Annotated in this window: 52 protein-coding genes and 2 pseudogenes (2 of these 54 cut by a window edge); 25 read left to right on the forward strand and 29 right to left on the reverse strand. The window is 71.4% G+C overall.

Annotated elements, in window-relative coordinates; translation table 11 throughout:
• On the forward strand, positions 1–316 hold the 3' end of the coding sequence (locus tag ABIA38_RS25760; protein ID WP_424641192.1) for an FAD-dependent monooxygenase. Its footprint begins 833 nt before the window's first position; the window shows 316 of its 1149 coding nt (coding positions 834–1149); its start codon lies off the left edge, out of view; it ends in the stop codon at positions 314–316.
• 28 nt (positions 317–344) lie between these two features.
• Here the strand turns inward: ABIA38_RS25760 and ABIA38_RS25765 are convergent, their stop codons facing one another.
• The 3 genes from ABIA38_RS25765 to ABIA38_RS25775 all read right to left on the reverse strand — a co-directional run bounded on the left by ABIA38_RS25765 (position 345) and on the right by ABIA38_RS25775 (position 3300).
• The gene (locus ABIA38_RS25765; RefSeq protein ID WP_424641193.1) at positions 345–719 is read right to left on the reverse strand and encodes a VOC family protein; all 375 of its coding nucleotides are present in this window, start codon (positions 717–719) and stop codon (positions 345–347) included.
• A 143-nt stretch (positions 720–862) separates the two neighbouring features.
• Complete coding sequence (locus ABIA38_RS25770; RefSeq protein WP_424641194.1) at positions 863–2554, reverse strand: alpha/beta fold hydrolase; 1692 nt, start codon at positions 2552–2554, stop codon at positions 863–865.
• Positions 2555–2898: 344 nt separating this feature from the next.
• Complete coding sequence (locus tag ABIA38_RS25775; protein WP_424641195.1) at positions 2899–3300, reverse strand: PPOX class F420-dependent oxidoreductase; 402 nt, start codon at positions 3298–3300, stop codon at positions 2899–2901.
• Positions 3301–3502: 202 nt separating this feature from the next.
• Here ABIA38_RS25775 and ABIA38_RS25780 point away from each other — a divergent pair, with 202 nt between their 5' ends.
• From ABIA38_RS25780 to ABIA38_RS25795, 4 genes and pseudogenes are all read left to right on the forward strand, one after another.
• On the forward strand, positions 3503–4195 hold the full coding sequence (locus tag ABIA38_RS25780; protein ID WP_424641196.1) for a DUF5753 domain-containing protein: 693 nt from the start codon (positions 3503–3505) through the stop codon (positions 4193–4195).
• Between the two features lie 29 nt (positions 4196–4224).
• A pseudogene (locus tag ABIA38_RS25785) lies at positions 4225–4284 on the forward strand (hypothetical protein); the annotation flags it as partial.
• 161 nt (positions 4285–4445) lie between these two features.
• A pseudogene (locus ABIA38_RS25790) lies at positions 4446–4550 on the forward strand (DUF397 domain-containing protein); the annotation flags it as partial.
• Between the two features lie 70 nt (positions 4551–4620).
• Positions 4621–4797 carry a DUF397 domain-containing protein gene (locus ABIA38_RS25795; protein ID WP_424641197.1) on the forward strand — a complete coding sequence of 59 codons (177 nt, stop codon included), beginning with the start codon at positions 4621–4623 and terminating at the stop codon, positions 4795–4797.
• Between the two features lie 191 nt (positions 4798–4988).
• Here the strand turns inward: ABIA38_RS25795 and ABIA38_RS25800 are convergent, their stop codons facing one another.
• The 3 genes from ABIA38_RS25800 to ABIA38_RS25810 all read right to left on the reverse strand — a co-directional run bounded on the left by ABIA38_RS25800 (position 4989) and on the right by ABIA38_RS25810 (position 7186).
• On the reverse strand, positions 4989–5294 hold the full coding sequence (locus ABIA38_RS25800) for a hypothetical protein (RefSeq protein WP_424641198.1): 306 nt from the start codon (positions 5292–5294) through the stop codon (positions 4989–4991).
• A gap of 153 nt (positions 5295–5447) precedes the next feature.
• Positions 5448–6254, reverse strand: a complete 807-nt coding sequence (locus tag ABIA38_RS25805) for a hypothetical protein (RefSeq protein WP_424641199.1) — start codon at positions 6252–6254, stop codon at positions 5448–5450.
• A gap of 2 nt (positions 6255–6256) precedes the next feature.
• The gene (locus ABIA38_RS25810; RefSeq protein WP_424641200.1) at positions 6257–7186 is read right to left on the reverse strand and encodes an ABC transporter ATP-binding protein; all 930 of its coding nucleotides are present in this window, start codon (positions 7184–7186) and stop codon (positions 6257–6259) included.
• Between the two features lie 209 nt (positions 7187–7395).
• On the opposite strand from ABIA38_RS25810, the gene ABIA38_RS25815 reads away from it, so the two are divergent.
• Positions 7396–8619, forward strand: coding sequence for a sensor histidine kinase (locus ABIA38_RS25815; RefSeq protein ID WP_424641201.1), 1224 nt, complete (start codon positions 7396–7398; stop codon positions 8617–8619).
• Positions 8616–9314: a response regulator gene (locus tag ABIA38_RS25820; protein WP_424641202.1), complete on the forward strand. Its 699-nt coding sequence runs from the start codon at positions 8616–8618 to the stop codon at positions 9312–9314. The genes ABIA38_RS25815 and ABIA38_RS25820 overlap by 4 nt, the downstream gene beginning before the upstream one ends.
• 158 nt (positions 9315–9472) lie before the next feature.
• On the opposite strand, the gene ABIA38_RS25825 is transcribed toward ABIA38_RS25820, so the two are convergent.
• The 8 genes from ABIA38_RS25825 to ABIA38_RS25860 form a co-directional block, all read right to left on the reverse strand.
• Positions 9473–9799 carry a hypothetical protein gene (locus ABIA38_RS25825; protein WP_424641203.1) on the reverse strand — a complete coding sequence of 109 codons (327 nt, stop codon included), beginning with the start codon at positions 9797–9799 and terminating at the stop codon, positions 9473–9475.
• A gap of 158 nt (positions 9800–9957) precedes the next feature.
• The gene (locus ABIA38_RS25830; RefSeq protein WP_424641204.1) at positions 9958–10524 is read right to left on the reverse strand and encodes a MerR family transcriptional regulator; all 567 of its coding nucleotides are present in this window, start codon (positions 10522–10524) and stop codon (positions 9958–9960) included.
• 81 nt (positions 10525–10605) lie between these two features.
• Complete coding sequence (locus tag ABIA38_RS25835; RefSeq protein ID WP_424641205.1) at positions 10606–11982, reverse strand: purine-cytosine permease family protein; 1377 nt, start codon at positions 11980–11982, stop codon at positions 10606–10608.
• Positions 11983–12197: 215 nt separating this feature from the next.
• Complete coding sequence (locus ABIA38_RS25840; RefSeq protein ID WP_424641206.1) at positions 12198–13391, reverse strand: CHAT domain-containing protein; 1194 nt, start codon at positions 13389–13391, stop codon at positions 12198–12200.
• 150 nt (positions 13392–13541) lie between these two features.
• Positions 13542–14351: an amino acid ABC transporter permease gene (locus tag ABIA38_RS25845; protein WP_424641207.1), complete on the reverse strand. Its 810-nt coding sequence runs from the start codon at positions 14349–14351 to the stop codon at positions 13542–13544.
• Positions 14348–14992, reverse strand: a complete 645-nt coding sequence (locus ABIA38_RS25850; protein ID WP_424641208.1) for an amino acid ABC transporter permease — start codon at positions 14990–14992, stop codon at positions 14348–14350. Before ABIA38_RS25850 ends, ABIA38_RS25845 begins: the two co-directional genes overlap by 4 nt.
• Positions 14993–15018: 26 nt before the next feature.
• Positions 15019–15933 (reverse strand): glutamate ABC transporter substrate-binding protein, encoded by a 915-nt coding sequence (locus tag ABIA38_RS25855; RefSeq protein WP_424641209.1) that lies wholly within the window; start codon positions 15931–15933, stop codon positions 15019–15021.
• Between the two features lie 14 nt (positions 15934–15947).
• Complete coding sequence (locus ABIA38_RS25860; protein WP_424641262.1) at positions 15948–16658, reverse strand: amino acid ABC transporter ATP-binding protein; 711 nt, start codon at positions 16656–16658, stop codon at positions 15948–15950.
• A 374-nt stretch (positions 16659–17032) separates the two neighbouring features.
• Between ABIA38_RS25860 and ABIA38_RS25865 the strand changes: the two genes are divergently transcribed.
• On the forward strand, positions 17033–17239 hold the full coding sequence (locus ABIA38_RS25865) for a DUF2191 domain-containing protein (RefSeq protein ID WP_424641210.1): 207 nt from the start codon (positions 17033–17035) through the stop codon (positions 17237–17239).
• A gap of 159 nt (positions 17240–17398) precedes the next feature.
• On the forward strand, positions 17399–17785 hold the full coding sequence (locus ABIA38_RS25870; protein ID WP_424641211.1) for a hypothetical protein: 387 nt from the start codon (positions 17399–17401) through the stop codon (positions 17783–17785).
• 39 nt (positions 17786–17824) lie between these two features.
• Here ABIA38_RS25870 and ABIA38_RS25875 read toward each other — a convergent pair whose 3' ends face one another.
• Complete coding sequence (locus ABIA38_RS25875) at positions 17825–18481, reverse strand: GntR family transcriptional regulator (protein WP_424641212.1); 657 nt, start codon at positions 18479–18481, stop codon at positions 17825–17827.
• A gap of 144 nt (positions 18482–18625) precedes the next feature.
• Between ABIA38_RS25875 and aceE the strand changes: the two genes are divergently transcribed.
• On the forward strand, positions 18626–21304 hold the full coding sequence (aceE, locus tag ABIA38_RS25880) for a pyruvate dehydrogenase (acetyl-transferring), homodimeric type (RefSeq protein WP_424641213.1): 2679 nt from the start codon (positions 18626–18628) through the stop codon (positions 21302–21304).
• A 100-nt stretch (positions 21305–21404) separates the two neighbouring features.
• On the opposite strand, the gene ABIA38_RS25885 is transcribed toward aceE, so the two are convergent.
• On the reverse strand, positions 21405–21533 hold the full coding sequence (locus ABIA38_RS25885; protein ID WP_424641214.1) for a hypothetical protein: 129 nt from the start codon (positions 21531–21533) through the stop codon (positions 21405–21407).
• A gap of 256 nt (positions 21534–21789) precedes the next feature.
• Between ABIA38_RS25885 and ABIA38_RS25890 the strand changes: the two genes are divergently transcribed.
• On the forward strand, positions 21790–22347 hold the full coding sequence (locus tag ABIA38_RS25890; RefSeq protein WP_424641263.1) for a DUF4291 domain-containing protein: 558 nt from the start codon (positions 21790–21792) through the stop codon (positions 22345–22347).
• Between the two features lie 31 nt (positions 22348–22378).
• On the opposite strand, the gene ABIA38_RS25895 is transcribed toward ABIA38_RS25890, so the two are convergent.
• Both ABIA38_RS25895 and ABIA38_RS25900 read right to left on the reverse strand, forming a co-directional pair.
• A complete protein-coding gene (locus tag ABIA38_RS25895) occupies positions 22379–23638 on the reverse strand; it encodes a sensor histidine kinase (RefSeq protein WP_424641215.1) in 1260 nt (419 codons plus the stop codon).
• Complete coding sequence (locus ABIA38_RS25900) at positions 23635–24288, reverse strand: response regulator transcription factor (RefSeq protein WP_424641216.1); 654 nt, start codon at positions 24286–24288, stop codon at positions 23635–23637. The genes ABIA38_RS25895 and ABIA38_RS25900 overlap by 4 nt, the downstream gene beginning before the upstream one ends.
• Before the next feature lie 193 nt (positions 24289–24481).
• Here ABIA38_RS25900 and ABIA38_RS25905 point away from each other — a divergent pair, with 193 nt between their 5' ends.
• The 6 genes from ABIA38_RS25905 to ABIA38_RS25930 all read left to right on the forward strand — a co-directional run bounded on the left by ABIA38_RS25905 (position 24482) and on the right by ABIA38_RS25930 (position 31515).
• Complete coding sequence (locus ABIA38_RS25905) at positions 24482–25054, forward strand: hypothetical protein (protein ID WP_424641217.1); 573 nt, start codon at positions 24482–24484, stop codon at positions 25052–25054.
• A 40-nt stretch (positions 25055–25094) separates the two neighbouring features.
• Entirely contained in the window at positions 25095–26507 is a 1413-nt protein-coding gene (locus tag ABIA38_RS25910) for a peptidoglycan-binding protein (protein ID WP_424641218.1), read from the forward strand.
• Entirely contained in the window at positions 26504–27295 is a 792-nt protein-coding gene (locus ABIA38_RS25915) for an ABC transporter ATP-binding protein (RefSeq protein ID WP_424641219.1), read from the forward strand. The genes ABIA38_RS25910 and ABIA38_RS25915 overlap by 4 nt, the downstream gene beginning before the upstream one ends.
• Entirely contained in the window at positions 27292–28530 is a 1239-nt protein-coding gene (locus ABIA38_RS25920) for an ABC transporter permease (protein WP_424641220.1), read from the forward strand. The genes ABIA38_RS25915 and ABIA38_RS25920 overlap by 4 nt, the downstream gene beginning before the upstream one ends.
• Positions 28531–29190: 660 nt before the next feature.
• On the forward strand, positions 29191–30285 hold the full coding sequence (locus ABIA38_RS25925; protein WP_424641221.1) for a hypothetical protein: 1095 nt from the start codon (positions 29191–29193) through the stop codon (positions 30283–30285).
• A gap of 180 nt (positions 30286–30465) precedes the next feature.
• Positions 30466–31515, forward strand: coding sequence for an SIS domain-containing protein (locus tag ABIA38_RS25930; protein ID WP_424641222.1), 1050 nt, complete (start codon positions 30466–30468; stop codon positions 31513–31515).
• A gap of 44 nt (positions 31516–31559) precedes the next feature.
• Here the strand turns inward: ABIA38_RS25930 and ABIA38_RS25935 are convergent, their stop codons facing one another.
• Positions 31560–31949, reverse strand: coding sequence for a winged helix-turn-helix transcriptional regulator (locus ABIA38_RS25935; protein WP_424641223.1), 390 nt, complete (start codon positions 31947–31949; stop codon positions 31560–31562).
• A gap of 101 nt (positions 31950–32050) precedes the next feature.
• Between ABIA38_RS25935 and ABIA38_RS25940 the strand changes: the two genes are divergently transcribed.
• Entirely contained in the window at positions 32051–32713 is a 663-nt protein-coding gene (locus tag ABIA38_RS25940) for an NAD(P)-dependent oxidoreductase (protein WP_424641224.1), read from the forward strand.
• A 302-nt stretch (positions 32714–33015) separates the two neighbouring features.
• On the opposite strand, the gene ABIA38_RS25945 is transcribed toward ABIA38_RS25940, so the two are convergent.
• Complete coding sequence (locus ABIA38_RS25945) at positions 33016–34182, reverse strand: ROK family transcriptional regulator (RefSeq protein ID WP_424641225.1); 1167 nt, start codon at positions 34180–34182, stop codon at positions 33016–33018.
• 108 nt (positions 34183–34290) lie between these two features.
• The gene (locus ABIA38_RS25950) at positions 34291–35034 is read right to left on the reverse strand and encodes a GntR family transcriptional regulator (protein WP_424641264.1); all 744 of its coding nucleotides are present in this window, start codon (positions 35032–35034) and stop codon (positions 34291–34293) included.
• 676 nt (positions 35035–35710) lie between these two features.
• Between ABIA38_RS25950 and ABIA38_RS25955 the strand changes: the two genes are divergently transcribed.
• Together ABIA38_RS25955 and ABIA38_RS25960 are read left to right on the forward strand one after the other, a co-directional pair.
• The gene (locus ABIA38_RS25955) at positions 35711–36952 is read left to right on the forward strand and encodes a chitinase (RefSeq protein ID WP_424641226.1); all 1242 of its coding nucleotides are present in this window, start codon (positions 35711–35713) and stop codon (positions 36950–36952) included.
• A gap of 140 nt (positions 36953–37092) precedes the next feature.
• Positions 37093–41601: a HEAT repeat domain-containing protein gene (locus ABIA38_RS25960; RefSeq protein ID WP_424641227.1), complete on the forward strand. Its 4509-nt coding sequence runs from the start codon at positions 37093–37095 to the stop codon at positions 41599–41601.
• 168 nt (positions 41602–41769) lie between these two features.
• Here the strand turns inward: ABIA38_RS25960 and ABIA38_RS25965 are convergent, their stop codons facing one another.
• Positions 41770–43272 (reverse strand): APC family permease, encoded by a 1503-nt coding sequence (locus ABIA38_RS25965; protein WP_424641228.1) that lies wholly within the window; start codon positions 43270–43272, stop codon positions 41770–41772.
• A 279-nt stretch (positions 43273–43551) separates the two neighbouring features.
• Here ABIA38_RS25965 and ABIA38_RS25970 point away from each other — a divergent pair, with 279 nt between their 5' ends.
• From ABIA38_RS25970 to ABIA38_RS25980, 3 genes are all read left to right on the forward strand, one after another.
• Positions 43552–45000 (forward strand): aldehyde dehydrogenase family protein, encoded by a 1449-nt coding sequence (locus ABIA38_RS25970; RefSeq protein WP_424641229.1) that lies wholly within the window; start codon positions 43552–43554, stop codon positions 44998–45000.
• A gap of 318 nt (positions 45001–45318) precedes the next feature.
• Positions 45319–46716: an NAD(P)/FAD-dependent oxidoreductase gene (locus tag ABIA38_RS25975; protein WP_424641230.1), complete on the forward strand. Its 1398-nt coding sequence runs from the start codon at positions 45319–45321 to the stop codon at positions 46714–46716.
• A 116-nt stretch (positions 46717–46832) separates the two neighbouring features.
• Positions 46833–47366, forward strand: a complete 534-nt coding sequence (locus ABIA38_RS25980; RefSeq protein ID WP_424641231.1) for an Lrp/AsnC family transcriptional regulator — start codon at positions 46833–46835, stop codon at positions 47364–47366.
• Between the two features lie 9 nt (positions 47367–47375).
• Here ABIA38_RS25980 and ABIA38_RS25985 read toward each other — a convergent pair whose 3' ends face one another.
• The 7 genes from ABIA38_RS25985 to ABIA38_RS26015 all read right to left on the reverse strand — a co-directional run bounded on the left by ABIA38_RS25985 (position 47376) and on the right by ABIA38_RS26015 (position 54434).
• On the reverse strand, positions 47376–47870 hold the full coding sequence (locus tag ABIA38_RS25985; RefSeq protein ID WP_424641232.1) for a topology modulation protein: 495 nt from the start codon (positions 47868–47870) through the stop codon (positions 47376–47378).
• Between the two features lie 78 nt (positions 47871–47948).
• A complete protein-coding gene (locus tag ABIA38_RS25990) occupies positions 47949–48374 on the reverse strand; it encodes a PPOX class F420-dependent oxidoreductase (RefSeq protein ID WP_424641233.1) in 426 nt (141 codons plus the stop codon).
• Positions 48371–49387, reverse strand: coding sequence for an alcohol dehydrogenase catalytic domain-containing protein (locus ABIA38_RS25995; protein WP_424641234.1), 1017 nt, complete (start codon positions 49385–49387; stop codon positions 48371–48373). Before ABIA38_RS25995 ends, ABIA38_RS25990 begins: the two co-directional genes overlap by 4 nt.
• Complete coding sequence (locus ABIA38_RS26000; RefSeq protein WP_424641235.1) at positions 49384–50688, reverse strand: aspartate aminotransferase family protein; 1305 nt, start codon at positions 50686–50688, stop codon at positions 49384–49386. The genes ABIA38_RS25995 and ABIA38_RS26000 overlap by 4 nt, the downstream gene beginning before the upstream one ends.
• Positions 50681–52117 (reverse strand): trehalose-6-phosphate synthase, encoded by a 1437-nt coding sequence (locus tag ABIA38_RS26005; protein WP_424641236.1) that lies wholly within the window; start codon positions 52115–52117, stop codon positions 50681–50683. The genes ABIA38_RS26000 and ABIA38_RS26005 overlap by 8 nt, the downstream gene beginning before the upstream one ends.
• Positions 52117–53151 carry an SDR family oxidoreductase gene (locus ABIA38_RS26010; protein WP_424641237.1) on the reverse strand — a complete coding sequence of 345 codons (1035 nt, stop codon included), beginning with the start codon at positions 53149–53151 and terminating at the stop codon, positions 52117–52119. The genes ABIA38_RS26005 and ABIA38_RS26010 overlap by 1 nt, the downstream gene beginning before the upstream one ends.
• Complete coding sequence (locus tag ABIA38_RS26015; protein WP_424641238.1) at positions 53148–54434, reverse strand: MFS transporter; 1287 nt, start codon at positions 54432–54434, stop codon at positions 53148–53150. Before ABIA38_RS26015 ends, ABIA38_RS26010 begins: the two co-directional genes overlap by 4 nt.
• Positions 54435–54567: 133 nt before the next feature.
• Between ABIA38_RS26015 and ABIA38_RS26020 the strand changes: the two genes are divergently transcribed.
• Positions 54568–55488: a BadF/BadG/BcrA/BcrD ATPase family protein gene (locus ABIA38_RS26020; protein WP_424641239.1), complete on the forward strand. Its 921-nt coding sequence runs from the start codon at positions 54568–54570 to the stop codon at positions 55486–55488.
• A gap of 155 nt (positions 55489–55643) precedes the next feature.
• A protein-coding gene (locus ABIA38_RS26025; protein WP_424641240.1) for a sugar phosphate isomerase/epimerase family protein crosses the window boundary here: on the forward strand, positions 55644–55880 show its start. Its footprint extends 801 nt past the window's final position; 237 of the gene's 1038 nt are visible here — the first part of the coding sequence; the start codon lies at positions 55644–55646; its stop codon lies off the right edge, out of view.

The raw sequence follows: 55880 nt of genomic DNA on the forward strand, positions 1-55880 counted from the left end.
GGCGGCGATCGCCCGGCCGCATGTGGCCAGTGGTGCGGTCAAGGGGATCCAGGACGCGGTGGCGTTCGAGACGGCGTGCCGGGCGGTGGGGCCGGCGGGCTCGTGGGACGAGGTGCTGGCGCGCTACCAGGCCGATCGTTACCCGGCGGGCGCGGACCTGGTCCGGGTCGCGCGGGCGATGGGCTACGCGATGGTCGAGGACACCCCGGACTGGGCCACGATGACGCCCGAGCGCATGGTCGACTGGTGGGCCGCGCAACATGCGGACGACGGCTTCGGCGGCCACGCGCTCGGGGCGTCGATCAGCGTGCGGTGAGGGGTTTGCCGGGTGGCCTCGGACGGGCTCAGGCGGGGGCGTCGGCGATGTGCATGTTGATGTTGAGCACCTTGCCGTTCGGGTCGCGGACGAAGAAGCGCCGTACGCCCCAGGGCTCGTCGGTGATCGGGTACACGATCTCGTAGCCCCGCTCGCGGGCCTGCGCGTAGGCCACGTCGACGTCCTCGACCTCGATGGACATCGCCGTACGGCCGGACTGGGCGTCCCAGTCGCACTCGTCGGTCACCACGATCAGCTGCGCGGTGGGGTTGCTCGGCGAGCGGAACATCAGGAAGCCGGGCTCGTCCATGGCCGGCTCGAAGCCGAGGAAGTCCTGGTAGAAGTCCCGATTGGGGCCGAGCTCGGTGGCGGAGACGCTGGGTACGACGCGGCGAACGTTCATTGGGCCAGGTTAGGCACGCGGACCGACATCGCCGGTGGAGGTGGGCGGTGTCGGTCGGGTGATGGGGTGGGAGCGACCGGTCCGGTCCGCTCGTCGGCGGACCGGACCGGGGTTCGGTTGTGGGGCTTTGCGGGGTGCTGCCGTCAGGGCAGGGGGGCGAGGGGGATGTCGAGGTATGCCTCGGTGTTCTTCGGGGATGAGAGCTCGATGGTGGACGGGGTGGTGTTGGCGTCGGAGAAGAACGGGTCGTGGGAGTCGATGATCAGCTGGAGCTGACGGCCCTTGGCCAGCACGTAGTGGGCGGGCTGGAGGGGGAAGGTCACCGTGGTGGCCTGACCGACAGGTCGGCCGGTGAGGGTGTACGGGGCGTGGGTGATGATGCGGGCGTTGCCGGTCGCCGGGTCGAAGTCCATCAGGTAGGCGACGATCGAGGCGTCCCCCGCCGCCTGCGGCTTGACGGTGACCCGCAGCTCCAGCTCGCCCTGGACGCGCATCGGCTGCTCCAGCGGCGCCGTGGTCCAGACCGCGGCGAGGTCGCGGTCGATGGCGGTGGTCTTGTAGGTGTGGGGCCGGCCGGTGCGCTCGGCCAGGCCCGTCTTGACGAGCTGTGGGGCGACGACGGCCTCGGTGCTCTCGCCCGTGGCGTCGAGGGAACGGGTCCAGCCCGACTGCGGCTGCCCCTCGGCCATCGGTGCGTCGGCCTTGCCGGAGGCCGCGGCGCCGAGGTGGAACCGCTTGCGGGGCAGGACGTACTTCTCCCAGCTGTCGTGGGACAGTTCGGACAGGAGGTTGTGCATGTACTCCGAGCGGACCCCGAACTGCGGCTGCGCCCCGCTGCCGGCCGAGCCGCCGAGGTAGTGGTCCAGCCAGCGGTAGGCCATCTCGGTCGGCTTGGCGATCAGCCCCAGGAGGCCCGGGAGTTCGCCGTTGCCGTGGTCGCCGACCTGGACGAGCAGCGACTTGGGGCTGCGGAGGTCCTTGAAGAAGTCGACGACGGCGGGCACCGAGAAGATCGTCTCGTGCCAGTACGTGGTCATCAGGACCGGCAGGTTGTTGTCGTTGTACGCCTTCAGGTACTGCTTCGGCGAGCGGACCCGGGCGAACTCCCTCACCTCGTCGTCGATGGTGTTGTTGCGGATCTTCTCGATGACCCCGCGGAACTCCTTGGAGCAGCGGTCCTCGCCGAACAGGGCGACGAGCGCCTCGAACGCCGCGGTGTGCCGGGTGTCGTTCTCGTACAGGGAGGCGAACAGGTCTCCCCAGGCGCTGGCGCCGGCCACGGCCTTGACCCGGCTGTCCTTCGCGGCCAGCAGCAGGCTCGTCCCGGCGCCGTAGGACGCGCCGAAGCAACCGATCCGCTCCGCATCGATGCCGTCCTGTCCGGTCAGCCAGGTGAGGATCTCGATGCCGTCCGCGACGTCCTGCGGCCCGGCGACGTGGATTTCGCCGCCGGAGCCGGCCAGGCCCCGCTGGCTGTAGGCCAGGACGGCGTAGCCGCCGAGCGCCAGGCGCGGGAACATGCCGAGGTAGGCCAGGCGGCCGATCGGGATCAGCGGGGCGGGCATGACGACCACGGGACAGGTCTGGCTCGGCGCGAGGTTGCGCGGCATGCTCAGTGCCGCGTCGATCACGGTTCCGTCCGCCATGGTGATCGGGGTCTCGCGGTACTCGGCGACCTCGGCGTACGTCTCGTAGGTGTCGGCCAGGCCCCACTGGTCGAGCCGGCCGACGCGGCGCGGCGACGGGTCCAGCATCGCCTCGCGGATCGCGTCCAGCGTGGCAACGCTTTCGGGGTCGAGCGCGAACGGAGCCGCCGAGTGGCCATCAACAGGCATGGGAGTGCCCGCCTTCCAGATTCCGGGAATGGGACCGTCTGTCGAAGGCATGCTCTCGTTGCTCGCGGTCCACCCCTGGTGGTGAACCTCCCCCGTCACTCGAAAGAGTGACCCGGCACCGTTCAAACCCCTCGGGTGCGCGTGGGAGCTGTTCTCTTCCCGCGGGTGGCAGGGGACGTACACGGCCACCGGGACCACCACGGTCCCGAGCAGCCGCATCACGATCCGCCCACGCACCCAGAATTGCCGCAAACCCCAGGACACGCACCGCTTTAGGCGACAACGATCTCGACCAGTCACAGGTGAATCGGCGGGGCGGCTCAGGTGTCGGCTCGGATGTCGGGTCAGGTCTCGGCGCGGTCCTCCAGGTGCCAGCCGATCACCCGGTCCGGGTGGATTCGGAGCACCTCTCGGCTGAAGAACCCGGCGGCGAGCGGCGGTTCGTGATCGCGCAGCAGTTCGGCGCGACCACGGATCTCGACGCCGCGCCCCCAGCCGGGCTTGTATGCACCGGGCTCGTCGGGCGTCATGTCGTCCACGACGAAGGCGACGGCCGGATTACGCTCGGCGTTGCGCCATTTCTGGCTGCCGCTGAGATTGGGGCCGCCGATGTCGATGGTGCCGTCCGGGTTCAGGCGAAATCCGACGGGCCGCACCTGGGGTTCGCCGTTCGGCCCGACGGTGGCGAGCCGACCGAGACTCTGGCCGAGCAGGTACGCGCGTTCGATGTCCGTGTAGCTCGCCATGTGCGATGCACCCCGTCCGTATGTGGCGCCGGCCCGATGGCCGGAACGTTCGACTCGAACGTAGAACCTCAAGGCGACTTGATGTCAAGCGCTCGAGCAGCCAAATCCGGCCATCTGGCTGCACCCATTGTGTCCGAATCGCTACGTTGTGCGTGAGCGCCGGGGTCGGCGCGTCGGGGATGGATCAACTGGAGCCGCTGCTATGTCCACTCGACCACTCGGGGCCAACGCCAAGTTGGTATCCGCACGCCGCGCACTGGGGCTGCACTCCCAGGCCGGCTTCGCCGACGCGTTCGAGGAGCACGCGCGCGCGATGGGTATGCGCCTGGCGGTGAGCGTGCGCCAGGTGCGGCGGTGGGAGAGCACGGATCCGCCGTATCCGACGCCGGACTATCGCCGTGTGCTTGAAGACTTCTTCGGGAAGCCGCTGAGTGCTCTCGGATTCACGGCTTTCGACGAGGCGCCCGAAGAACAGATGAGTCAGGCTTGGCGCAGCTTGATTACGGAGCAGCCCGAACGCCTTCATCGATTGATGCGACTGGAGACCGGGACGGCGAGCATCCGGAGCTATGAGACCACGTTCATTCCGGGCCTGCTCCAAACTGCGGACTACGCCCTTGCAATCATCCTTATGCTCGACCCCACCCTGTCCATGGCAGAGGCCCGCGAGAGACAACAACTGCGGATGGACAGGGCACAACGACTGTTTCGTGGTGGTCGACCCGCCTGGTTCATCATCGCCGAGACGGCCCTGTATCAGCCGATCGGAAATCCGGAGGTCCTGGCTGATCAGCTCGACCACCTCGGGAGAACCGTTTCGGAACATCCATCGATCCGAGTGCAAATTCTCCCTCCGGGGCGCGATTCACGGCACCCGCGTCCTGCTTGCTCCTAGAGCCCAAGCGAGGCCGGTACGCTGCTTGGTTGGAACAGTTCGCGGGCTCGCTGCTGATTGATAGGCCCGATGACGTCGAACACTTCGGAACTGCGTTCGATCGCCTGCATACATCCGCACTGTCCCAGGTGGCGTCCCACAGCACGATCAGCGGATGGCAACAGGAGCTGCGCAGATCGATCGAGTTCAGCGTGAACCTTGTTGGATCAAGTTCGGTCACACCGGAACGGACGATTGAGTCGAAAATGCGGTCGTCAGCCCTGCCCTGGGCATCCAGGACAGCAAGGTCTCCCAATCCCCAGTGATACCCGTGGCCCCGGCGGCTTGGGCAGCCCTGGTTGGGGAACTTCGGTAGCCCGGTGGCCCTTCGGCGCCGAAGCGTCGATCGCGCGTATTGCGCAAAGGCTCGTGGAACTGGAGACGGCATGGTCAGCAGGGTTCCGCAGTGGCGAACCAGCAGCTACACCGGGGGAAACGACTGTGTCGAGGTCGCGTCCTTCGGAAACGTGATCGGAGTGAGAGACACCAAGATCGAAGACTCCCCGACAATCACCGTCCACCCGGCGGCCTGGGCCGACCTCATAGCGCGTGCCGGGCACTGAGCTGAAAGCGTGGTTCGCGATGGTCGAGATGCCCGGCGCCGCGTTCGCTGCGTTGCCCACGGATCTCCCCGGCCCTTGGGCGCTTCGCCGTCAATTGGAACCCGCCTGCGCAGCGGGGACCGCGTCCACCGACGATGCCGCCCTGCGGGCACCCGGGTTTGGGGCCCGCAGGGCGATGCTTTGGCGGTCGGTCAGCCGGTGGCGACCGGCAGTAGTGGGTTGCCGACGCCGATCGGTGTGTTGGGCAGGACGATCGGGCCGGTGGGCGGGAGGACGATCGGGTGCACCGAGTTCAGGCAGGACTTCAGCTGGGTGAGGGCGAAGGGAATGCCGCCCACGGTGGCGTTGACGTTGTACCACCAGAGGCACGTGCTGGTCTGCTGGGCCTGGTCCGGCGCGTTGACGGCGGCGTTCGCCTGCGTTCCGGTGGCCACCAGGAGCAGCGGTACCGTTGCTGCGACGGCTGCCGCAGAGACGGCCAATCGGCGTATTCCCATGAGGAGTTGGTCCTTGTCCGTAGTTGGATGAGTGCCACTTCGGCAGCGTCTCCGAGTTCGTCGGCACGCCCACCGGCATCCTCGCGACAGCGGTCGGTACGGCGGAATCCCATATTCCTGGGAGATCCCGGAATCGCGCGCGTTCGCCGTCCGTCAGGTGTCGCGGCGGGTGATCAGGGTGGCGGCCAGGGCGAGGAATACCGCGATGTACACGGCGCATTCGACGAATGCCATGGTCACTGTGGGCTGGAACGACTCCGGTGGGCGGTGGGTCTGGACCAGTGTGGTGAAGATGTTGTTGAGGGCCCAGCGTGCGGGTTCCTCGCTCCAGGTGCTCAGCATGTCGCCGACCGAGTCCGCGGCGAAGACCAGGCCGAACAGGGCCGAGATTGCGCCCGCGCTGGACCGGAGCATCGAGCCGAGCGCGATTCCGATCATTGCGACCGTGCCGATCAGCAGTCCGCAGCCGGTCAGCGCGCGCAGTACGTGCGGGTCGCCCAGTCCCGCGCCCACCCCGGCGCGCTTGGCGGAGAGTGCGGCCTGACCGACCAAAAACGTGGCCAGGACCAGGAATTGGCCCACCACCAGGGCGATCCCGCCGACGATCGCCGCCTTCGCGGCCAGCACTCGGCGGCGGGCCGGCGTCGCGGCGAACGTGGCGTGGATCAGGCCGGTGCCGTACTCGGACGAGAAGGCCAGGACACCGAGTACGCCGAAGGCCGCCTCGGCGAGCGGCACGGCGATTTGCAGTGAGGACCGCACCGGGTCGAACCTGGCCCGGTCCATGGCGCTCAGGTGGTCCCAATTCTTGAGGCTGTCGGAGAACACGCCGGCGAGGAGAAGCATCACCCCGGCGACCACCAACACGGTCAGATACGACGAGCGCACCGAGCGGAACTTGATCCATTCGGCGCCGAGCAGATCCCGATCCGGGAGCGTGGCGAGCGTGGGCACGGCCATGGTCACGACCGCCTTCCGGGCTTGGCGGGGGCGTCGGTGCGGTATTCGACGCTGTCCTCGGTCAGTTGCATGAAGACTTCTTCCAGGGACGGGTGTCGTGGGGTGATCTCGGTGAGCGTCAGGCCGTGTGCCCGGGCGATTTCGGCGATGGTGGTCGGGTCCAGACCGACCACCGCGAATCCGCCGTCGGGCTCGGCCGTGACGATGCCGCCGCACGCGACCAGGGGACCCACCGCCGCCGAGCCCTGTGGTGAACGGATCAGTACGTCACCCTGGGCACCGGAGGCGACCAGGTCGGCAACGGTCGTGTCGGCGATCAGCCGCCCCCGGCCGATCACCACCAGGTGGTCGGCGGTCAGTGCCATCTCGCTCATCAGATGACTGGAGTAGAAGACCGTCCGGCCCTCGGCCGCCAGCGACTTGAGCAGGTTGCGCAACCAGCGGATGCCTTCGGTGTCCAGGCCGTTGAGCGGTTCGTCGAAGATCAGCACGGGCGGATCGGCGAGCAACGCCGAGGCGACGCCCAGGCGTTGCTTCATGCCGAGGGAGAACTGCCCGATCCGCTTGCGGGCCACCGCCTCAAGGCCGGTGGTGGTCAACACCTCGGTGACCCGACGGCGGCCGATGCCGTTGCTCCGCGCCACCCAGGCCAGGTGGTCGTACGCCGACCGCCCGCCGTGCACCGCGTTGGCGTCGAGCAGCGTGCCCACCTCGCGCAGCGGGCGGCGCAGCCCGGCGTACGGCCGGTCGTTCACGAAGGCCGTGCCGTGTGTGGGCGCCACCAGCGCCAGGATCATCCGCATCGTGGTCGACTTGCCCGCGCCGTTGGGGCCGAGGAAGCCGGTCACCCGCCCGGGTAGCGCCGAGAAGGTCAGATTGTCCACGGCCGCCGCAGTGCCGTATCTCTTGGTCAGTTCCTGGACTTCGATCATGTCGTTGCCCTTCGCTCGGTCGATTTCGCCTGGTCTCGACGATCCCGGCAGTGGCCCGTCACCCGCATCGGAGCCCGGTCCGGACTCGAATCCGCACGGTCGGCCCCCGGTCCGAGCCGACCACGTCGCGCGACCGCACCGGCCGAGACCTCGGTCCTAGGCCGCCGGGACGATGTGGCCCACGCCCGCGCGTGGCTACCCTCGGGTTTATGCATTCCGAGCCGCGTCCGCCGCTGTCGAAGCGGCTGCGCCCCGGGCACTGGATCGTGCTGGACGTGCTCGTGGCGACCGTGTGCCTGCCATTGGTACAGACGTCGGCGGGCGCCCACTACGGCGCGCAACAACTCCCCGGGTGGCGGCTGTTGGTCCTCGTCCTGCCCGTAGCCTTCGTGCTGCGTCGGCGGCACCCGTTCGTCGGACTCGCCGCGGCCCTGGCGCTGGCGGGGCTGATGGCACTGGACGGCAAATGGAGCCAGGGCGAGGGCGTGGTGATCGTCACGCTCGCGCTGATCCTGTACTCGGTAGCCGCCACGAAGAGTCCCCGAACCTCCGTCCGGTGTCTGCTGATCGGCGCGGTCCCGGCGCTCGGGGAGTACGTGCGGGCCGTGACCGGCCACGCGCCCGGGCGGGCGTATGGATACGCCTCCGGCGGGGCGCTGTTCAGCCTGATGGTCCTGCTGGTCGCCTGGGTGGTCGGCTACGCGGTCGGCCGGAACCGGGCCTACGCCGCCGGGGTGCGGGCCTATCAGGAGGGTCGGGCCGCATTGCTGGTGGAGCGCTCGGTCGCCGAGGAACGGCTGAGGATCGCACGGGAGTTGCACGATGTGGTCGCGCACACGATGAGTGTGGTCGCGGTGCAGGCGGGCTACGGCCACCATGTGATCGATCGTCAGCCGGCCGAGGCCCGCGCCGCGCTCGCGGTGATCGCGACCACCAGTCGGGACTCATTGGTGGAGATGCGCCGGTTGCTCGGGGTGCTGCGCGAGGGCTCCTCGGGGCCCGGGGCTCGATCCGACGACGGCGACGCGCTGCGGCCGGCGCCGGGGCTGGCCGATCTGGGCCGGTTGACCGAGCGGATGGCGCAGGCGGGGGTACGGGTGAGCGTGCGGGCGATCGGGCGGGTGCGGCCGTTGTCCGCGAGCGTGGACCTGTGCGCGTATCGCATCGTGCAGGAGGCGCTGACGAACGTGGCCAAGCACGCCGGGACTTCGACCGGTCGGGTCACCCTGGACTACCGCGAGGACGAGCTGGCCATCGAAGTCCTCGACGACGGGCGCGGCTGTGCCGCGCCGGTCCCGGGCCACGGCCTGATCGGCATGCGTGAGCGGGTCGGGCTGCACGACGGCTGGTTCAGCGCGGAGGCGTTGCCGGGGCGCGGCTTCCGGGTGGCGGCGGGCCTGCCGTTCGAGGGCTCCGCGGTGGCGGCCCGGTGACCATCCGGGTCCTGGTCGCGGACGACCAACACCTGGTCCGCGCGGGCTTTCGCGGCCTGGTCGACTCCGAACCCGACCTCACCGTGATCGGCGAGGCCGACACCGGGAGCGCGGCGGTCGACCTGGCCCGGCGCGAACTCCCCGACGTGGTGCTGATGGACATTCGAATGCCGGACATCGACGGCATCGAGGCCACCACGAGGATCACCGGCGCGCCCGAGACGGCCGGCGTCCGGGTGCTCATCCTGACCACGTTCGATCTGGACGAATACGTCTATGCGGCGCTGCGCGGCGGCGCGAGCGGATTCCTGCTCAAGGACACCCGACCGGTCGAACTCCTGGACGGCATCCGGGTGGTGGCCCGCGGTGACGCGCTGCTCGCGCCGAGCGTCACGCGCAGCCTGATCCGTGAATTCGCCGAACTGTCGCGGATCGGCGGTGCGGCCGGCCCGACCCGATCCGCCTCCCGATTCGCCTCCCGGTTCGAGCTTCCGGCGTCGGTGACCGAACGCGAACGCGAGGTACTGGCCCTGATCGGCGCGGGCCTGTCGAACCCGGAGATCTGTGCCCGCCTGCACATCAGCCCCGGCACCACCAAGGCCCACGTCGGCCACCTACTGGCCAAACTGGCCGCCCGAGACCGCGTGCACCTGGTGATCGCGGCTTACCGGTCCGGTCTGGTCGGACTCGACTGACGCGGATCCCGGTACCCTCCCGATCGACGCGGCCGGCACCCTGTACCGCCGCTACCCGGGCCCCCGACGCCGCCCCCGCCGCCGCCCCCGCCGCCGTACAGCGCTGGTCCACCCCCGACCCGACCACCGCGTTCGCCCCGACCGAGTAGCCGCGCCGCTCAGTCGGCTGCCGGCAGCGGTACGGGCATCACCAACGTGGTGAAGCTGCCCTGGTCGGCCGAGCGGACCAGGATCGGCGCGTCCGGGGCGGCGATGTCGAGGAGGACATCCGGACCGACCCCGGCGTCCAGGGCCGGAGCCAGGGTGGCCGGGTCGACGGCCAGCCGGATCGCGGGGCCCAGGCGGATCGCGGGCAGGGCGGTGTCGTCGACCCGGAGTTCGTCGGGGCCGCCGGTCAGTACCCGGATCGGATCGGCCTCCGCACCAAGCAGCGCGTCCCGCAGGGCCGTACGGTCCACCACGACCCGGGTCTTCGGGGCGGCCAACGCGGCGAGCATGTCGCGGTAGGCCGGATAGGGCTCGGCGGACGTGGTCGGCTCGTGTACGTCCTCGCCCGCGCGGAGCCGGAAGCCCGTCTGGTCGAGCTCGACGTCGAGTTCGAGGTCGAGCTCGCGGTGCCGCGTCGCCCAGTCGCCGAGTGCGGTCAGTCGCCCACTCGGACCAGCGCCTGCCCCGAGCCCTCGATCCGGATCGGGCGCAGCGTACGTACCGACAGCCGATAGCGATCGGTCGCCACCAGACGTACCTCGCCGTCGGCCACCTCGACCAGGACCCCGAACACCCCGGCCGCCGGCGCCACCTGCCGTACCGCGCTCGCCCACTCGGCCCCGCCGACGGTGGCCCGACAACCGCTCGCCCCCGACCGCAACACCCGCTCGACCACCACCCGCGCGGTGTCCACCCGGCCGCGCAACCGGTCCAGGTGCGCCCGCAGTACCGCCTCGGCCCGGTCCGGCGGCCCGTCCAGTACGGCGACCACCTCCGGCAGCGGCAACTCCGCCTCGCGCAGCCCGCGCAGGAGCAGCGCCCGCGCCGCCTGCTCCGGCGCGTAGCGGCGATAACCCGTACTCGGATCCACCGACGCGGGCCGCAACACCCCGCAGTCGTCGTAGTAGCGCAGCGCGCTCGGGCTCAACCCCACCCGCCGGGCGAACGCGCCGATCCCCAGCACCACATCGTCTTCGTGTTCGTATTCGTACGTCTCGTCCATGGCGCCGAGTCTCGGGCTTCGACCTGCTCGAAGGTCAACCCCGGGTCGACCCGACCCGACCCGGGCCGCCTCGGTCGGGAGTCAACCCCGGGCCGCGACCGCCCGGCGCCCGTCCCAGCGCACCGCGAGGAACGCGGTGGCGCCCGCGACGGCGAAGGAGAACAACGATGCCGAGGTCCAGGTCTGCGCGTGGATGTGGGTGGCGTCCTGGATGTGGCCCCAGAACTTCGCCCACCAGTCGACCGTGCCGGGGTTGATCAGCTGATACATGCAGAACCCGAGCGCCCACGGCACGAGCATCACCCACCTGGCCGGCGCGTGGTCGCCCAGGTCCCAACCGGCCCGCCCCCGCCCGGCGAACAGGTCCATCGCCAGCACCCCGAGCAGCGGGATGAAGACCGAGCCGATCAGCGACAGGAAGTTGGCGTAGGTGCTGAAGTCGTCGACCAGCAGCGCGAATCCGGTGACCAGCGCGCCCACCCCCAGGCACAACACCCGGCGGTCCACGCGTGGCGCGAGGTTCTGGATGGACATCGCGGTGCTGTAGACGTTGGCGAAGCTCTGGTCCACCTCGCGTACGACCAGTACGGCGAAGAACACCCACCCGGCGGTGACGCCCAGGAACGAGTCGAAGATCTTGTCCGCGTCGCCGCCGGCCTGGGCGATTGCGACCAGGCCGAGCAGGTAGCACCAGATGCTGGTCACCGAGAAGCCGCTCAGCGTCGCCCAGAAGGCGGACTTGGTGCCGCGCGAGTGGCGGGTGTAGTCGGACGCCAGCGGCACCCACGACACCGCGACCGCGAGCGCCGCGTCCATCGCCGGGAAGAAGCCGGACCACGAGCCCTGCGTCATCGGCGGCAGGCCCTCGCGCCACAGCTGGATCGTGAAGTAGAGCATCGCGATGCCCACCGCGATGGTTACGTAGCGACGCAGGATGCGCAGCATGCCCAGCGGGCGCAGGGTCATCGCGGTGGTGACGGTGCCGGCGGCGACGATGTAGAGCCAGTGCGGGCCGTCACCGTCCGTCATCGCCTCGATGCCCATCGAGATCACGAAGAGCTCGAAGGTGCCCCAGCCGATGCACTGGACGATGTTGAACACCGTCGGCACGTAGGAGATCTTCGTGCCGAGCAGCCCGCGCAGCACCGTCATCGCGGGCGCCCCGCTGCGCGCGCCGGGGATGCCGGCGACCGCGACCATGAGCGTGCCGATCAGCGTGCCGCCGACGGCCGCGACGATCGCGGCGATCATCGACAACTGGGGGTAGCCGGCCGGCGCGAGTACGGCCAGGGCGCCGGAGAAGCCGAGCAGGCTCACCCCGAGGTTGGCCCAGAACGCCGCCTGGTCGCGGAAGCCCAGGGTGCGCGGCGGCGCGGTGTCCAGGATCAGCGGTGCCTCGGCGTCGGCGGGCGACCGCGGCCCGGACTCGGGCTCGTGTTCGGCGCGTGCGTCGCCCATGACTGGAGCCGACATGGCTCTACCTGCTCTCCCTACGCCGGCATTACCCGGTCAGGTTCAAGCGGTCGGTGGCCCCGGGATGCGCATCGGCTTGCCGCCGACATCCCATGCCGCCCTCTCAGCCCGGTTGGTCCGAGCTCCCGCGATGGCGTGGCGAACAGTACGCGCCTCGCGGGTCGCTTGGGAAGGCGGGGGTGGTGGTGGGCCCTCGCGGCTCACCAGCCCGAGTGGGTGAAGGCGGCCCAGCCGGTGAGGTCGTCCGGGACGATCGCGCGGGCCTGCGCGGCGAGTTCGGCGGGCATCGCGGTGGGGATTCCGCGCTTGGGATCGCGCATCCACAACTGGGCGGTACGCAGGGCCTGGGCCGGGGGCAGGCCGCGACGGTCAAGGTAGTGGTGGGCCATGTAGCGGACCAGCGCTGTGGTCGTCGCGTCCACCGGCCACAGTGTGGACAGGAGGGTGTGGGTCCCGGCGGTCAGGTATTCGGCGCCCAGCCGCCAGGCCTGCCGATGGCTGCCGGCCGGGGCGAAGGCGATCGGGTCGCCGGCGGCGCGGCCGATGCTCGTCGGGTGGTGCGGGTGCGGGTCGGCCGCCGGGCGCGCGGCGACCTCGCACAGCAGGCGGGCCGCGCCGATGTACGAGATCTGCGCGCCCTGCAGTGCGTGTCGCCGGCGGCCGTCGACGAGCGACCAGGCGGCATGCCACGGCACCGCGCCGAACGGCCCGGCGGGCAGCAGGACCAGGGCGGGCGCTCGGCCGAACGCACCGGGCAGCGCGGCGAGTACGGGTCCCATCACCGCGTCCCAGGCCCAGGCGCACAGCGCGGCGAGTTCGTCCGGCCGGTGCGCCCGATCGCCCCCGGCCGGGACCCGATCGTGGTCCAGCTCGGGCAGGTCGAGCACCCGGGTCGCGCCGTCGGCGCCGGTCGACACGGCCGCCCCCGGCACGAGTTGGACCAGCGCGTCGGCGCCGAGCCGGTGCAGCGCGGCGGCGATCTCGGCGGCGGGGGGCGGGTCGAGGAGGGTACGCCAGGGCATGCCCTCAGCCCCGGCCCCGACCCGACCGGCGGCCACGTGGGTCGCGGCCCGGAACAGCCGCGCGTCGGGCGGCGCGGCGAGTCGGGCTCTGCGGAGGCAGGTCCGTGCCTGGTCGAAGGCGCGGGCGTCGCCGCCGGCCCGCTCGGCCTGCGCGGCGTGGGCGATGCCGGCGACGTAGGCGAATTCCGGCCAGCGCTGATCGGTCGGGGGGAGGGTGGAGAGGGACTCGGTGAGGAGGTCGAGGGCCTCGGCGAGGGAAGCGGGCTCGATGGGGCGTTCGACCGAACCCGAGGCCAACCACCGCGCGCACCGGGCCCGGCCGCGTTCGCCCTGCGCCCGGGCGCGTCGCGTCTCCGCGTCGACGTCCGCCATGTCCACCCCCGCCTGCCCCCGCGCGCCGGGACCACCGTACTCGGGCGGGTGATCACGCCGAACCCGGTTGCGGCCGAGGGTTTTCGGCGCGGCGCGGCGCGGTGCGGCGCGATGCGGTCCGGCCCGCCGGGGCCGGGTGGTGACGCTTCGTCAGGCGCCCTTGTGACGGCGTCTTCCGGTGCTTTCCAGGTAGCGGGCCAGGCCGGAGAGGATCATGCACATGCCGATGTAGATCGGGGCGATCACCATGACCACCGGGATGAAGGGGAGGCTGTAGTCGAGGTTGGTGGCGATCTGTTTGCCGGCGTAGAGGAATTCCTCGTAGGAGATCAGATAGCCCAGCGAGGTGTCCTTGAGGGTCACCACCAACTGGCTGATGATCGTGGGCAACATGGTGCGCACGGCCTGTGGGATCAGGATGGTCACCATCACCGCCGTCTTGCGCATGCCCAGTGCGTAGGCCGCCTCGCTCTGGCCCTTGGGCACCGCGTTGACGCCGCCGCGGAAGACCTCGGCGAGCACCGAGCCGTTGTACAACGTCAGGCCGGCGATCAGGGCCAGTCGGGGTTCGACCTTCATCGCGATGAAGATGAAGAAGATCATCACCAGGACCGGCATGGCCCGGAAGAATTCGACCACGAGACCTGCGATCCAGCGCACGATGCGGTGGTCGGACAGCCGCCCGGCGGCGAAGAACGCGCCGAAGGCGAGGGAGAGTACGGCCGCCCACGCGAAGATCTGGAGGGTGTGCCACAACCCGCGCAGCAACAACTTCTGCACGCCGACGTATTCGAACGGCGCCCACTTGTCGGCGGCGAACTGGTGTGTGTCGATCAGCTTGTAGATCACCCAGGCCAGTACGCCGGCCAGCAGCGCGGTGAGGATCCAGCCGTAAGTGCGGTGCCGGGCCAGTGCCTTCGGGCCGGGTACGTCGTACAGCGCCGAGGTCTCGGTACTCATCGGGCCACCTCCAGGCGCTTCTCCAGGAAGCGGAACAGGGCGCTGATCGCCAGCGTGATGATCAGGTAGCCGACCGCGATCCACAGGAACGTGGCAACGATGTCGTAGCCGAGTTCGTTGAGCGTGCGGTAGGTGCCGAGCAGTTCGACGACGCTGAACGAACCGGCGATCGCGGTGTTCTTGGCGAGTGCGATCAGCGTGCTGCCGACCGGTGGGATCACCGCGCGCAGCGCCTGCGGCAACACGATCAGGCCGAGCGTCTGGCCGAAGTTCATCCCCAGACTGCGGGCCGCCTCGCCCTGCCCGACCGGCACGGTGTTGATTCCGGCGCGCACCGCCTCGCAGATGAACGCCGAGGTGTAGCAGCCCAGGGCGAGTACGGCGAGAGTGAAGAAGGGCAGTACCACGCCGAAGCGCGGCAGGCCGAGGACGACCGCGAAGAACAGCAGGGTGAGCGGGGTGTTGCGGAGCACGGTCACCCAGGTGCCGCCGATCAGCCGCGCCGGCCGGACCGGGGAGACCCGGCAGGCGGCCATCAGCACGCCGACGCCGAGGGCGATCGCCGCGGCGGCCAGGGTCAGTTCGACGGTACCGACGAAGCCCTTGCGAAACAGGGTGAAGTTGTCGAGCAGTACGTTCATCGTCGACGCCTTCCGTTAGTGCGGCACTAGTACCGGTCCACGGGCGGCGGCGGGGGAGCCGGTACGCCGGAGAGGCCGAGGGTCGAGTCGTAGGCGCGCTGCCAGTCGCCGTTCTGTTCGTGTGCGACGATCGCGTCGTCGAGGGCGAGCCGGAAGGTGCGATCGCCGCGCGGAACCCCGATGCCGTACGGCTCCTTCGAGAACGGCTGCCCGGCGAGCCGGAGTTGGTCGGGGACCTTGGCGGCGTAGCCCTTGAGGATCGTGTCGTCGGTGGTGACCGCGTCGACCTGAAGGCTGATCAGGTTGTCCACGCAGACCGAATAGCTGTCGTAGGCGACGGCGGTGGCCTTGGGGTAGTTGGACACGATCCGCTGGTACGGCGTGGAGCCGGCGACCGAGCAGACCTTCTTGCCGGCCAGGTCCTGTGGGCCGTTGATGGACTTGTCGTTCCTGCGGACCAGGAGGGACTGGCCGGCGATGTAGTACGGCCCGGCGAAGCCCACCAGCTTCTTGCGGTTGTCGTTGATCGTGTACGTCCCGACGTAGTAGTCCACTTCGCCGTTCTGCAACGACGTCTCGCGGTTCGCGGAGGTGATCGTCTTGAACTCGACCCGGTCCGCCCCGAAGCCGAGCGACGCGGCCATCATCTTGGCGATCTCGATGTCGAAGCCCGAGTAGTAGCCGGTCGCCGGATCCTGCGCCGCGACATAGGGCTGATCGGCCTTGGTGCCGACGATCAGTCGGCCGCGCGACTTGGCCGAGCGGAAGGTGGGCGAGTCGAGGTCGACGCCGGTGGCGACCTGATAGGACGGCAGATCCTTGGCCTTGGGGCCCTTGGGCGGGGGTGTGCCGGATTTGCCGCAGGCGGTGAGGAAGAGGGCGAGGGAGAGGGCGAGGAGCAGGAGGACGAGCAGCTCGGTGGTGGAGCGGCGGGTGCGCATGTGTACCGATCCCCTCAGTGCTTGAGGATCTTGGACAGGAAGTCCTTGGCCCGGTCGGTCTCCGGGTGGTCGAAGAAGTCGCCGGGCGTGCGCGACTCCATGATCCGACCGTCCGCCATGAACACCACACGATTGGCCGCCGAGCGGGCGAAGCCCATCTCGTGGGTGACCACGACCATCGTCATGCCCTCGACCGCGAGCGTGCGCATCACCTCGAGCACCTCGTTGATCATCTCCGGGTCGAGCGCGGAGGTCGGTTCGTCGAACAACATCACCTTGGGATCCATCGCCAACGACCGGGCGATCGCGACGCGTTGCTGCTGGCCGCCGGACAGCTGCGCGGGATACTTGGGCGCCTGATCGGCGAGGCCGACCCGGTCGAGCAGTTCGCGGGCCTTCTTCTCCGCCTCGACCTTGCTGCGCTTGCGGACCTTGATCTGAGCGAGAGTCAGATTCTCCAGGACGGTCTTGTGCGCGAAGAGGTTGAAGGACTGGAACACCATGCCGACCTCGGAACGCAGCCTGGCCAACCCGCGACCCTCGGCCGGCAGTGGGGCGCCGTCGATGGTGATGCTGCCCGAGTCGATCGTCTCCAGGCGATTGATGGTGCGACACAGGGTCGACTTGCCGGAGCCGGACGGGCCGATCAGGACGACCACTTCGTTGCGGGCCACCGTCAGGTCGATGTCGCGAAGCACGTGCAGCGACCCGAAGTGCTTGTTCACGCCGGAGAGTACGACGAGTGGGTCTTCCGAGGTCACAGGTATCCGACTCGCCTTCGACAGGGTGCTGGGGCCGTACGCAAGCGCACTTGCCCGTTCCATCCACCTCGGCGGGTGGATTCAGTCGCGCCGACGGCGCCAACCCCTCTAACGGCCGATAGAGTCCCCTCGCGCGGGTGACCCACGCCCGGTACGCGCCGGGTTCGCGCGGTCTTCGCGCCCGGTGCGCGGTCGGTTCGTTACCGATGCGCGGCGCGGTCGGTGGGGGTGCCGACGGGCGGTTGGCGGGCGGTTGGCGCGTGCTCGAGCCGGCGGACGCGGGATCGTGCGATGGTGTGGGGCGGGTCTGGTCGAGGGTCTAGTCGAGGGAGCCGTCGATGGCCAAGGTCAACATCAGCCTGGACGCGAACGCCGTGATCGAGGTCATGGTCCTGTCCGGCGTGCGCAACGCGCAGGACGCGATCGAGGCGATCGTGCTCGACTACATCGCGCGCGGGCACCGTACCGAGGCATTGACCGGCAATGTGGAGGAGCACCGGCGTACGGTCGAGGAGCGGGAGCGGCGCAACCCGGTCACCGAATAACCGACCGGTCCGCGACCGTCGCGACCCATCGCCGGGCGCGTCGCCGGGCGCCGGGGTCCGAGCCGCTGTGTGACGGTCGACAGCCCTGCGTCAGAATGTCGGTGACACGTGTGACAGGGAGCCATGGGTCGGGGCCGACGGGGGAAGGGGTGCGTACGCATGCGGTTGTGGATGACCTATATCGCGTTCATGTCCTCGATCGGCCTGACCAACCGCACGACCGACATCTGGCGCAGCGCGCGGGTGGCCGACGACATAGTGTTCGCGTTTCGCGCCCTGCCGCTGGGTGATCCGGCGCGGCGTGGCCTGGTCCGGGCGATGGCGCTGGTGGCGATCCAGATGTGGTGTCTGTCGATCGTGATCGCGGTGTCGCCGTGGTTCGCGGCGGACGGGAAGACCTCGGGGGCCTTCTGGGGCTATCTGTCGTCAATCGCGATTCTGGTGGCGATGGCGGTCGCGGTGATCCAGGCGACGGTGATCCTGTTCAACCGCCCACGCACGGTGGTGGCCCCGCACATGCGGTCGGAGCGGGGCATTCTGCGCTAGCGCCGGGTGGGCCGGCGGAGCGTCGAGCGTGGCCCGTGCTCACGGCGACACCGGGCAGCCGCCGTAGCCGAGGACGTGTTCGCGCAGGAGGTCGGCGGTGGCCGGGTCGCGGCGGCGGAAGGCGGCGACGATCGGCTCGTGGTCGGCGGCGTTCTCGTGCAGGTCCATCCGGTAGACGCGGATCGACAGCGTGGTCCACACCTCGATACCCAACGACTCCCACACCGAGCGCAGCAGTGCGTTGCCCGCCGCGGCGACGATCTCGCGATGGAAGGCCACCCCGTGCCGGACCTGCGCGGTCGCGTCGCCCGCCGCCGAGGCCGCGTGCAGCGCCGCGACGTGTCGGTCCAGCGCGGCGAGCCGCTCGTCGTCGATCCGGGGCAGGGCCAGGCGGGCGGCGGTCTCCTCCAGGCCGGCCCGGACCGGGTAGATCTCGCGTAGGTCGGCCTCGCTGAACGAGCGCACCCGGACCCCCTTGTTGGGCTCCGACTCGACCAGGCCCAGCTGTTCCAGCTCGCGCAGCGCCTCGCGCACGGGTGCCTGGCTGACCCCCAGTTCGACCGCGACGCGGCGCTCGACGATGCGCTCGCCCGGGCCCCAGCGGCCGGCGACCACGGCCTCCGTGACGTATCGGCGGATCTGCTCGCGCAGCGGGCGACGTTCGAGAGTCGGGCGAGGCGGCTGCGGCTCGGTCATCGCGCCAGTCTAGATCGCCGACCCGACTTTTGCGCAATGATCGATCATTGCGCAGAATGAATACGCTTCGTCGCGGGCTTCGCCGGGCTTCGGCCGGAAGTCCGCACCCAGAAGCCTTCACCGATACGAAGGAGGGCGGCCCGGATGTCACACCACACGTCGAGCCGTACCCCGACCGGGCAGCTCGACCAGCTCCCCGACCGGGATCCCGAGGAAACCGCGGAATGGGCCGAGTCGCTCGACGCCGTCGTACGCGCCGCAGGCCCCGGTCGAGCCCGGCTGCTGCTGGCCCGCCTCCTCGAACACGGCGCGCGCCATGGCCTCGACCTGCCGCCGGTGACGCGCACCCCCTACGTCAACACCGTGCCCACCTCGGCCGAGCCGGACTACCCCGGCGACCTCGGCCTGGAGGAGCGGATCACCGCGTACAACCGGTGGAACGCCGCCGCGATGGTGACCCGGGCCGGCCGCTTCGGCCTGGGCGGGCACATGGCCACCTACGCGTCGGCGGCCTGGTTGTACGAGGTCGGGTTCGAGCACTTCTTCCGCGGCCGGGCCGACGGTGGGCCCGGCGATCAGATCTACTTCCAGGGGCACGCCTCGCCCGGGGTGTACGCGCGGGCCTTCCTGGAGGGGCGCCTGACGGCCGATCAGCTCGACCGGTTCCGCCGCGAGGTGGGCGGCGGCGGACTGCCGTCCTATCCGCATCCGCGTTCCCTGGCCGGCTTCTGGGAGTTCCCGACGGTGTCGATGGGCCTGGGCCCGCTGGCCGCGGTCTACCAGGCGCGGTTCAACCGCTACCTGCACAACCGGGGAATCAAGGACACCGCGCGCAGCCGGGTCTGGGCCTTCCTCGGCGACGGCGAGATGGACGAGCCGGAGGCCACCGCCGCACTCACCCTCGCCGCGCGCGAGGGGCTGGACAATCTGACCTTCGTGATCAACTGCAACCTCCAGCGCCTGGACGGCCCGGTACGCGGAAACGGGCGCGTGGTCCAGGAGTTGGAGAGCGTATTCGCCGGCGCCGGCTGGCATGTGGTCAAGGCGCTGTGGGGGCGGGACTGGGACGACCTGTTCGCCCGCGACCACGACGGCGAGCTGATCCGCCGGCTCGAGGCCACGCCCGACGGCCAGTTCCAGACCTACTCGGCCGCCGACGGCGCGTACATCCGGGACAACCTCTTCGCCGGCCCGCCCGATCTGCGCGACATGGCCGCCCACTTGGACGACGCGCGGCTCGGCGAGCTGGTCGGGTTCTCGCGCGCGGGCCACGAACCGCGCAAGGTACACGCGGCCTACCGCGCGGCGGTCGAGCACCGGGGCGGGCCCAGTGTGGTGCTGGTACAGACGGTCAAGGGCTGGACGCTCGGGCCCGGCTTCGAGGCGCGCAACGCCAACCACCAGATGAAGAAGTTGCGCCAGGACGAGTTCCGGGTGATGCGCGATCGGCTCGATCTGCCGGTGTCCGACGCCGAGTTGGCCGACGAGCTGCCGCCCTACCTGCACCCGGGCCCGGACTCGCGCGAGGCCCGCTACCTGGCCGAACGCCGCCGTGCACTGGGCGGTCCGGTACCGGCGCGGCGCACCACGTTCACCCCGCTGCCGACGCCGCCGGCGCTGACCGAGGCGCCGTTCGCCGCATTGCTCAAGGGATCGGGCAAGCAGGAGATCGCCACCACGATGGCGTTCGTCCGGCTGGCCAAGGACCTGATGCGCGATCAGGTGGTCGGTCGGCGCTGGGTGCCGATCGTGCCGGACGAGGCGCGCACCTTCGGGATGGAGTCGATGTTCCCGACCGCGGGCATCTACTCGCCGCGCGGGCAGACCTACGACGCGGTGGACCGCGATCTGCTGCTGTCCTACCGGGAGGCGGTCGACGGGCAGATCCTCAACGAGGGCATCACCGAGGCGGGCGCGGTCGCCTCCTTCACGGCGGCGGCCACCGCGTATGCCACGCACGGCGAGCCGATGATCCCGTTCTACGTCTTCTACTCGATGTTCGGCTGGCAACGGGTGGCCGACCAACTGTGGGCGCTGGCCGACCAGATGGGTCGTGGCTTCCTGATCGGAGCCACCGCGGGTCGGACCACGATGACCGGGGAGGGGCTGCAACACGCGGACGGCCACTCGCAGTTGATCGCCTCGACGAATCCGGCGGCGGTGTCGTACGACCCGGCGTTCGCGTACGAGATCGCGGTGATCGTGCGCGAGGGGTTGCGGCGGATGCTTACGGCCACGCCGGAACACCCCACCGGCGAGGACGTGTTCTATTACCTGACGGTCTACAACGAGCCGCTCCCGCAGCCGGCGATCCCGAGCCTGGACGCGACCGAGGGCATCCTGCGCGGCATCCACTGCTGCGCGCCCGCCGCCGACGCGGACGCCGAACTGCTCGCCAGCGGCACGGCGGTGCGGTGGGCCCTGGAGGCACAGCGGCTGCTCGCCGAGGACTGGGACGTGACCGCCCAGGTGTGGTCGGTGACCTCGTGGACCGAACTGCGGCGCGAGGCACTGGCCGCCGGGGAGGAGCAAGTCCCTTACATCACCCGGGCGTTGGCCGACGCGACCGGCCCGGTGGTGGCGGTCAGCGACTGGATGCGCACGGTCCCGGACCAGATCGCCCCGTGGGTCCGCCAGGACTGGACCTCGCTCGGCACCGACGGCTTCGGCGTCTCCGACACCCGCATCGCGGCCCGCTCCCACTTCGGCGTGGACGCGGTGTCGATCGTGATCCGAACGCTGACGATGCTGGCCGGGCAGGGCAAGGTCAAGCCGGAGGCGCCGGGGGAGGCGATGGCGCGGTATGGGCGTTCGGTGGGGTGAGGTCGAGTAGGTCGGGGTCTGGGGGAGGGGACGGGACGGGATCGGGATCAGGATCGGGGCCGCCGCCGTCGAGTTCGATGGCGGCGGCCCCGATCGTTGCTCAGCTGCCGGCGATCCCGTTGGCGTCGGGGGTCTTGCCGCCGGCGAATGTGTAGACGTTGCCGTTCGCGGCGCGGGCCCAGAGGTCCGCCTTGCCGTCGCCGTCGAAGTCGCGTGTCGCCGGGATCACCGGACTGGCGTAGGCAACCAGTCGAGTGGGACACCCGCAACGGATATGAGGAACCGTGGAGTTGGTGAATGTGGCGCGCTGTGTTCCCGGGGATTCGGAGTGTGGTCCTCGGCTTCCGTGATTTACCGATGTACCCGATTTGCCGGTCGGGATGACGCTTGGCGCGGCCAACAGGTTGTAGTGAGAGATGACACATCGTGGTGTCGTGCGGAAAATGCGTGGTCGGGTGGCACGGGGGCCGGCAACGTTTTGCGGCATGGTGATGTTGCGTCAGATTCGGGCCGACTTCGATGCCGCGTCCTTGGTGGTCTATCAGGCGTATTCGCCGGCCATTGCCGAACCCGCCTTGCGGGAGGGGCGGTTCGTGGCGCCGTTTTCGTTCGGGCGGATGACGTGGGTCAAACCGTCGTTTCGGTGGTTGATGCACCGTAGTGACTGGGGGCGAAAGGCGGGCCAGGAGCGGGTGTTGGCCGTGCGGATCAGCCGGAGTGGCTTTGAGGAGGCGCTGGGGCGGGCCGTGTCGACCGAGGGGTCCGTGGCGGGGGCCGATGTGCATGTGCAGTGGGATCCGGAGCGGTCGTTGCGTGGGGCGGCGCTGAACCACTACAACATTCAGGTCGGGATCGGGCGCGGATTGATCCGGACGTTCAATGAGGAGTGGGTTGTTGGGATCTCGGATTTGACGCCGTTGGTGCGGCGGGTGGCGGGATTGGTGAAGGACGGACGGGTCGCCCAGGCCCAGCGGTTGTTGCCGGCGGAGAAGGTGTATCCGTTGCCGGCGGCGATTGCGCGGCGGGTCGGCGCGGACGGGTGATCTGCCGACCGGGTGGGGCTCGGTGGTCCGGTCAGGTGATTGTTTTGGTGAGTGGGGCTGTGGTCGGTAGGGAGATGGCGATCGACAGGCCGCCGTGGGGGTTCGGTTTTGTGGTTATTTGGGCGGCGTGGGCCTTGATTATTGCTTGCACTATGGACAGGCCCAGGCCTGAACCCGTCGCGGAGGCCGTGCGGTTGGGGTGGAAGCGGTGGAAGGGTTCGAAGAGGTCGGGGATACGTTTGGCCGGGATCATCGGGCCGGTGTTGCGGATTCGGAGGGAGCCCGGCGAGATGCCTACCGTGACGAAGCCGCCCGGGTGGTTGTGCCGGATGGCGTTTTCGATCAGGTTGGTGAGGAGCTGACGTAGGAGTAGCGGGTCTCCGGATACCGTGCAGTCGGCGATGTTCGTGGTGATTCGGACGCCCGCTTGGGTGGCCGCCTGCCGGGTTTGGGCCAGGACTTCGGTGGTCAGGTCGTGGAGGGCCACCGGGGCCGGCCGGATGTTGCCGCGTTCGCTTTTCGCCAGGCTCAGCAGGCCGTCGATGAGGCGTTCGGTGCGGCGGTTGAGGGCCAGGAGCTGTTCTCGGGTTTCGACGATTTCGGTGGGGGAGTGCGGGTCGGCCAGGCCGACTTGGATCGCGGTGCGTTGAATCGTGAGTGGGGTGCGTAGTTCGTGTGAGGCGTTGGCGACGAACAACCGCCGGCTGTCGAAGGATTTCTCCAGGCGGTCGAGCATGCCGTCGAACGTGTCGGCGAGTTCTTTGAGTTCGTCGTCCGGGCCCGGCATGCCGATGCGTTCGTGCAGGTTGTGTTCGGACAACCGGCGGGCGGTTGCGGTGATGCGGTGCACCGGGCGCAGCACCCGGCCCGACATCCACCAGCCGACCAGGATCGAGGTCGCCGCCAGGAGGAGTAGGGCCGCCCCCAGCACGGTGAGGATCTGGTTCATCGTCACGTCCTGGCCGGCCGAACTGGCTCGACGGATCGCCTCGGTCGGGAAGGTGGCTTGGGCCGGTGCTCCGGGCATGAGCTGTGCCGGTTGGGCCAGGCCGATGCTGACCGGGTGGTAGCTCTCGGCGGTGGTGGTGGTGTCCACCGCCAGGGTCCTGGCCAGTGCGACCGGGAGCCGTTGGGACAGCCGCTCGTTGACGAACCAGTACACGATCGCGAGCAGCACCGTGCCGACGACAAGGGACATGCCGCCGTAGAGGAGCGCCAGTCGGGCCCGCGCGGACGGGCGGCGGAACAGGGCACGGCGGAGCAGGCGCAGGTCGCCCGCCAGGCTGCTCATATCGTGTATCCCGAGCCGGGGACGGTGTGGATGACCTGGGGATCGCCCAGTTTGGCGCGTAGTTTGGACATGGTCACCCGTACCGTGTTGGAGAACGGGTCGATGTTCTCGTCCCAGACACGTTCGAGGAGTTCCTCCGCGCTGACCACCGCGCCGTCGGCCGCCATCAGGGTGGCGAGGATGGCGAACTCCTTGTGGGCGAGCCGGATGTACTCGCCGTCCCGGGTGACCTGGCGCCGTGCGTTGTCCAGCACGATGCCGTGTCTTTCCAGCACCGGTGGCACGGCGGGCGTGGCTCGCCGGCCCAACGCCTGTACGCGGGCGAGCAGTTCGGCGAACTCGAAGGGCTTGGGCAGGTAGTCGTCCGCGCCCAACCGCAGACCCGCGACCCGTTCCGGGACCGTACCGGCCGCGGTCAGCATCAGGATCCTGGTGCGCAGCCGGCCTGCCACCACGGCCCGGCAGACGTCGTCGCCGTGCGTGCCGGGCAGGTCGCGGTCCAGGACGAGCACGTCGTAGTCGTTGACGGAGAGCCGTTCCAGTGCGCTGTCGCCGTCGTATGCCACGTCCACGGCGATCGCCGCGCGACGCAGGCCGCGGGCGACCAGGTCGGCCAGCAGTTCCTCGTCCTCGGTGACCAGGACTCGCACGGTTTCGTCGCTCCGCTTCAGGGGTTGGGGGTTAGGGGTTGGGGTTGGGAGTGATGGGGGGACCAACCTCACTGTTTATACGGGAGTCCGTGTTAGCTCCGGATAACCAAAACGGGAGACGGGCGGGAAACCGGCCGCCGCGTAGACCTGCTGTCGGAAGCCGACAGGACAGGGACTACAGGTGGGAGTGGCAGTGACGACGAGGTTCGGGCGGGCCGCGCTGCGCGGGGCGGTCGGGGTGGTCCTGGTGAGCGGGCTCGCGCTGAGCACGGCCGGGTGCGGCAGCGACGGCGGTGGGTCGACGAAGAGCAAGGTGGCCTCCGGCGGCGGCGCCGGCAAGAAGTCCGGCGAGCCGCAAGCGGGGGCCGGGGCCGGGGGCGCCGGCAAGGACGAGGACGCGGCGCGGTACGAGCAGATGGTCAAGTTTGCGGGGTGTATGCGCGAGAACGGGATCGACATGCCCGATCCCGAGCCCGCCGCGGGCGGCGCGGTGCGAATGCGGGCGATGCCGGCGGACGGCGACAGTTCCAAGACCGAGAACGCGATGAAGGCTTGCGAGAAGTACCAGCCGAAGAGCGAATTCGACCCGAACGACCCCAAGTTCAAGGAGTGGCAGGCCAAACGCACGGCCTGCCTGCGGGACCACGGGGTGGACATCGGCGACAGCGGGACCGCCGCGATGACGGTGGACGCGAGCGACGAAAAGGTCATGAAGGCCATCGAGACGTGCGACAAGCAGGTTCCGCCGCCCGCGAAGAAGAAGTGAAGCAGGGGGCCACAGGGCGAAATAGGGACGGGACGGTTTTGTGGGTTCGATCGAGACTTCAGCGCACCAGGGGCAGCAGAAGCAGCAGAAGCAGCAGGAGCAGCAGTACGAGGAGCCGCCGGCGGCGGGCGGAGCGGATCGTTCGGCGTATCCGCGCGAGCGTAGGCGGCGTCGGCGTCGACGGGCGCTCGCGGCGGCGCTGGTGCTGGCCTCGGCGGGCGGTGCGGCGGGCGTACTGCTCTCCGACGGCGGCGGTGATTCCGGTACGTCCGCGAACCGCACGAAGCTGGACGCGGTGCCGGTGACCCGGGCGGACCTGGTCGACCGGCAGAACGTGGACGGCCGGCTCGGGTACGCGGGCGCGTATTCGGTGAACGCGGCGGCGGCCGGTCCGGACAAGCCGCCGGGGAGCGAGGCCCCGCCGCCGTCCCAGAGCCCGGGTCCGGGCACGGGGTCGGGAGCGGGCACACCCCAGGGCTCCGGCCAGGGCCAGAACCAGGGCCAGAACCAAGGCCAGGGCAAAGGCTCAGGCTCAACCGGAGGTGGAGGTGGCGGGCAGGGCGGCGCGAACCCGCCCCCGGACGCCGGCACCGGCTCCGGTCCCGGCACCATCACCTGGCTGCCGGGTGTCGGGGACACCCTGGCGCGCGGTGATCGGGTCTATGGCCGGGACGGTACGAAGGTGCCGCTGTTCTACGGCGAGACGCCGTTCTGGCGGGCGTTGTCCGTCGGCGTGGACAAGGGCGCGGACGTCCGTGAGTTGGAGCAGAATCTGCAGGCTCTGGGGTATGGCGGGTTCACGGTGGACGAGAAGTTCACCGAGGCGACCGCCGCCGCGTTGAAGAAGTGGCAGAAGGACATGGGCCACAAGCAGACCGGCCGGTTCGATCCGGGCGACGCCGTCGTATTGCCCGACGCGGTTCGGGTCGGCGAGGTCTCCGCGACGCTCGGCGCGAGTTCGCAGGGGCCGTTGCTGAAGGCGAGTGGGACCGGTCGGCGGGTCACCGTCAATCTGCCGGTCAACAAGCAGACGTTGGCCACGAAGGGCGCCAAGGTCCAGGTCACCCTCCCCGGCGGCCGGACCGCCGGCGGCACGATCACCCAGGTCGGCACGGTGGCCAAGGAGGGCGAGCAGACTCCGGGCGGCTCGCCGGGCGGGGACAAGGCCACCATCCCGGTCGACATCGCGCTCGATCAGCCGAAGGACGCCGGCACCCTGGACGGTGCGCCGGTCACCGTCGGGTTCACCGGCAAGGAGCGCAAGGGTGTGCTCACCGTCCCGGTCAACGCGTTGCTCGCGCTCGCCGAGGGCGGCTACGGCGTCGAGGTGGTGGAACCGGACGGCGGTACGCGGCTGTCGAAGGTCGAACTCGGGATGTTCGCCAACGGCCGGGTCGAGGTGACCGGCGACGGGATGGCCGAGGGCCTGAAGGTCGGGGTGCCCAAGGCATGACCAGGAAATGGCTGCGCGGCACGTCGCGCGGGACGACCGAGTCGCCGCCCGGTGCGGCCGGCCCGGTACCCGTGCTCGAACTCGACGGCGTCGGCCGGTCCTACCCCGGCGGGGTGCGCGCCTTGATCGACGCGAACCTCACCGTCGAGGCGGGCGAACTCCTCGCCGTGGTGGGGCCGTCCGGGTCCGGCAAGTCGACCATGTTGCAACTGATGGGCACGCTGGACCGGCCGACGGAGGGGGTGGTGCGGTTGCTCGGGCACGACGTCGCGCGGTTGCGGGATCGGCAACTCTCCGGCGTCCGGGCGAACTGGATCGGCTTCGTGTTCCAACAGTTCTTCCTCACCGAGCACTTCACCGCCGTGGACAACGTGGCCAACGGCCTCTACTACCACGGCATTCCGGTCCGTGAGCGGCGTGAACGCGCGGCCGACGCGCTGGTTCGGGTCGGCCTGGGCGCTCGGCTCGACCATCTCCCGCGCGAGCTGTCCGGCGGCGAGCGACAGCGGGTCGCGATCGCCCGCGCGCTGGTCGCGCGACCCGCGTTGGTGCTGGCGGACGAGCCGACCGGCGCGCTCGACTCGCGCGCCGGTGCGACGGTGCTCGGCCTGCTGCACGAACTGCACGCGGACGGGGCCACGATCGTGGTGATCACCCACGACCCGGGGATCGCCCGGTCGTTGCCGCGCCGGGTGGAGATCCTGGACGGTCGGATCCACGCGGACAGCGGCGGGCCGAGCGCCGGGACCACGATGTCGGCGGCGATGTCGGCGGGGGTGTCCGGATGACGGCGGTAGGTCAGGACACCGTCGGCGCCCGGCCGACGCCCGTGCCGCTGCCCGGTACCGCCCGGCTCGGGCCGGTCGACGTGGTGCGGGTCGGGCTGCTCGGGGTGCGGGGTCGGCCGATGCGCGCGATCCTGTCCGGCCTGGGCATCGCGATCGGGATCGCCGCGATGGTGGCGGTGCTCGGCATCGGTACGGCCAGCCAGGCCCGGCTGATGGAGCAGATCCGGAGCCTGGGCACGAACATGCTCTCGGTCGGTCCCGGCGACTCGATCTTCGGCGGCCAGGTGCAACTGCCCGAGGAGGCGGTGGACATGGTGCGTCGGATCGGGCCGGTGACCTCGGCCAGTGCCACCGCCCAGTTGGAGGGTCGGAGCGTACGTCGGTCCGACCGGATCGACGCGCGCGAGACCAAGGGCATCACCGTCGCGGCCACCCGGGAGGACCTGCTCGGCACGATCGGCGGCAAGGTCGGGAAGGGACAGTGGTTCAACGCGGCCACCGCCCGCTACCCCACGGTCGTGCTCGGCGCGCGGGCGGCGGAGCTGCTCGGGGTGGACGGGCCGAATCGGCAGGTGTGGATCGGCGACCGGTGGTTCACCGTGCTGGGCATCCTGGACCCCGTCCCGCTGGCCCCCGAGGTGGACCGCTCGGCGCTGGTCGGCTGGCCCGCCGCCAAGGAGCTGCTGGGCTTCGACGGCCATCCGACCCGGATCTACGAGCGTTCGGGCGAGGACGCGGTCGGCGATGTACGCAACGTGCTCGCGGCCACGGTCAACCCGGCCAACCCCGCCGGGGTCAAGGTCAGCCGCCCGTCCGACGCGCTGGAGGCGCAGTTGGCCGCGAAGAACACCTTCACCGGCCTGTTCGTCGGCCTGGGCGCGGTCGCGCTGCTGGTCGGCGGGGTGGGGGTGGCCAACACGATGGTGATCTCCGTACTCGAACGGCGCCGGGAGATCGGCCTGCGGCGGGCTCTGGGCGCGGGGCGGGGCCAGATCCGGCTCCAGTTCCTGACCGAGGCGGTCACCCTGTCCGGGCTCGGCGGGGTGGCGGGGGTGTTGCTCGGGCTGATCGTGACCACCGGGTACGCCCATGCGCAGGGGTGGCCGCTGGTGCTGCCGTGGCCGGCCATCCTGGGCGGCGTCGCGGCCTCGGTGGCGATCGGCGCGCTCGCCGGTCTGTATCCGGCGGGTCGGGCGGCGCGGCTGCCACCGACGGAGGCGCTCAGCGCGGGCTGAGGGCGCCGCCGAGCCGGGTCGGCGCCGGACGGGCCGGCCGTCGGCTGGGCAAAGTCTGGGAGCCGGCTGGGCAAGATTCGGGCGGCGGGCCGGGCCTGCGGTTCGGGGGTGCGTTGCCCGCGCGGCGCCGCGTCGCGCGGGCGCCGGGGAGGCCGGCGGATATGCACGCGGATATGCGTACCGAAGTCGCTCGATCGTGGATCTCACCATCCGCGATCGGGCGATTTCGCTGTGTCGAGACCCCATTCGGGGCTTCGCGGTGGGTGGTTCGCCCCGCCAACCGCCGTGCGGGGATTTCCCCGAGCCGCCGCGCCGACCCGGCGGGTTCGGCATCCTTGCAGGTCAGGGCGCGCGCGAAGGTGTCGCGTACGACCAGATGATGAGGTCGGTCCGGCCAAGTCATCGATTGGGTTGACGATGACCGGCGCCGGCAGTCGGTAATCTTTGAGACGGAAAGCGGTTCACCACCCCCGCAACGCCCGGTCGGCCGGAACCTGTCGCAACCGCGGAGCGTCCGCCCAGCGGCAACCCACCGACCGGTGTGTCGAGTCCTCGTTTTACGATGGCGCAGCTGAGGGCAGGGCGTGGTGGGGCGCCACAACGCCACCGGCCCGGGTCCGTGGCTGTCGGACTCGGCGAGTCGTTGGGGGTTGATCAGCAGTGTTGCGCGTTCTCGACGATCGCCGGGACGACGGCGACGACGTCACCGGCGGCGGATCCGCCCCGGCGGGCACCCTGATCGAGTCACGGCTGCCCGACGGCGCCGAGCCGAAGGACGGGGCCGACTCGGCGACGCGGGGCGGCGACGGTTCGGGTACCGGGCGGCGCGGCCCGCGCGGTCTGCGTGGCCTGCTGTGGTCCGCGCCCTGGCAACTGTTGCGCTTCCTGTGGCGGACGCTGTGCGGCGAGTGGCGTGGCATCGTCGCCGATCCGGTGCGCCAGCTGTGGCGCAGCCGCGGCAAGGGACTAGCCCTGGCCGTGGTGGCGAGTTCCGCGGTGATCTTCTTCCATGCGATCGGGCAGACCCCGGCGGGCAAGACGGTGGTCCGTCTGGTCGGTGGGGTCAGCGCCGATCTGCCGTTGTGGTTGGCCCTGCTGCGGACGCCCATCTCGCTGTTCGTGCCCGCGCTCAACCTGCCGGTCTGGGCGGGCATCACCCAGCTGTTCCTGGCGTTCGCCATCGCCCAGCTCTCGCTCGGCGTCGGGCGGACGCTGATGGTCGCCTACGTGACGACGCTCGCGGGCACGATGGGCGCCCGGATCATGATCGCGATCGGCCCCGAGCATGCGATCGGCCTGCCGGAGAAGGCGGCACACGTGCTGGACACGGGTCCGTCGGCGGCGGTGGTGGGCCTGTTCACGTACCTGTCGATCGTGCACCGCGCGCCCATACTCTTCACCATCACCGGCGGGTCGATGGTCCTGGAGTCGATCATCCTGCCCAACCTGGCCGGCCGTGAGCACCTGATCGCGGTGGGTGCGGCGATCGTGCTCGGGCTGCTCGCCGGGCGGTCGCGGCCGAAGTGGCTGGCCTGGACCGACGGGCCGCGGGCGCGGGTGGGGGCGCTGGTTGCCGTACCGATGGCCCGGGTGCGGGCGCTGGGCGCGGTGCCTGGCCGGTGGGTGCGTGGGTCGCGGCGGCGGCCGGTGGTGCGGTCGGTGGCGGGGCCGGTGGATTTGAGTAAGGGCGAGCGGGGCGGCACGGTCGGGTCCGAGGTTGGGGTTGTGGTGGGGCGGGCGCGCGAGAGCGCTTGATTGGGTGGGCGGCGATGTGGTTGCTGCGGCCGGCGGTAGTGGTCTAGACCAAAATTGCCCGGGGTTCGGCGCGGTGGATACCTTCGGGGCACCGCGCCGGAGGTCGTTCCGGGGCGGGGTGCGGCAGGTCGGGCCATCCGCCCGGGGCCGCGGTCCGTCGCAGCTCGGAGGTATCTCCCCATGCTCGCTTCCCCCGTGCCCGGCTCGGTGATGACCCGGGAGATCGCGGCCCAGCCCGACGGGTTGGCCCGGATCCTGGCCGAGGGGCTCGGGCCGATCCGCGCGGCCGCCGAGCGGATCCGGGCGCGCGACCCGAAGTTCGTGCTGTTCACCGGGCGCGGTACGTCGGACAACGCCGGCCTGTACGCGCGCTATCTGACCGAGGTGCTGCTCGGGCTGCCCGCCGGGCTCACCTCGATGTCCACCACCACCGCCTATCGCGCCCGGCAGCGGCTGGCCGACTGCCTGGTGGTGACGGTGAGCCAGTCCGGTGGGTCGCCGGACCTGATCGCCTCCGCCCGACAGGCCCGCGCGGACGGCGCGTTCACCCTCGCGGTGACCAACAACGCCGACTCGGTCCTGGCCCGCGAGTCGGACCTGCACCTGGACGTACTCGCCGGTCCGGAACTGGCGCTGCCCGCGACCAAGACGTACACCGCCGAGCTGCTCACCCTGTTCCTGCTCGTGGACCACATCCGCGGCGGCACCGGCGAGGCGGCCCGGACGCTGCCGGCCGCGGCGCGCGCGATCCTGGATCGGCAGGCCGAGATCGAGGCGCCGGCGGAGCGCTACCGGTTCGCCGATCGGCTCGTGGTCACCGCGCGTGGGTACGGCTATCCGACCGCGTGCGAGGCGGCGCTGAAGATCATGGAGACCAGCTATATCGGCGCGCAGGCGTTCTCCGGCGCGGACTTGATGCACGGGCCGCTGGCGATCGTCGACCGGGGCTGGCCGGTGCTCGCGGTGGCACCGGACGGCGCGGGTGGTCGGGCGCTGCGGCCGGTACTCGATCGGCTGCGCGAGCGGGGCGCGGATCTGTACGTGGTCGGCGCGGCCGAGCCGGTCGCCGAGTACGGGCGCGGCTTCGTGTTGCCGGCCGGGGTGGCCGAGGAGGTGTCGCCGATCCTGGAGATCCTGCCGCTGCAACTGCTCGCGCGCGAGGTCGCGTTGGGGCGCGGCTGCGACCCGGACGCGCCTCGGGCGCTGGCGAAGGTGACGGAGACGCGGTAGGCGCTTTTCCGGCGGCGGGCGGCGGGCGACGGGTGACCGTCTGGTCAGGCGGTGTGGTCGAGGGCCGGGGACGCCTCGCGGGCGTCGAGGAGTTCGTCCCAGTTGGCCTCGGCCCACGCGCACGCGGCGTCCATCGGGACCAGCAGGCTGCGGCCCAGCGGGGTGAGGGCGTAGGTCACCCGGCGGACCGGGGCGTCGTGCGCGGTGCGGCTGATCAGGCCGTCGCGTTCGAGGGTGCGCAGCGACTGGGTGAGTACCTTGGCGGTGACGCCGCGCATCGGTACGCGCAACTCGGAGAAGCGCCGCGGACCGCCCTCCAGGCAACGGATGATCATCCCCGCCCACTTGTCGCCGAACCGGATCGGGGACAGGTTCGACGGGCAGATCGGGTCGAACATATCCGCGGGCAGGGGTGGCGTCGGTGCCTCGCTCATGGGCCCACCGTAGTCGGTATCCGGGAGGTAACCACCGCCCCGGGTAGCGTGCGCGGCGGTGGTCGACACAAGGGATCGGCCCGGATGTTCGGGGTGAATCGATGGGCGGAATCGTTGTTTTCGGCGCGGGTGGTCGGACCGGGCGGGCCGCGATCGCGGAGGCGCTGCGGCGCGGACACCGGGTCACCGCGGTGGTGCGTGAGCCGGCGAAGTACGCGGACCTGGCCGGGCCGCGCGTGGTCGTGGTCGCGGGCGATGTGACCGACGCGGACGCGGTGGCGCGGCTCGCGGCGGGGCATGACGCGGCGATCGCGGCCGTGTTCGACCCGGCCGCGCCGCTCGCCGACTTCTTCGCGGGGACCGTGCGGGCGCTGGTTGCGGGGTTGTCCCGGGCGGGGGTGGGGCGGCTGGTGTGGGTGGGGCTGGCCTCGGTGTTGCCGACGGCTTCGGGGCGGTTGTTGATGGACACGCCGGGCTATCCGCAGGAGTACCGGGCGTTCTTTCTGGCGCACGCGGCGGGGAACGCGGCGTTGCGGGACGCGAACACGGGTGCGGGTGCAGGTGTGGGCGCTGCGCCGGAGTGGGTCGTGTTGAGTCCGGCGGGCGACTTCGATCACGAAGGCAGTCGGACCGGCGTCTATCGGGCCGCGCCCGCCGAGGCGGAAAGTCGGGTGTCCTACCCGGACTTCGCGATCGCGCTGCTCGACGAGATCGACACCCCGACGCGACGTGGAGTGCACGTCGGGATCGAGGACGGCCGCTGAGGGTGGTGGGGCGCGTCCCTGGGGCGGCGGGTGGGCAGGGCCCGGGCTCTCGCCGAGCCGGTGTGCGGGACGGCGAAGCGGCGGTGTTCGGGCTGCCGAGGGCGGCGCCGGCGGCGGCGAGTGTGGACCGTTCGGTGCGCGGCCTGCGCCGGCATCGGTGTTGCGGCTCGGCTCGGCCTTGCGAGTGGGTCTCGGATCGCGTCGGGCCGTGGGTGGCCGACCACTTCACGTGCTCCGACGAGACGAGCGGCACGAGCCGCCGGTTGGTGGGGCCGCGTCCTCCGGAGTGGGGTGGGCGCGGCCTAGGCTCTTGCGGAGCCGGTGTGTTCGACGGCGAAGAGGCGGTGTTCGGTTCGGTCGAGGGCTACTCGGACGGCGCCCAGGGCTACGCCGTCGGCGCCGAGGGCGGAGAGTTCGACCCTTGGCATGCGCAGGCACAGCCGTTGCAGTTCGGCGGTCAGCGGCGGGACGGCGTCGGCGAGGCCGGCGGCCCAGCCGCCGATCACCACGATCTCCGGGTCCAGGGCCAGGACCAGTGCGGTGACGTCGTGGATCAGTCGCCGGACGAAGCGGTCGACCGCCTCGGTCGCGGTCGGGTCGCCCTCGGCCGCGTGCCGGAACACCTCGCCGACGGCCGCCTCGTCCAGCGGCGGCAGTGGGGTGCCGGTGGTGGAGAGCAGGTTCTCCGGGGTGGCCTGCCGGCCCAGCAGGTGCAGCGCGCCGATCTCGCCCGCGGCGCCGCCGAAGCCGCGGTGCAGCCGGCCGTTGATGAACGAGCCGACGCCGGGGCTGAGGCCGGCCATCACGTAGACGATGTCGTCGGAGCCGGCCGCGACGCCCTTCCAGCGTTCGCCGATCGCGGCCAGGTTGGCGTCGTTCTCGACCTGGACCGGACAGCTGAACGAGCGGCCGAGCCGCCCGGCGAGGTCGAGTCCGGTCCAACTCGGCATCGCCGTGGACAGGGTGACCACACCCCGGGTGTCCACGATGCCGGGTGTCCCGACGCCCACCCCCCACAACGAACCACGTGAGATCTGGGCCCTGCGCAGCGTCTCGCTGACGACGGCGCGGACTCGCTCCAGCCGGTCCTCGGCCTGGCAATCCTCTTCGACGGCGCGGGTGGACCGGCCGATGATGGTGCCGCCGAGGTCGGCCAGGACGACCCGGATGTGGTGTACGCCGATGTCGATCCCGAGCAGGTGACCGGCCTCGGCGTGGAAGCGGAAGCGGCGGGCCGGGCGACCGCGCGGCCGGCTGCCGTCCTCGCCCTCGGCGGCGGAGGTGGTCTCCACGACCAGGCCCTCGGCGAGCAGCCCGTCGACCACACCCTCGACGGTCGGCCGGGACAGTCCGGTGGCCTCCATCAGGGCGGTCACGGTCAATACCTCACCGCCGCGCAGCGCCCGCAGGGTCGCCGCGGAGTTGATCCGCCGGACCACGGAGGAGTCTCCGCCGGTCGCCTGTGCCACAGCTCTTGTCCTCTCGCCGCGCCGTCGCGCGGTACGTCCGTCCGGGCCGCCGAGCCCGTGATATGCGCCGTCGTTCAGGCGCGGATGGTAGCCGGATTTCGCGTCGGATCAGGACGCGGGCCGCAACGCGGTCGGCCCCGCCTCGGCGAAGGCCAGCCGGCAGGTGTCGGCCCGATAGGTGGCCACGGTGACCGCCGCGGTTCGGCCGAGCGCGGTGTACGTCGTGGTCACGACCAGCACGGCGGTGCCCGGCGGTCGCTCCAGGTAGCGCGCCTCCTCGGCCTCGGCCACCGCCAGCTCGACCGCGCGATGCCGGCCCTCGAGGCGGTGGCCGCGCAGTTGCCGCAACATCAGCGAGGCGCGCTCGAAGCTCGGCACGCGCGTGGACAACGAGGGGATCACGGCGCGGGAGACGTACAGGCATTCCAGGCCGACCACCTGGCGCATGGAGAACTGGCGGCGGCGCAGTCGGTGCACCAGGGCCGAGGGGCGGCCCTTGAGGGTGTCCGCGAACTCGTCGGTGACCGGGACGGTGGCGCAGTCGATCACTTCCCGGTCGCGCAGGTCCACGCCCGGCCAGCCCTCGCCGTCCGCGCCGAGCGACACGTCCACGCGCGGGCCCGCGACGGTGGTGCCGGCGCCGCGCTTGCGGACCAGGCGGCCCTCGAGTTCGAGCTGCTCGAGGGCGTGCCGCAGGGTGGCGCGGGCGACGCCGAAGCGGGCCGCGAGGTCGCGCTCGTTGGGCAGGATGTCGCCGGAGCTGAAGTCCTCGTCGATCGCCTTGAGCAGGGACGTGCGTAGTTGCCAGTACTTGGGTTCGCCGAAGACCGCTTCGTCCGGCAATGTCGCCATGCTGCTCACGGACGCCCCCTCGGCTCTCCGACGCCTGCGTGGCGCGGACTTATTGCATGTTCGGTTTAGTAAAGACGGTTGAATATAACCCCGTCGGACCACGAAAGGTCCAGACCAGGCCGGATGAACTTCCCGGTGACCTGTCTCACATCGCCACACGCGACGCGACACCTCCTGAGTCGATTTGTGCTCGATCGGTGCTCGATCGGTGCACGATCGGTGGTCAATCGGTGGTCGCGCTGTCGTCGACCGGTCGCGACCGCCTGCTCGATCGGCCGCCGACCTGCGCGAACGCCGCACCGTCCCGGCCGGGCGCGGGTGTCGTGGGCCCTCCGGGGAATCCGGTGCGCGGTGCCCGTGCGGTGCCCGCGCGGCGCCCGTGCGGCGCGTGCTCGGCGTCGATCGGCCGAGCCGGCCGGCCGCGCTCCGAGCCTTTCGCAGCGTGGGGACGCGCCGACGAAATGGTTTCCCCGCGTGGGGAACGTGCGGGCGAACATCGGGGGTTGCCGGACGAACGCGAGGTGGGGGAGGGGGTGCCGTGCCCCGGAGGTGTCACGGGGGCCTCGCGGGTCGAAACGGGGTGGAAATTGGTCCAGTCCAATGTATTGACGCTCCGGAAGCGGAGGGCCACCCTTTGGCCATTGGTCTATACCAAGTCCCCCCACAGGAGTCCCCCGTGGCACGTCGATACGTCCCCATACTGGCTGCTGCCGCCGCGTCGGCCGGCCTGCTTTCGATGTTCGCGTTCATCGGTGGTGCGACCGCCGCCGGTCCCGCCAAGTCCCCGGCGGCGACCGGCATCGGCAGCAACTGGTACGCCGCCGCCCCCTACCTGATGCCGCTGGACAACGACCCGCCGGACGCGGGCGCGGTGATGGACGCCACCGGCCTCAAGGCGTTCCAGCTCGCGTTCGTCCTGGCCCCCAACGGCGGTGGTTGTTCGCCGACTTGGGACGGTACGAAGCCGGTCTCGACGGACACCGCGGTGGCCGGCGTGATCGCCGCGATCCGGGCCAAGGGTGGTGACGTCTCGGCCTCTGTCGGCGGCTACGGCGGCACCAAGCTCGGCCAGACCTGCGGCACGCCCGAGGCGACCGCCGCCGCGTACCAGCAGGTGATCGACAAATACGCGCTGAAGGCACTGGACTTCGACCTGGAGGAGCCGGAGTACGAGAACAGCGCGGCCATCCACAACGAGATCGGCGCGGCGAAGATCCTCCAGCAGAACAACCAGGGCATCTACATCTCGGTGACCACCGCCGGCACCGCCGACGGCACCGGCTGGTTCGGCAAGCAGATGCTCAACGAGGCCAAGGGGCAGGGCTTCACGCCGGACAACTTCTCCATCATGCCGTTCGACGGCGGCTTCAACGGCGCGGCGGCGCAGACCTCCGCACTGACCAACTTCAACTCGATCCTGCAGAGCACGTTCGGCTGGGACTCCGCCACCGCCTATGCCCACGAGGGCATTTCGCAGATGAACGGGCGCAGCGACTCCGGCGAGTACTTCTACCAGGCCGACTTCCAGACCGTGTACGACTACGCGACCAGCCACCACATGGCGCGCTTCACGAACTGGTCGGTCAACCGCGACCGGCAGTGCACCCCGCCGGACAACGGCGGCCGCACCTCGGGCGTGTGCAGCAGCGTGGCGCAGGGCGCCTGGGACTTCACCAAGTTCTCCGTCCGCTTCGCCGGCGCCACGCCGCCCACGTCCACCCCGCCGACCTCGACGCCGCCGACGAGCGTTCCGCCGAGCACGTGCGCCGGTACGCCGTGGGATCGCGCCGCGGTCTACACCAACGGCACCACCGTGTCGTACAAGGCACATTCGTGGAAGGCGAAGTGGTGGACGCAGGGTGAGGAGCCGGGCACGACCGGGCAGTGGGGGGTGTGGCAGGACCTCGGGCCCTGCTGATCGGTGATCGATGCGGGTGCGTCGCCGGGCCGGAGTCGCCGATGGCGGCTCCGGCCCGGCCGCTACCGCTTCGGCGGCCCGGTCGGGCGAGCAAGCGATACTCGCTCGTCGCGGGTCGGTGCTCTCCCTAGGATCGGGTGATGAGTACTTCGGGGCAGAGTGTCGTGTCGGCTGCCGTGCGGCGGGGTGATGTCGACTGGCTCTCGGCGTACTTCGCGGGGATGCTGCCTTCGGACGCGGTACTGCGCCGGTTGGTCGGGCATGCCGAACCCGCGGTGCGGCATCTCGGGGTGCTGTTGCTTCGGGAGCGGGCCGGGGTGGATGGGTCGGTGGCGGCCCTGCTGCCGGAGGTGGTGGCCGGGTGTGCCGAGACGGCGTTGGTGCTGGCCGATACCCATGCGCGGCTGCGGGTCCCGGTGCCGCAGTGGCGGGACGCGGGGTGGCCGGCGCGGGTGCGGATCGGGTGGTTGCGGGCGGAGCTCGTTGCGCGGCCCGAGGCGACGTTGCGCGCCGAGCCGTCGGGCGAGGAGTTGTACCGGGCGGTCGGTGGGATCGAGGCCGCGGCGGTGGACGATGTCGACGGGTTGTTGCGCGGCTTGCTTGCGCGGCCCGATCCGGTACTGCGCGCGGAGGCCCTGCGGGTGGTTCGGGAGGCGCTGTATGGCGCGCTGCTCGGGCCGGGGGCGGCGCGGGACCGGCTGGTCGAGCTGTTGGATCCGGTCGGCGGTGGCGAGGTGGTCGCCGGCGCGTTGGCCGAGCTGGGCAAACCGTGGGCCGCGGTGGAATCCCCGGTTGGGCTCGAGCCGGCGCTGCGCCGGTTGGTGTCGCGGTATCCGGAAGCGGTCGAGGTGGCGGCCCGGTTCGGCGCGGGCGGGCTGTTGCGCGAGGTGGCCTCGGCCGGGGAACTGCCGGGGCGGCAGCGGCAGCGGGCGCTGCGGTTGATCGGCGAGTTCGCTCGACGCGGCGAAGCGGCCGGGTTGTTGGCGATCGCGGGCACCGATCCGCTGCTGTTCGCCCGGCCGCTCGTCGCGTGCCTGGGCGCGATGCATCGACGCGGGCACTTCGTTCGTCCGGCGGACGTGCCGGCCGTGCTCGACCTGGCGCTCGCCGACTACCGGGTGGCCGCGGCCGATGTCGCGGTCGTGCTGTTCACCGTGCGACACGAGGTGTTGCGGGTGCTCGCGGCCGTGCCGGACGAGGATCCGCACTGGCCCAGGTGTGTCGAGCTGTTGTCCGCGTCGGCCGCACAGGGGGCGCCGGATCTGCCGGTCGGCGAGTTGCTCACCGCGCGGCCGGCGAGTACGGATCGGCCCGAACCGGTGCTGGCCGAGCTGCGTCGGCTGCGGTACGTGGGCGCCGAGGACGCCGTCCTGGCCGTGTTGCCCCGGGCGCCTCGGGCCGCGTTGTCCGTGCTGGCCGAGATCGGTGGGCCGGGTACGGTCGCGGCGCTGCGCGCGGGGTTGGGCGTGAGCGACCCGGCCGGCGTGGTCGTACCGCACCTGCGCGGGGTGGCCGACGACGCGCTGGCGGTGTTGTGGCACCTCACCGAAGACCCGGACCAGCGCCGGGAGTTGCGGGCCCGACTGGATCGGGCCCGGATCCCCGAGCGGATCCGGGCCGACCTCGGGATGCCCGATCCGGACGAACTCGGGCTGCTCACCGCCGATCTGGACGTGGACCGACCGGTGGACGCGCTGTGCCGACTCGCGGGCATCGGCGACGCGCGCACGATCCCCGCGCTCGCCGACCTGCTGCTGCGGGTGGTGAGCGATCTGGTCGAGCGGCGGGACGCGGAGGTCGCCGAACCGGTGGTGCCGAACGAGGTGGTCGAGGCGCTCGGTGCGCTCGGCGAGCGGCTGTATGGGCGGCGGGTGTTGCGGCCGGTATGCCTGCTGGACGCGGCCGATGCGCCGGCGGCCCGCACCGCGCTGCTCACCGATGTCACCCTCGATCTGCTGGACCGGACGGGCGTCACCGGCGCCGAACTGGCCGTGCTGCTCGAACTGCTCGGCCGGCTGCCCGGCACGCGGGTCCGGGACCGGATCCACCGCCTGGTCCGGCATCCCGACCCGCAGGTTCGCAAGCGGGCCATCGCGCTGCTCGTTCGGGACGCCGACCGGGACGATGCGCGCGTGTTGTCCGCGACGCTGATCCCGCTGACCGCGGCCGCGGATCCGCAGACGGTACGGCAGGCCGTGCGCGCGCTCGGCCACGCCCGGGCCGAGTGGGCGGCGGAGGCGATCGCGGCGTGCCTGGAGCACCCCGTGATGAACATCAAGAAGACGGCGGCCGACGCGCTGAGCCGGGCCGGTACGCCGGCCCAGGTCCCGGTGTTGCTCGGGTGGCTCGCCCGGCACGACAACCCGGGCCTGCGCGCGTCGTCGACCACCGCGTTGCGGGCGATCCTGGGCAAGACATATGCGGCCCACGTGCTGGCGGCGGCGGAGCGTACGGATGCGGCGCGTGAACGTCGGCTGCTGGTGGCGGCGTTGGACGGGGAGTTGTCGGTACGGGCCGTGCGGCTGCTCGCCCGGCGCGGCTCGCCGGTCGCCGAGCCGTTGTTGACGGGGATGGCGCGGGGCGAACTCCGGCCGGCCTTCGGGGAGCCGGCGGACTTGGCGGCCGAACTCGCGGCGGATGGGCTCGCGGTGGATGGGCTCGCGGTGCCGGACCCGGTGGATGGCGAGGATGCCGACGTGCGGGCCGAGCTGATGACGGTGCTTCGGCCGGGTGGGCTCGATGCCGAACCGGTGGCGCTGCTGCGGCTGGCCCGGCAGGCGGCGGCGCCGAGTGCGCACCAACCAACCGGGCTGCGGCGGGCGTTGCCGCAACTGTTGGCGGTCGCCCGAGATCGGCCCGCCGACCGGGCGGCGCTGCTGCGGCTCGTGCTGCGCGCCTGTCCCGCGCCCTGGTCGGCGGCCGAACGTACCGCCTTCGCCGCCGCGTACGACGTGCTCGCGGCCGAACTCGGCGCCGTGGAGGAGGTGGGCAACGTGCTCGAAGCCGTCGCGGGCGCGCTGGGTGAGCCCGCCGCGTTCGTGCTCGCGACCCGGGTTCGGGCGCTGCCCTCCTTCGCGGGTCCGTTGCCGCTGGCCGTGTTGCGCGGTTGTCGGGCCGTACTCACTCGTGCCGATGTGGATCGTGCGCTGGCCGGTGCGCGGCTGGGGCCGAACCCGTGGGAGGCCGAAGTAGCGGTACTGCGGGTGGCGTTCGGCCCGGTCGCCGGGTCGGACCCGGACCCGGAGCCGGCCGCCGCCGCCGATGCGGCTTGGCGGGCTCGGCTCGGCGACGCCGTGCGGTCCTCGGCCCGGCCGCTCGCCGCCTTCCGCGCCGAGGCCGGCGATCCGGCCGACCTCGACTCGCGGGCCCGGGTGGCCGCGCTGATCGACGCCTTTCCGAGCGCCGCAGTGGTGCATCGGGCCGGACTGCTCGACTGGTTGACGGAGCTTCAGCCGATCGACGCGCCGCCGTGGGTCCTGGCCGAGCAGGCCGCGCGCACCGCTCCGGCCGGCGTCCGCATGCCGCGCCCGGACGACCTGGATCAGCCGCGTTCGACCGCGCAACGTACCCGCCTGTTGGCGATGCTCACCGCCGCCGAACCGAGCCGGCGCGCTGCTGCTGCCCGGGTGCTGCGCGGGTGGGCCGAGCCGGAGGTCCAGCGGGTGCTCCTGGACGCCCATCTGCGCGGCACGGTCGACGTGGCGCCGGATGTCCACCTGGCCGCCGGCGCGCTGGAGGTCGCCGACTTCGCCGGCTACGACGAGGCCGGTCGCGAACGCGCCGCCCGGATGTGCGAGCGACTGCCCACGGAACTCCTGGAGAAGTTGGCCCCGCAACTCGTCGCCTGGTGGGAGCACGGCGCACCCGCGACCCGGGTTGCGGCAGCCGAGGCGATCCGGCGGCTCGACGGCGACACGATCGCCGAGGTGCTGCGCAGCCGAATCGAGGCGGGCGCCTGGGGCTGCCTCGACCTGATGATCCCGGGGCGGGTGCGGCGCACGCCGGAACTGACCGAGGCGGTACGCCGGTTGCGGGCCGAGGGACGTGCGGCACTCGCCGATCGACTGAGCCTGGTCGACCCCCTCCTGCGCCGCCCGGACGCGCCCGTTCGGAACGGCACCGCCCTGGCCGTGCTGCGCCGCCGGGTCGTACCGGTCGGCGTCGAGCACCCCTCCCGGGCCGAACTGATCCACATCGTGCGGACCGACGGCCCCGAGCCGGCCCGGCGCGCCCTGTCCCGACTGGCCGACGAGCACGGCGGCGATCCGGAAGTACGCGACCTGGTCCTGGAGTTGCTCGACCATCCGCTGCCGAGGCTGCGGCTGCACGCGCATCGCATCTCGCGGCGCATCCTCGATCGTCCCGAATACCTGCGGCACACCGAGAAGTTGCTCGACGATCCGCGTCGGGACATCGTGCGCGCGGCGATCCGTACCGTGTCGCACGCGGGTTGGCAGCCGGCCGTACCGTCCCTGATCACCCTGCTGGGCAGCGCCGACCCGGTGCTGCGCGAGGCCGCCGGCGTCGGACTGACCCGGATCGGCCCGCCCGCCCTGCCCGCACTGCGCCGCGCCGCCGCGCAGGCCCGCCCGGACCGCCGGGCGCGCTACACCGAACTGAGCGACCGGATCACGGCGGCGCCGAGCTGACGGGAGCGGGGTCGGGTCGACCGGAATTCGCCGCTCGGCCTGTTGCCGGCAGGCGCCGGTGCAGTCACAGGTCCAGGGCGAGCGGTTCGCCGCCGTCCACGGTCACCGCCATATGCAAAGGGGTCACCGCGATTCGCGCGGTGACCCCATGTGCGTAGGCGGGAACGGTCAGCGGGTCTCGGCCGCCGCGTCGCGTGGATCCTGGACCCTGGTCCGGTACAGCCACAACGCCACACCGACCACCAACACCCCGCAGGCGACGCCCAGTTCCTTGTAGCCGCCGTAGCCGGTGATGGAGAAGCCGGTCGCGCCGACGACCAGAACCACGGTCAGGAACGCGGCCAGCAACCAGGCCAGCGGCACGAAGAAGTTCGGCAGTCGGATCGGGCGGGCCATGTCCGGGCGGTCCTTGCGCAACATCGCGAAGCCGGAAATGGCCAGGATGTGGGTCAGGATGTAGCCCAGGTTGCCGGTCACGATGATCGCCAGCGGAGTCTGCAGCGCGATCAGGATCACCATGTTGACCACGAGCGCGATCAGCAGCGCCCGGGCCGGCACGCCGCGCTTGTTGAGCACGCCGACCTGCTTGATCGTGGTGCCCTCCTTGCCCATGTTGTAGAGCACCCGCGAACCGTCGGCCAGTCCGGTGATCATGATCAGCAGGAGGGATGCGATCAGGAAGACCACCATCAGGTCGGCCGCGCCGCCCACCAGGTCGTTGAACGCGCCGACGTAGAACGTGGTCGGGTCGAGCGCGATGGTGTCCTCACCGACGTATCCGGCCAGCGCCAGCGGCAGCAGGATGAACACGCCGAGGGAGAACAGCACGCCGGCGCGCAGTGCCCGGGAGGTGTCCTTGACGGTGTCCTTGTACTCCGGCGCGAACGTCGCGCACACCTCGACGCCGAACGAGGTCCAGGCCATCACGTAGAGCCAGACCAGCGATTCGCGGATGCCCGCCGCGCCGTGCAGGTTCCAGTGCAGGTTGCTCGCGCTCCAGTCGCCACTGGCGAACGGCAGCACGATGAACACGGCGAGCGGGACGAGCAGCATGCCGCCGGTGACGTAGACGACCCACATCGCCACGTGCAGCCCGAACATCGCGGCGCCGAACAGCAGCACGATCACCGCGAGGCCGACCACGATCGGGAAGGACAACTCGGCGATGTGCCAACTGCCGATGTCCAGGTTCACCGACCAGTCCTGGCCCGGGAACCACTGGGCCTGGACCAGCGAGCCGATGATGCCCGCGTATACGGACAGTGCGGTGGTCCACGGGAACCAGTAGCCGATGCTGGCCAGCGGGCCGACGAACGGCGCGCGCTTTTTCCAACCCTCGGTCGCGTAGTGCGCGATGCCGCCGGACGACTCGGGGAACATCGCGGCCAGCTCGGTGTAGATCCAGTTGGCGATCGTGGCCAGGACCATCGAGCCGGCCCACAGCGCGATGGCGCCCCACGCGCCGAGGCCGCCGATCGAGGCGCCGAGCGAGGCGATCAGCGCGGCGGGCATGGTCAGGGACATCGCGAAGCCGTCGTACCAGCGCATCTTCTTCGCGAGCGCGGGCGGGTTGGCTGCCGAGCCGGCGGAGCCGGTGGCAGAGGCAGAGGCAGAGGTGGCGGAGGTGGCGGCGGTCGAGCCGGGAGCGGCCGGCCGAGGTGCTGCGGACATACGTTTCCCCTTCGCGGGGTGGGAGCGGCCGGTGGGTGTGCCCGGGGGACGGCCGCTTGGAGGAGGGGGCGCGGGCCCTGAGGCGCCGCTGTCGGCGTCGTCGTCGGCCCTGCTGATGGCCCTGTTATAGATGCGAGTTTTCGACCACGTCAAGGGTTCGTCTTTGTTCATTCGACAAATGAGACCTGTGGAAGTTGCTCATTGAGACCTATTGACAGGTCAAAGTTGCTGATGAAGTCTGAGCACACGCCGCCCGAGGACAGAGAGGGAACCCCCCGCATGAGCAGCAACGGCCCCGCCCGCCACCAGTTCTTCATCAACGGCGCCTATGTCGACGGCTCCGGCGCCGAGGGCTACGACGTGGTCAGCCCGGTCACCGGCGAGTACGTCGCCACGATCCCGGTGCCCACCGCCGCCGACCTGGACCGGGCCGTCGCCGCCGCCAACACCGCGCAGCGCGCGTGGGCCAAGGTCAACGTCTGGCAGCGCGCCGAGTTGTGTCACCGGATCGGCGACGAGATCACCAAGCGGGTCGACGAGTTGGCCCGCCTCCAGACGTTGGAGCAGGGCAAGCCGCTCGCCGAGTCGGTCGCCGACATCGAGGAGGCCGCGCAGCTGTTCCACCTGCACGCCGAGGACGCGGTCCGGCTGCACGGCGAGACGATGCCCTCCACCGACGGCACCAAGCGGATGTGGACCTTCTACGCGCCGGTCGGCACGTGGGGCATCATCACCCCCTGGAACTTCCCGCTGCTGATGCTTGCCGAGTTCGTCGCGCCGGGCCTGGCCACGGGCAACGCGCACGTGGTCAAGCCGCCGGCCAACACGCCGCTGACGGTGCTCAAGGCGATGGAGGCGTTCGTCGCGGCCGGGGTGCCGGCGGGCCTGATCAACATCCTGCCGGGCGAGGGCGCCACGGGTGACGCGCTGGTGCGGCACGCGGGGATCGACGCGATCGGCTTCATCGGGTCCTCGGCGACCGGGGCCAAGATCCAGGCCGCGGCCGGGCTCAAGCGCTCGATCATGGAGTGCTCGGGCAACGGCCCGCTGGTCGTGCTTGCCGATGCCGACCTGGACGCGGCGGCGAAGGCCGCGGTCTACGGCGCGTACCTGTGTGCCGGGCAGGTCTGCTGCGCCACCGAGCGGGTGATCGTGGTGGACGAGGTACACGACGCGTTCGTGGCCGCGGTGTTGCGGGCGGCGCAGGACGTGGTGCTCGGCGACCCGTTCGACGCCGCGACCAACCTGGGCTCGCTGAACAACGAGGGTGTCGCCGCGAAGATGGACCGGCACATCGCGGACGCGCACGAGCGGGGCGCTCAGGTGTTGCTCGGCGGCAAGCGCCGGGAAGGCATGCCGACCGACCTGTACTACGAGTTCACCGTGGTGGACCGGGTGCCGGTGGACAGCCTGCTCTCGCGCGAGGAGTCGTTCGGGCCGGTCGTGCCGATCATCACGGCGGCGGACGAGGACGACGCGCTGCGGTTGGCCAACGACGACAAGCTCGGCCTGCAGGGTGCGGTCTTCACGAGCAGCATGCGGGCGGCGTACCGGTTCGTCGAGGAGATGGCGGTCGGGCAGGTCGTGGTCAACGACAGCACGTGTTTCTGGGACGTCAACATGCCGTTCGGCGGGGCCGGTAACCGGGGGACCGGGTGGGGTCGGATCGGTGGCAAGCACACGTTGCTGGACATGTCCGACCTTCGGACGGGTGTGATCAACCTCTGAGGTTGGCCGTCCTCAATCGCCGGACGGGCTGACTCTGGCCTCAAACGCCGGCCGGGCTGATTCGACCCGGCCTCCGGCCGAGGTGGCCTCAAGCGCCGGCCGGGCTACTTGGCCTCAAACGCCGGCCGGGCTGGGTTTGGCTCGGGTGGAGATGAATAGCCCGGCCGGCGCTTGAGGCCAGATAGCCAGGCCGGCGTTTGAGGCCAAGCAGCCCGGCCGGCGTTTGAGGCCAAGGAGCCCGGCCGGCGTTTGAGGCCAAAAGCGGCCGCATGTCGGCCAAGTGCAACGTATTCGGCCACGACCCCGTAGGGACCACGCATGACCCACAGCCACCGTTCCGCCTTGGGTATGACGGCGCAGACGCCGTTTTGGCTGGATCGGCCCGAGCATCCTGCGCCGTTGCCGCGGCTGATCGGTGATACCACCACCGATCTGGCCGTGGTCGGTGGTGGGTACACCGGGCTGTGGACCGCGCTCATCGCCAAGCAGCGTGATCCCGGCCGCGATGTGCTGGTCCTCGAACAGGGCACCTGCGGGCACGCCGCCAGCGGGCGCAACGGTGGGTTCTGCTCGCCCAGCCTCACCCACGGCCTGGCCAACGGGCTGCAGCGCTGGCCGGACGAGATCGACACCCTGCAACGCCTCGGCGCGCAGAACCTGGACGCGTTCGAACGTGACCTCGACACGCACGGCATCGAGTGCGGCTTCGCCCGCACCGGCAAGGTCGCGGTCGCTGCCACCCCGTGGCAGACCGAGGCGTTGCGCGCGTCCGTTCCCGTGGCGAATCGGCATGGTGAGAAGGCCGAGTTTTTGGCAGGGGACGCCCTCCGTGACTACATCGACTCGCCGCTGTGGTCGGCGGGCGTATGGCAGCCGGACTACGCACTCCTGGACCCCGCCCAACTGGTGTGGGGGCTGCGCCGCGCGTGCCTGGACGCCGGGGTGCGGATCGTCGAGCGGACCGAGGTCACCGCGCTCGACACCAAGCCCGCCGATCGGGTCCGGCTGACCACGGCGTATGGCGTGGTCGCCGCCCGGCGGGTGGCGCTGGCCACCAACGTCTTCCCGCCGCTGCTGCGCCGACTCGGGCTGAGCATGATCCCGGTGTACGACTACGCGCTCACCACCGAGCCGCTGACGGACGATCAGCTCGCCGAGATCGGCTGGACCGGGGAGCACGGCGTCACCGACGCGGGCAACCAGTTCCACTACGTGCGCAAGACCGCCGACAACCGCATCCTGTGGGGCGGTTACGACGCCATCTACCACTTCGGCAGCCGGGTCGACGAGGCGCTGACCCAGCGTCCGGAGACATTCGACGTGCTGGCCGAGCAGTTCGCCGCGACCTTCCCGGCGCTGGCCGACGTCGCCTTCTCGCACGCGTGGGGCGGGGTGATCGACTCGACCACCCGGTTCTGCATGTTCGCCGGCACCGCCGCCGGCGGCCGGGTCGGCTACGCGCTCGGCTTCACCGGACTGGGCGTCGGGGCCACCAGGTTCGGCGCCGAGGTGGTGCTCGACCTGCTCGCCGGGACCCGGTCGGAGCGTACCGAGCTGGCCATGATCAAGCGCAAGCCGATCCCGTTCCCGCCCGAGCCCGCGCGCTGGGTCGGCATCCAGGCCACCCGCTGGTCGATGGCCCGCGAGGACGCGCACGGTGGTCGCAACGTGTGGCTGCGCACGCTGGACCGGCTCGGTCTGGGCTTCGACTCGTGAACCGGGCGGGTGGTGGTCCCGAAGGGCGGGCGGGACAGGGGAGGATGGCCACCGGAGAGCAGGACCAGGCAGACCCCGCGCCCGACCCGGCGCCGCAGCACATCCGGAGCAGCCGCATGACCCCTGTTGGGCCGCTGGACGACATCGACCGGCGCATCATCGCCATCCTGCAGGCCGACGGCCGGCGCGCCTACAAGCAGATCGCCGAGGACCTGGGCATCCCGGCGTCCTCGGTGCGCTACCGGGTGCAACGCCTGGAGGAGAGCGGGACGCTGCAGATCGTCGGCATCGCCAATCCGCTGACCATCGGCTTCGATCGGCTCGCGATGATCGGCATGCGGGTCCGGCCGGGCAGTGCCCGTGAGGTGTGCCGCGAACTGCGCGAACTGCCGGAGACCTCCTACGTGGTGATGGTCGCCGGCCAGTACGACGTGATGGTCGAGGTGATCTGCCGGGACACCGACCACTTCACCGATCTGCTCAATCGGCGGCTGCTGCTGATCGACGGGGTGCTGTCGACGGATTCGTTCTTCGTCCTGGAAGTGCACAAGCTCGCGTACGGCTGGGGCGTGGGTGGGGTCGAGTCCTCGCTGCTCGACTCGCCGGAGATACCGCCGGGTTCGGGCCTGGACCAGCGCGACAACCGCTGACCGCCGAGCTCAGGACGCGGCGGGGAGGCCGGCCAGCCAGCGGTCGGCGGCGCGGCGGGTGGTGAACACGTGTACCGCCGTGTCCGGGCCGGCATGCTCGGCGATCAACCGGCGCACGCGCGGTCGGACCGCGTGCCGATATGCGAGCACCGGGCGCAACACGCCCTGGTTGAGCCGGTCGTGGTCGCCCGGTTCGGGGTGCCGGCGGCGGGCCAGGATGCCGGTGACCGCGGCGGTCGGGTTCATGTCCAGGAACACCACGGTGTCCGCCGCGACCAGCCGGATCGCCAGCGTCGCGGCGTAGTTGCCCGCCAGGATCCAGCCCGGCCCGGCGACCAGAGCGCGTTGCGCGTCGGCGAACTCCTCGGCGGGGGCCGTCGATCGGTCCTCGCGGTGGTACAGGGTGTCCAGGTGGGTGACGGGCAGGCCGAGCCGGCTGCCGAGCGCGTCGGCCAATCCGGTCCGGCCGGTTTCGCCCACTCCGACGACGACGATCTTGTGCATGGTCTCGCAGCCTACGGAGGCGGCTTCGGCCGCGTGCGGGCATTACCGGGAATTTGCCACATATTGGGCCGAGATGGGTCAGGCCACCGCGGTGCCGGTGAGCCGGGTCGGGGTGATCCGGATGACGATCCGGACCGACTCCGGGGGCAGCGCCAGATATTCCTCGCCGGCGCCGGCGCCCTCGTACTTCTCGGCCAGGGCGACGGCGAGTTCGCGGTCCGTGTCGTCGGTGATCGTGGCGGTGCCGCGGATCTCGACGTAGACCTCGGGGTCGGCGGGATCGTAGACGGTCAGGCTCGCGCGCGGGTCGCGGCGCAGGTTGCGGTCCTTGAGTCGGCCGGCCTGGGACGAGATCAGCACGTCGTCACCGTCCCGGCCGACCCACACCACCGAGGTCTGCGGGCTGCCGTCCTTGTTGATCGTGGCCAACACGGCCGAGTGCGGCGCGTCGAGGAGCCTGCGGGCGGGGTCGTTGAGGGAGATCGAGGGAGCGGGAGTCGTCATGACCGGGATCCTACGACCGGGCCGCCGGGCGTGCTGGGTCGCACGAGGGTCTTGCCCAGTGGGCGGCCGGCGACCTGGGCGCGTAGTACGGCCGGGAGTTCGGGGAGGCCGATCTCGGCGGTGATCAGCCGTTCGACCGGCAGCTCGGGCAGTGCGGCCAGGGCGGCGGTGAAGTCGACGGGGGTGGTGCCGTAGCTGCCGGCCACGGTGACCGGACGCTCCGCCCAGGTGGTGTGGGCGGCCTGTTCGGCGCGCCGGATCAGGTCCAGATCGCAGGCCAGGCCCGGGAGTCGGTCGCCCGGCGCGGTGCCGCCGTAGAGCAGCGCCAGGCCGCCCGGGACCAGCACGCCCAGGGCTGCGGTCAGTACGTCCGGGCGGACGAAGCTGGTGGCCACCACGGCGGCGGCGAAGGCCGAGGCGGGCAGCGCCGCGATGGGGTGTACCTCGAAGCCCCGGGCGCGCAGGAACTCGGCCCGGTCCGGGCTGCGGTTGGCCAAGACGACGTCGGCGCCCGCCCGTTCGGCAAGGCGGGCGATCAGCAGGCCGGCCGCGCCCGCGCCGAGCACCACGATTCGCCTGCCGCGCAGCGGCCTACCGGCATGCCGGGTCAGCGCCGCGACACAGTGCTCGGCGCAGGCGAGCGGCTCGGCGAAGATCGCCTGGCGGGAGGGTAGTTCGGCCGGGATCCGGGGGAATGCGGTGATCAGCAGGGCGGCCGGCCCGGCGGCGTACATCTCGGTCGCGAAGCCGGTGGTGCGAGCCAGTGGCACGTTGGGGTCGAGCGCCACCCGGGCGCCGGTGGGCAGCGCCCGGGGGAGCGTGGACTCGCGGACCACGCCCACGAGTTCGTGGCCGAACTGACTCGGGCCCGGCCGCTCGCGGGCCACCTCCTTGAGGTCCGAGCGGCACACCCCGGCCAGGTCGACCCGGATCCGGACCCGATGTTCGCCCGCCGGGCAGTGCGGCCGTTCGCGGCGCAACAGCGGGCCGTCCGGGCCCAGTTCGACCCTCACCGGACGGGGTCCGGGCGGGCGACCGGCAGCGCCGCCAACGCCTCCCCGAACCGGTCCGCGATCAGGTGCGCGTCGGCCGGGGTCAGGATCAGTGGCGGGCGCAGCTCGATCACATTGCCCAGGCCGTGCTCGGACACCCGGGTCAGCACGCCCCGCTCGTGCAGGCCGCGCTGGAACGCACCGGCCAGCTCGGGCGCTTTGCCGCCGTCCGGGCGGACCACTTCGACGCCCAGCATCAGGCCCGGCCCGCGCACGTCGCCGAGCATCGGATACTCACGCTGGAGGTCCCGCAGGCGCTCGGTCAGGATCGCGCCGACCCGGCGCACATTGGGCAGGAAGTCCGGCCGGCGGACGATCTCCAACGTCTTGACCGCCGCCGCGGCGGCCAGGTTGTGACCGCCGTAGGTGAAGCCGTGCAGCGAGCGGTCCCAGTCGGCCATCCGCTCCTCGGTCAAAATCGCGGCGAGCGGCAGACCGCTGCCGGTCAGCCCCTTCGAGACGGTCATCATGTGCGGCACGACGCCGAAGTGGTCGGCCGCGAACATCTCCCCGGTGCGCCCGAACGCGGTCTGGATCTCGTCGAAGATCAGCACGATCCCGTGCTCGTCGCACAGTTGCCGAAGGGCCGGGAAATACCCGGGCGGTGGCACGATGTTGCCGCCCATCCCACTGATCGGCTCGATCAGGACACACGCGACGCTCCCGGAACTGGCGTAGGTGATGAAGTCCTCGATCCGGCTCACGCACAACATGCCGCAGGTGTCCGGGGTCTGTCGGTAGAAACAGCGGAAGCAGTACGCATCGGGCACGTGCAACGCGCCGACCCCCGAGGCCGGGAACGGTGCCCGCATCCGGCTGCTGCCGTTGTATCCGGTGGCCGCGATGGTCTGGCCGACATGACCCCGAAAGGGCACGATCACATCGCGCCGCCCGGTGTGGAGCTGGGCGATCTTGATCGCACCCTCGTTCGCGGTCGAGCCGCCGCTGCTGCGCAGGTTCACCCGGGTGAGGCCGGCCGGCGCCAGGTCGACCAGGTCGCGCATCAGCCGGTCGGTGGGTTCGGTGCGGAACGACGAGGCGGCGAACACCAGTTCCTCGGTCTGCGCGCGCACGGCCGCCATCACCTCGGGGTGGTTGTGCCCGAGGACCAGGTTGAACGTCCCGGACACGCAGTCCAGGTATTCCCGGCCGGCGGCGTCCCACGTGCGGATCCCCTCGCCGCGCACCAACACCGTGTCGCCCAACCGGTATTGCGCGACCTGTGCGACCTGCGCCGGGTCCGGCGCCGCCGACTCAGGCATCGCGGTGATCCGCGTCCAGCCGCTCCAACTGGGTGCGTACCCACGCCTCCAGGGTCCATGGCTCGGCCACCTTGCGCCGCCGTTCGGCCGCCGCCGCGCGCTCCGGGGCGGTCGCGGTCAGCGCGGCGACCAGCGCCTCGGCCTGCTCGACCAGGTCGAACGGGTTGACCGTGCGGCAGACCGGGCCGAGGATCTCGGCCGCGCCGCACATCTCGGACAGGATCACGTCCGCGTCGCGCTCGTTGACCAGGGGGGCCTCGAACGTGCTCAGATTCTGGCCGTCCACGGTCGAGTTGAAGATCAGTACATCGGCCCGGCGGAAGCAGCCGATGGTGTGCTCGACCTCGTTGTCGCAGTGCACCCGCACGGTGTCCGGGCCCAGTTCGGCGTTCGCCTCGGCGATCGCGTAGTCCACCCGCCGGGTGTAGTCCGCGTTCGCCTCGACGTAGAGCCGGTTCGGATTCATCCGGATCAACAGCCGCGAGCCGCGCACCCGCGGATCCGAACGGTGGGCCAACACGAAGGCCCGCACCGCACGTTCGGCGTTCTTCATCGGATCGGTCCGGCCGCTGTGCACGACCAGCGGGGCATCGCCGACCCACTCGGCGATCCCGTCCGGGAGGCGCGGGTGGTCCGCCTCCAGGGCGAGGGGGCTGTAGCCGAGCGGCATCGTCCGCACCCCGGTCCGCCGGCCCCGCCAGTGCACGACGCCCGCATCCCGGTCCACCTCGGCGTCGGGGATCAGATCCGCCACGCAGTCCAGGAAGTTGCGGCACCAGCGCTCGGCGAAGAAGCCGATCGTGGTCGCGGGCAACATGCCTTCGAGCAGGCCGACCCGCATCGCCTTGGGCAGGATCCGCCAGTAGTCGGCGGACGGCCACGGGATGTGCACGAACAGCAGGATCGGCGCGTTCGCCCGGACCGCGCGCAACCGGGCCGGTACGCCGACGAGTTGGTAGTCGTGGACCAGGTAGACCGGGTCCGCGACATCGGCCGAGTCGGCGAGCAGCGCGCCGGCGAAGTCCTCGGTGAATTCGGCGAATCGGTCGAGCGCGGCATGGGTCTCGGGGCCGAAGGTCGGCGTCGTCCACCGGTCCCAGCCGTAGTTGTTCGCCGCCCACATCAGCTGCGCGGTGAGGAAGTTCTGCACCACCTCGAAGGTCTCACGGTCGTGTCGGAGCAGTCTGACCCGGATGTCGCGGCCCGAACGCAGCCGCAGCTCCAGGCCATCCGGGTTTTCCCGGGCCGCCCGGTGGTCGTCGTCGGTGTCGGCGCTGGCGATCCAGGTCACGTCCAGGACCCCCGCCTGCTCGGCGACCACATTGCCGGTGCCGCCCGGTGCGAGCCACGGCCGCAGCGCCCCACTGTCCGGATCGGGGGCGAAGCTGACGGCGGCGCGCTTGCTGGCCAGGAACAGATGACGGTCCATCAGGGCTGGTCCCTTCCGAGGATCGCTGAAGCGTCGAGGATGGCTGAGGCGTCGAGGACGGCTGAGGTGCCGGGAACGGCTGAGGTGCCGGGAACGGCTGAAGTGTCCGCAACGGTGGAAGTGTCGAGGGTGGCCGGGGTGCCGACCGCGCCGATCAGCGCGGTGTCGGCGGCGAATACGTCGATCGGGGCCAGGCCGCGCAACTCGGGCAGGTGCGCGGCGCGTTCGCTGCGCAGGCAGGCGTTGCGCGGGCGGCACGCGTACGCGGTGTCCCCCTGCGGAACGGCGGTCACCAGCGCGGGATCCACGCCGTAGCCCGCCGCGATGTGCCGGGCCCACTGCACCCGGGAGAGCCGGCGCGGCCCGCCCAGGTGCACGACGCCGGTGTGCGGCGAGTCGAGCAGCGCGGTGGTCCAGGCGGCCACGTCGTCGATCAACACCGGCGTGTTCCAATGCCCGTCCGGCACCGCGACCGGGGCGCCCGCGCCCAGGCGTTCGGCGCAGGTGGTGAAGAAGTTGGGCCGCAATCCGGTCCGATCCCAGCCGTAGACCAGGCTGACCCGCAGGACGAGTGCGTCGGTCCCGGCCAGATAGGCGGCCTCGGCGGCGAGTTTGGCCCGGCCGTAGGCGTTGGCGGGCGCGGTCGGATCGGATTCGGTACAGCTGTCCGCGTTGCCGGGGAACACGTTGTCCGTGGAGATCAACACGGCCCGCGCGGTACGACCGGCGAGAGCGGCCACCACGTGTCGGGCGCCGGCGGCGTGTACCCCGGCCGCGCCCGCCGGATCGGCCTCGCACCACGTGATGTCCGAGGGGCCGTGCGCGGCCACCACCGCGTCGGGGCGGACCGCGTCGACGACGGTGCGGACTTGGCCCGGATCGGCCACGTCGACCGGGAGCCAGCGCAGCCCCCGGGTCTCCGGCGTGCCGGGCCTGCGGCGCGAGCCGAGTACGACGCCGTGGCCGAGGCGGGTCAGCCGGGTGCCGACGTGGCCGGCTATGTACCCCGATCCGAATACCAGGACCCGGGTCATCGGGGAACTCCCTTCTCGTGCGGGGTGGTCGGGCCGCTCGGGTGGTGCGGGTGGTGCGGCCGGTCCGGGGTGTCCCGGTCGGGGGGTGGGCCGGGGCGGTCGGTGGGGCGGTCGGTGGGGCGTTCGCCGGCCGGGAGCAGGCGGAGTGCCTGACTGCCCGTCATGACCATTACCCCGCACAGCGCGACGATGCCGAGGACGGTGCCCAGACCCAGGTGCCCGGCCAGGGTGCCGACCAGTGGCGGGGCGCCCAGGAAGCCGGCGTAGGACACCGTGGTGACGATCGAGATGGCCTGCGGACGCCGCGCCGGACCGACCACGCGGCCGGTCGCGGCGAGCAGCGTGGGCACCACCGGGGCCAGGCCGATGCCGGCGAGCGCGAAGCCGGCCACGGTGGTCGCGGTGGACCAGGCCGCCGCCGCGACGGCCAGGCCGAGGCCGCCGAGCGCGCCGCCGAGCACGATCAGCGTGCGGTCGCCGACCCGTTCGCCGCGCCACTGGGCGAGCAGCCGGCCGGTGGCCAGGCCCGCCATGTAGGCGGCCGGACCGCACGCGGCGAGGAAGGAGCCGGCGCCCAGGCCGGTGAGCTGGATGGCGCCCCACTGCTCGACGGTGTTCTCCATCAGCAGCACGGTGCCGCCGACGGCGCCGACCACGAGCAGCGCGACGAGCAGTCGGCGGCCGGCGCGCTCGGGCGTGGGTGAGGCGTGCTCCGGCTCCGGGTCCGCAGTCGGCTCCGGCGTCGGGTCCCGGTCGACGGCCGGGATCGCGCTGAGTCCGACCAGTACGGCGATCACCACCAGGATCGCCCGGGCGGACACGTCCAGTCGCAGCGCCAGGCCGACCGCCGGCGCGGCGAGCACCATGGCCAGCGGGGTGGCCGCCTGGACCCGGTGGAACAACCGCTCGCCGGTCCGGGCCTCGCGCGCGGCCGTACCGGCGTTCAGCGCCACCTCGATGGCACCGCTGGCCGCGCCGATCAGGAGCAGCGCGGCGGCGAACGACCAGCGTGCATCGGCCGCCGCGACCGCGAGCGTGCCGACCGCGAACCCGGCGGTCACCAATGGGAGGGTGCGCCGGCCGAGGCGCCGGGCGAGCGTCCCGGTACCGAGCATCGCGGGTACCGCTGCGACCGGGACGGCGAATAGCGCCAGGCCCAGTTGCCGGTCGTCCAGGCCGAGTTCGTCCTGGAGGGTGGGGATCAGCGCGGCCCAGCCGCCCCAGAACAGCCCCCAACTCGTCGCCGGGGCGACCAGCCCGAGGACACCGCCGCCGTGCCGCATCGACACTCCGTCCGTGATGGGTGACCGAGAGTGTCGTCCACCGTACTGCCCGACCACTACCCTCGGCCGGCTACCGGCACCGGTAGCGTGACCGGCGGAGTTCGATTTCGACTGACTGCGGAGGTTTTCGACTGTGGCGTACTGGGCGATCGACGCCGGCGGCACGCACACCACGGCCGTGGTGCTCGACTCGATCCGGTACACGCGCGGGTCGGTCAATCCGGCCTCGGCCGGCGCGGTGCCGGCCGAGCAGACGCTCGTGCAGTTGTTGTCGGAGATCGCCTCGGACCTGGGCGGGGCGCCGTCGGTCGGGTGGTTGGCGAGTTCGACGATCACCATGGACACCGCGCCGGAGGAATTGGACCGGCTGGCCGCGCTGGCGCGCGAACAGGGCCTGGTGGGGCGGTTGGTGATCTCCGGGGACGTACCGCCGCTGCTGCTTGCGCCGCCGCTGTCCGGGCGGGGCGTGGTGGTGGTGGCCGGCACGGGTTCGGCGTGTGTGGCGAGCGCGGGCGCGGATGCCGGGCCGCCCGTGGTGATCGGCGGGTGTGAGTATCTGGGCAGCGACCAGGGCAGCGCGTACGCGCTCGGCGAGGCGGGGTTGCGGGCGGCGGTGCGCGGGGTGGACGGGCGCGGGCGGCCGACCGTGTTGTTCGCCGAGCCGGGTCCGCGCGAACTCGCCCGCCGGCTGGCCGCCGAGCCGTTTCCGAAGGCCCCGGTGGCGGCGCTCGCGCCCGAGGTGTGCGCGGCCTGGCAGGCGGGCGACGCGGTGGCGGACGAGGTGGTCCGGGGCGCCCTGGACGACCTGGTCGCAGGTGTCCGGGCGGCACGGGACGCGGCCGGCCTGACCGGGGCCTGGCGGGCGGTGCTCAACGGCGGGGTGTTCCGGGGGTGTCCGGCGTACGCGGCCGAGTTGGCCGGGCGGATCGTCGACGAACTCGGCGCGGCCGAACCACCGACCGTACTGACCGATCCGGTCCGCGCGGTGTACGCCGCACTGTCGGCGAACGAGGGTTCACCGCCCAAGGGTTGGGCACATACCCGCAGCGTGTGACATCCCGATCCGCGGCCCAGCGAGGGGGAACGCCGATGGCGGAGGGACGACCGAACGAGCCGGGGGCGCCCGGCGGCGCGCGACGCGAGCGCAGGGCCCGGCGGGCCGGGCGCCCGACGTCGGCGAACGGAAACGGCGTCGCTGCCGTGGCCGGGATGGCTCCCGAGACCGGGGCCGAGAGTGAGACCGGGGCCGGGGCCGAGGTCGGGGCCCGGATTGCCGCCGGGAGCGGGCCTGTTCGGCTCGGGGTGTGTTTGGCCGCGTTGGCGCCGCTCGGCCTGGACGGGGCGTTGCGGGCGGCTCGGCGGGCGGGGGTCGGGGTGGTGGATCTGCCGGTCGACCGGGTGTTCGGGCTGGTCGATGCCGCCCGGGCGGGTGATCCGGCCGGGCAG

Origin of the sequence: Embleya sp. AB8 (assembly GCF_049739465.1) — a bacterium.
GTDB lineage: Bacteria > Actinomycetota > Actinomycetes > Streptomycetales > Streptomycetaceae > Embleya.

Bases quoted from the DNA above. Each gene is read 5' to 3' on its own strand.
- ABIA38_RS25765 (WP_424641193.1), bottom strand. From the start codon at position 719: ATGAACGTTCGCCGCGTCGTACCCAGCGTCTCCGCCACCGAGCTCGGC.
- ABIA38_RS25770 (WP_424641194.1), bottom strand. From the start codon at position 2,554: ATGCCTGTTGATGGCCACTCGGCGGCTCCGTTCGCGCTCGACCCCGAA.
- ABIA38_RS25775 (WP_424641195.1), bottom strand. From the start codon at position 3,300: ATGGCGAGCTACACGGACATCGAACGCGCGTACCTGCTCGGCCAGAGT.
- ABIA38_RS25780 (WP_424641196.1), top strand. From the start codon at position 3,503: ATGTCCACTCGACCACTCGGGGCCAACGCCAAGTTGGTATCCGCACGC.
- ABIA38_RS25795 (WP_424641197.1), top strand. From the start codon at position 4,621: ATGGTCAGCAGGGTTCCGCAGTGGCGAACCAGCAGCTACACCGGGGGA.
- ABIA38_RS25800 (WP_424641198.1), bottom strand. From the start codon at position 5,294: ATGGGAATACGCCGATTGGCCGTCTCTGCGGCAGCCGTCGCAGCAACG.
- ABIA38_RS25805 (WP_424641199.1), bottom strand. From the start codon at position 6,254: ATGGCCGTGCCCACGCTCGCCACGCTCCCGGATCGGGATCTGCTCGGC.
- ABIA38_RS25810 (WP_424641200.1), bottom strand. From the start codon at position 7,186: ATGATCGAAGTCCAGGAACTGACCAAGAGATACGGCACTGCGGCGGCC.
- ABIA38_RS25815 (WP_424641201.1), top strand. From the start codon at position 7,396: ATGCATTCCGAGCCGCGTCCGCCGCTGTCGAAGCGGCTGCGCCCCGGG.
- ABIA38_RS25830 (WP_424641204.1), bottom strand. From the start codon at position 10,524: ATGGACGAGACGTACGAATACGAACACGAAGACGATGTGGTGCTGGGG.
- ABIA38_RS25835 (WP_424641205.1), bottom strand. From the start codon at position 11,982: ATGGGCGACGCACGCGCCGAACACGAGCCCGAGTCCGGGCCGCGGTCG.
- ABIA38_RS25840 (WP_424641206.1), bottom strand. From the start codon at position 13,391: ATGGCGGACGTCGACGCGGAGACGCGACGCGCCCGGGCGCAGGGCGAA.
- ABIA38_RS25845 (WP_424641207.1), bottom strand. From the start codon at position 14,351: ATGAGTACCGAGACCTCGGCGCTGTACGACGTACCCGGCCCGAAGGCA.
- ABIA38_RS25850 (WP_424641208.1), bottom strand. From the start codon at position 14,992: ATGAACGTACTGCTCGACAACTTCACCCTGTTTCGCAAGGGCTTCGTC.
- ABIA38_RS25855 (WP_424641209.1), bottom strand. From the start codon at position 15,933: ATGCGCACCCGCCGCTCCACCACCGAGCTGCTCGTCCTCCTGCTCCTC.
- ABIA38_RS25865 (WP_424641210.1), top strand. From the start codon at position 17,033: ATGGCCAAGGTCAACATCAGCCTGGACGCGAACGCCGTGATCGAGGTC.
- ABIA38_RS25870 (WP_424641211.1), top strand. From the start codon at position 17,399: ATGCGGTTGTGGATGACCTATATCGCGTTCATGTCCTCGATCGGCCTG.
- ABIA38_RS25875 (WP_424641212.1), bottom strand. From the start codon at position 18,481: ATGACCGAGCCGCAGCCGCCTCGCCCGACTCTCGAACGTCGCCCGCTG.
- aceE (WP_424641213.1), top strand. From the start codon at position 18,626: ATGTCACACCACACGTCGAGCCGTACCCCGACCGGGCAGCTCGACCAG.
- ABIA38_RS25890 (WP_424641263.1), top strand. From the start codon at position 21,790: ATGGTGATGTTGCGTCAGATTCGGGCCGACTTCGATGCCGCGTCCTTG.
- ABIA38_RS25895 (WP_424641215.1), bottom strand. From the start codon at position 23,638: ATGAGCAGCCTGGCGGGCGACCTGCGCCTGCTCCGCCGTGCCCTGTTC.
- ABIA38_RS25915 (WP_424641219.1), top strand. From the start codon at position 26,504: ATGACCAGGAAATGGCTGCGCGGCACGTCGCGCGGGACGACCGAGTCG.
- ABIA38_RS25920 (WP_424641220.1), top strand. From the start codon at position 27,292: ATGACGGCGGTAGGTCAGGACACCGTCGGCGCCCGGCCGACGCCCGTG.
- ABIA38_RS25930 (WP_424641222.1), top strand. From the start codon at position 30,466: ATGCTCGCTTCCCCCGTGCCCGGCTCGGTGATGACCCGGGAGATCGCG.
- ABIA38_RS25935 (WP_424641223.1), bottom strand. From the start codon at position 31,949: ATGAGCGAGGCACCGACGCCACCCCTGCCCGCGGATATGTTCGACCCG.
- ABIA38_RS25940 (WP_424641224.1), top strand. From the start codon at position 32,051: ATGGGCGGAATCGTTGTTTTCGGCGCGGGTGGTCGGACCGGGCGGGCC.
- ABIA38_RS25950 (WP_424641264.1), bottom strand. From the start codon at position 35,034: ATGGCGACATTGCCGGACGAAGCGGTCTTCGGCGAACCCAAGTACTGG.
- ABIA38_RS25960 (WP_424641227.1), top strand. From the start codon at position 37,093: ATGAGTACTTCGGGGCAGAGTGTCGTGTCGGCTGCCGTGCGGCGGGGT.
- ABIA38_RS25965 (WP_424641228.1), bottom strand. From the start codon at position 43,272: ATGTCCGCAGCACCTCGGCCGGCCGCTCCCGGCTCGACCGCCGCCACC.
- ABIA38_RS25970 (WP_424641229.1), top strand. From the start codon at position 43,552: ATGAGCAGCAACGGCCCCGCCCGCCACCAGTTCTTCATCAACGGCGCC.
- ABIA38_RS25975 (WP_424641230.1), top strand. From the start codon at position 45,319: ATGACCCACAGCCACCGTTCCGCCTTGGGTATGACGGCGCAGACGCCG.
- ABIA38_RS25980 (WP_424641231.1), top strand. From the start codon at position 46,833: ATGACCCCTGTTGGGCCGCTGGACGACATCGACCGGCGCATCATCGCC.
- ABIA38_RS25985 (WP_424641232.1), bottom strand. From the start codon at position 47,870: ATGCACAAGATCGTCGTCGTCGGAGTGGGCGAAACCGGCCGGACCGGA.
- ABIA38_RS25990 (WP_424641233.1), bottom strand. From the start codon at position 48,374: ATGACGACTCCCGCTCCCTCGATCTCCCTCAACGACCCCGCCCGCAGG.
- ABIA38_RS26000 (WP_424641235.1), bottom strand. From the start codon at position 50,688: ATGCCTGAGTCGGCGGCGCCGGACCCGGCGCAGGTCGCACAGGTCGCG.
- ABIA38_RS26005 (WP_424641236.1), bottom strand. From the start codon at position 52,117: ATGGACCGTCATCTGTTCCTGGCCAGCAAGCGCGCCGCCGTCAGCTTC.
- ABIA38_RS26010 (WP_424641237.1), bottom strand. From the start codon at position 53,151: ATGACCCGGGTCCTGGTATTCGGATCGGGGTACATAGCCGGCCACGTC.
- ABIA38_RS26015 (WP_424641238.1), bottom strand. From the start codon at position 54,434: ATGCGGCACGGCGGCGGTGTCCTCGGGCTGGTCGCCCCGGCGACGAGT.